The 56501-nt window shown below is 60.4% G+C and carries 54 protein-coding genes and 3 pseudogenes (1 of these 57 running past the window's edge); 44 read left to right on the top strand and 13 right to left on the bottom strand.

The window, feature by feature from the left end:
* The 4 genes from HGP14_RS09980 to HGP14_RS09965 form a co-directional block, all read left to right on the top strand.
* Positions 1-496, top strand: the 3' end of a protein-coding gene (locus HGP14_RS09980; RefSeq protein ID WP_168829694.1) for a hemolysin family protein. 806 nt of this gene lie to the left of the window's left edge; only the last 496 of its 1302 coding nucleotides appear in the window; its start codon lies off the left edge, out of view; it ends in the stop codon at positions 494-496.
* A 246-nt stretch (positions 497-742) separates the two neighbouring features.
* On the top strand, positions 743-1753 hold the full coding sequence (locus tag HGP14_RS09975; protein WP_168829693.1) for a Gfo/Idh/MocA family protein: 1011 nt from the start codon (positions 743-745) through the stop codon (positions 1751-1753).
* An 11-nt stretch (positions 1754-1764) separates the two neighbouring features.
* The gene (locus tag HGP14_RS09970) at positions 1765-2862 is read left to right on the top strand and encodes a Gfo/Idh/MocA family protein (RefSeq protein ID WP_168829692.1); all 1098 of its coding nucleotides are present in this window, start codon (positions 1765-1767) and stop codon (positions 2860-2862) included.
* 57 nt (positions 2863-2919) lie between these two features.
* Positions 2920-3681 carry a FadR/GntR family transcriptional regulator gene (locus HGP14_RS09965; RefSeq protein WP_168829691.1) on the top strand — a complete coding sequence of 254 codons (762 nt, stop codon included), beginning with the start codon at positions 2920-2922 and terminating at the stop codon, positions 3679-3681.
* 80 nt (positions 3682-3761) lie between these two features.
* Here HGP14_RS09965 and uxuA read toward each other — a convergent pair whose 3' ends face one another.
* Together uxuA and HGP14_RS09955 are read right to left on the bottom strand one after the other, a co-directional pair.
* On the bottom strand, positions 3762-4949 hold the full coding sequence (gene uxuA, locus HGP14_RS09960) for a mannonate dehydratase (RefSeq protein ID WP_168829690.1): 1188 nt from the start codon (positions 4947-4949) through the stop codon (positions 3762-3764).
* A 47-nt stretch (positions 4950-4996) separates the two neighbouring features.
* A complete protein-coding gene (locus HGP14_RS09955; RefSeq protein ID WP_168829689.1) occupies positions 4997-5719 on the bottom strand; it encodes a GntR family transcriptional regulator in 723 nt (240 codons plus the stop codon).
* Between the two features lie 179 nt (positions 5720-5898).
* On the opposite strand from HGP14_RS09955, the gene HGP14_RS09950 reads away from it, so the two are divergent.
* The 5 genes from HGP14_RS09950 to HGP14_RS09930 all read left to right on the top strand — a co-directional run bounded on the left by HGP14_RS09950 (position 5899) and on the right by HGP14_RS09930 (position 11187).
* Positions 5899-7074 (top strand): extracellular solute-binding protein, encoded by a 1176-nt coding sequence (locus HGP14_RS09950; RefSeq protein ID WP_168829688.1) that lies wholly within the window; start codon positions 5899-5901, stop codon positions 7072-7074.
* Positions 7075-7125: 51 nt separating this feature from the next.
* A complete protein-coding gene (locus HGP14_RS09945; protein ID WP_168829687.1) occupies positions 7126-8232 on the top strand; it encodes an ABC transporter ATP-binding protein in 1107 nt (368 codons plus the stop codon).
* Positions 8233-8285: 53 nt separating this feature from the next.
* Entirely contained in the window at positions 8286-9110 is an 825-nt protein-coding gene (locus HGP14_RS09940; RefSeq protein ID WP_168830273.1) for an ABC transporter permease, read from the top strand.
* Positions 9111-9113: 3 nt separating this feature from the next.
* On the top strand, positions 9114-9956 hold the full coding sequence (locus tag HGP14_RS09935; RefSeq protein ID WP_168829686.1) for an ABC transporter permease: 843 nt from the start codon (positions 9114-9116) through the stop codon (positions 9954-9956).
* Positions 9957-10170: 214 nt separating this feature from the next.
* Positions 10171-11187 carry an alpha/beta hydrolase gene (locus HGP14_RS09930; RefSeq protein WP_246704411.1) on the top strand — a complete coding sequence of 339 codons (1017 nt, stop codon included), beginning with the start codon at positions 10171-10173 and terminating at the stop codon, positions 11185-11187.
* Between the two features lie 12 nt (positions 11188-11199).
* On the opposite strand, the gene HGP14_RS09925 is transcribed toward HGP14_RS09930, so the two are convergent.
* On the bottom strand, positions 11200-12075 hold the full coding sequence (locus HGP14_RS09925; RefSeq protein WP_312862121.1) for an AraC family transcriptional regulator: 876 nt from the start codon (positions 12073-12075) through the stop codon (positions 11200-11202).
* A gap of 212 nt (positions 12076-12287) precedes the next feature.
* Between HGP14_RS09925 and HGP14_RS09920 the strand changes: the two genes are divergently transcribed.
* From HGP14_RS09920 to HGP14_RS09895, 6 genes are all read left to right on the top strand, one after another.
* Positions 12288-13754, top strand: coding sequence for an alpha-glucosidase/alpha-galactosidase (locus HGP14_RS09920; RefSeq protein ID WP_168829685.1), 1467 nt, complete (start codon positions 12288-12290; stop codon positions 13752-13754).
* A 125-nt stretch (positions 13755-13879) separates the two neighbouring features.
* Positions 13880-15964: an ABC transporter substrate-binding protein gene (locus HGP14_RS09915; RefSeq protein ID WP_168829684.1), complete on the top strand. Its 2085-nt coding sequence runs from the start codon at positions 13880-13882 to the stop codon at positions 15962-15964.
* A gap of 115 nt (positions 15965-16079) precedes the next feature.
* A complete protein-coding gene (locus HGP14_RS09910) occupies positions 16080-17087 on the top strand; it encodes an ABC transporter permease (protein ID WP_168830270.1) in 1008 nt (335 codons plus the stop codon).
* 1 nt (position 17088) lies between these two features.
* Positions 17089-18222, top strand: a complete 1134-nt coding sequence (locus tag HGP14_RS09905; RefSeq protein ID WP_168829683.1) for an ABC transporter permease — start codon at positions 17089-17091, stop codon at positions 18220-18222.
* A 10-nt stretch (positions 18223-18232) separates the two neighbouring features.
* Positions 18233-19900, top strand: coding sequence for an ABC transporter ATP-binding protein (locus HGP14_RS09900; RefSeq protein ID WP_168829682.1), 1668 nt, complete (start codon positions 18233-18235; stop codon positions 19898-19900).
* 22 nt (positions 19901-19922) lie between these two features.
* Positions 19923-21293, top strand: a complete 1371-nt coding sequence (locus tag HGP14_RS09895; RefSeq protein ID WP_168829681.1) for an alpha-glucosidase/alpha-galactosidase — start codon at positions 19923-19925, stop codon at positions 21291-21293.
* A gap of 96 nt (positions 21294-21389) precedes the next feature.
* Here HGP14_RS09895 and HGP14_RS09890 read toward each other — a convergent pair whose 3' ends face one another.
* The 5 genes from HGP14_RS09890 to speB all read right to left on the bottom strand — a co-directional run bounded on the left by HGP14_RS09890 (position 21390) and on the right by speB (position 26390).
* Positions 21390-22187, bottom strand: coding sequence for an ABC transporter permease (locus HGP14_RS09890; protein WP_168829680.1), 798 nt, complete (start codon positions 22185-22187; stop codon positions 21390-21392).
* Complete coding sequence (locus HGP14_RS09885) at positions 22184-23038, bottom strand: ABC transporter permease (protein ID WP_168829679.1); 855 nt, start codon at positions 23036-23038, stop codon at positions 22184-22186. Before HGP14_RS09885 ends, HGP14_RS09890 begins: the two co-directional genes overlap by 4 nt.
* Entirely contained in the window at positions 23035-24072 is a 1038-nt protein-coding gene (locus HGP14_RS09880; RefSeq protein WP_168829678.1) for an ABC transporter ATP-binding protein, read from the bottom strand. Before HGP14_RS09880 ends, HGP14_RS09885 begins: the two co-directional genes overlap by 4 nt.
* Before the next feature lie 107 nt (positions 24073-24179).
* Entirely contained in the window at positions 24180-25268 is a 1089-nt protein-coding gene (locus HGP14_RS09875; RefSeq protein WP_168829677.1) for an ABC transporter substrate-binding protein, read from the bottom strand.
* 60 nt (positions 25269-25328) lie between these two features.
* Positions 25329-26390 carry an agmatinase gene (gene speB, locus HGP14_RS09870; protein WP_168829676.1) on the bottom strand — a complete coding sequence of 354 codons (1062 nt, stop codon included), beginning with the start codon at positions 26388-26390 and terminating at the stop codon, positions 25329-25331.
* 167 nt (positions 26391-26557) lie between these two features.
* Here speB and HGP14_RS09865 point away from each other — a divergent pair, with 167 nt between their 5' ends.
* The 3 genes from HGP14_RS09865 to HGP14_RS09855 all read left to right on the top strand — a co-directional run bounded on the left by HGP14_RS09865 (position 26558) and on the right by HGP14_RS09855 (position 29828).
* Positions 26558-27589 carry a LysR substrate-binding domain-containing protein gene (locus HGP14_RS09865; RefSeq protein ID WP_168829675.1) on the top strand — a complete coding sequence of 344 codons (1032 nt, stop codon included), beginning with the start codon at positions 26558-26560 and terminating at the stop codon, positions 27587-27589.
* A 21-nt stretch (positions 27590-27610) separates the two neighbouring features.
* On the top strand, positions 27611-28771 hold the full coding sequence (locus HGP14_RS09860) for an aminotransferase (protein ID WP_168829674.1): 1161 nt from the start codon (positions 27611-27613) through the stop codon (positions 28769-28771).
* Between the two features lie 109 nt (positions 28772-28880).
* Complete coding sequence (locus tag HGP14_RS09855; RefSeq protein WP_246704409.1) at positions 28881-29828, top strand: lytic transglycosylase domain-containing protein; 948 nt, start codon at positions 28881-28883, stop codon at positions 29826-29828.
* Between the two features lie 9 nt (positions 29829-29837).
* Here the strand turns inward: HGP14_RS09855 and maiA are convergent, their stop codons facing one another.
* The 3 genes from maiA to hmgA are packed head-to-tail and all read right to left on the bottom strand — an operon-like array spanning position 29838 to position 32929.
* Positions 29838-30488: a maleylacetoacetate isomerase gene (gene maiA / locus HGP14_RS09850; RefSeq protein ID WP_168829673.1), complete on the bottom strand. Its 651-nt coding sequence runs from the start codon at positions 30486-30488 to the stop codon at positions 29838-29840.
* Positions 30489-30498: 10 nt separating this feature from the next.
* The gene (locus tag HGP14_RS09845; RefSeq protein WP_168829672.1) at positions 30499-31515 is read right to left on the bottom strand and encodes a fumarylacetoacetate hydrolase family protein; all 1017 of its coding nucleotides are present in this window, start codon (positions 31513-31515) and stop codon (positions 30499-30501) included.
* 58 nt (positions 31516-31573) lie between these two features.
* Positions 31574-32929 (bottom strand): homogentisate 1,2-dioxygenase, encoded by a 1356-nt coding sequence (hmgA, locus tag HGP14_RS09840; protein WP_168829671.1) that lies wholly within the window; start codon positions 32927-32929, stop codon positions 31574-31576.
* Positions 32930-32996: 67 nt separating this feature from the next.
* On the opposite strand from hmgA, the gene HGP14_RS09835 reads away from it, so the two are divergent.
* The gene (locus HGP14_RS09835; RefSeq protein WP_168829670.1) at positions 32997-33446 is read left to right on the top strand and encodes a MarR family winged helix-turn-helix transcriptional regulator; all 450 of its coding nucleotides are present in this window, start codon (positions 32997-32999) and stop codon (positions 33444-33446) included.
* A gap of 6 nt (positions 33447-33452) precedes the next feature.
* On the opposite strand, the gene HGP14_RS09830 is transcribed toward HGP14_RS09835, so the two are convergent.
* The gene (locus tag HGP14_RS09830; protein ID WP_168829669.1) at positions 33453-33932 is read right to left on the bottom strand and encodes an Lrp/AsnC family transcriptional regulator; all 480 of its coding nucleotides are present in this window, start codon (positions 33930-33932) and stop codon (positions 33453-33455) included.
* A 126-nt stretch (positions 33933-34058) separates the two neighbouring features.
* Here HGP14_RS09830 and hppD point away from each other — a divergent pair, with 126 nt between their 5' ends.
* Together hppD and HGP14_RS09820 are read left to right on the top strand one after the other, a co-directional pair.
* Positions 34059-35171, top strand: coding sequence for a 4-hydroxyphenylpyruvate dioxygenase (gene hppD, locus HGP14_RS09825; protein WP_168829668.1), 1113 nt, complete (start codon positions 34059-34061; stop codon positions 35169-35171).
* A gap of 156 nt (positions 35172-35327) precedes the next feature.
* The gene (locus HGP14_RS09820) at positions 35328-35732 is read left to right on the top strand and encodes a carboxymuconolactone decarboxylase family protein (protein WP_168829667.1); all 405 of its coding nucleotides are present in this window, start codon (positions 35328-35330) and stop codon (positions 35730-35732) included.
* Positions 35733-35864: 132 nt separating this feature from the next.
* Here HGP14_RS09820 and HGP14_RS09815 read toward each other — a convergent pair whose 3' ends face one another.
* Positions 35865-36989, bottom strand: coding sequence for a sensor histidine kinase (locus tag HGP14_RS09815; protein ID WP_168829666.1), 1125 nt, complete (start codon positions 36987-36989; stop codon positions 35865-35867).
* 438 nt (positions 36990-37427) lie between these two features.
* On the opposite strand from HGP14_RS09815, the gene HGP14_RS09810 reads away from it, so the two are divergent.
* The 23 genes and pseudogenes from HGP14_RS09810 to HGP14_RS35470 all read left to right on the top strand — a co-directional run.
* On the top strand, positions 37428-38012 hold the full coding sequence (locus HGP14_RS09810) for a cytochrome P460 family protein (RefSeq protein WP_168829665.1): 585 nt from the start codon (positions 37428-37430) through the stop codon (positions 38010-38012).
* A gap of 12 nt (positions 38013-38024) precedes the next feature.
* Positions 38025-38654, top strand: coding sequence for an FMN-dependent NADH-azoreductase (locus HGP14_RS09805; RefSeq protein ID WP_168829664.1), 630 nt, complete (start codon positions 38025-38027; stop codon positions 38652-38654).
* A 46-nt stretch (positions 38655-38700) separates the two neighbouring features.
* Positions 38701-39618, top strand: coding sequence for an NADP-dependent oxidoreductase (locus HGP14_RS09800; RefSeq protein WP_168829663.1), 918 nt, complete (start codon positions 38701-38703; stop codon positions 39616-39618).
* Positions 39619-39712: 94 nt separating this feature from the next.
* Entirely contained in the window at positions 39713-40168 is a 456-nt protein-coding gene (locus HGP14_RS09795) for a (2Fe-2S)-binding protein (RefSeq protein WP_168829662.1), read from the top strand.
* Positions 40169-40172: 4 nt separating this feature from the next.
* On the top strand, positions 40173-42380 hold the full coding sequence (locus HGP14_RS09790; protein WP_168829661.1) for a xanthine dehydrogenase family protein molybdopterin-binding subunit: 2208 nt from the start codon (positions 40173-40175) through the stop codon (positions 42378-42380).
* 296 nt (positions 42381-42676) lie between these two features.
* Positions 42677-43615, top strand: coding sequence for an ATP-binding protein (locus tag HGP14_RS09785; RefSeq protein WP_168829660.1), 939 nt, complete (start codon positions 42677-42679; stop codon positions 43613-43615).
* A gap of 108 nt (positions 43616-43723) precedes the next feature.
* Positions 43724-44239, top strand: coding sequence for a Dps family protein (locus HGP14_RS09780; protein WP_168829659.1), 516 nt, complete (start codon positions 43724-43726; stop codon positions 44237-44239).
* Between the two features lie 302 nt (positions 44240-44541).
* A complete protein-coding gene (locus HGP14_RS09775) occupies positions 44542-45153 on the top strand; it encodes a peroxiredoxin family protein (RefSeq protein WP_168829658.1) in 612 nt (203 codons plus the stop codon).
* Positions 45154-45385: 232 nt separating this feature from the next.
* Positions 45386-46267 (top strand): LysR family transcriptional regulator, encoded by an 882-nt coding sequence (locus HGP14_RS09770; protein WP_168829657.1) that lies wholly within the window; start codon positions 45386-45388, stop codon positions 46265-46267.
* Between the two features lie 235 nt (positions 46268-46502).
* Positions 46503-47108 (top strand): sulfite oxidase-like oxidoreductase, encoded by a 606-nt coding sequence (locus HGP14_RS09765; protein WP_168829656.1) that lies wholly within the window; start codon positions 46503-46505, stop codon positions 47106-47108.
* Positions 47101-47847: a ferredoxin reductase gene (locus HGP14_RS09760; RefSeq protein WP_168829655.1), complete on the top strand. Its 747-nt coding sequence runs from the start codon at positions 47101-47103 to the stop codon at positions 47845-47847. Before HGP14_RS09765 ends, HGP14_RS09760 begins: the two co-directional genes overlap by 8 nt.
* A 45-nt stretch (positions 47848-47892) precedes the next feature.
* Positions 47893-48402, top strand: coding sequence for an OsmC family protein (locus HGP14_RS09755; RefSeq protein WP_168829654.1), 510 nt, complete (start codon positions 47893-47895; stop codon positions 48400-48402).
* Positions 48403-48510: 108 nt separating this feature from the next.
* On the top strand, positions 48511-49431 hold the full coding sequence (locus HGP14_RS09750) for a LysR family transcriptional regulator (protein ID WP_168829653.1): 921 nt from the start codon (positions 48511-48513) through the stop codon (positions 49429-49431).
* A gap of 159 nt (positions 49432-49590) precedes the next feature.
* Positions 49591-50253: a peroxiredoxin-like family protein gene (locus HGP14_RS09745; RefSeq protein WP_168829652.1), complete on the top strand. Its 663-nt coding sequence runs from the start codon at positions 49591-49593 to the stop codon at positions 50251-50253.
* A gap of 183 nt (positions 50254-50436) precedes the next feature.
* Positions 50437-51381 (top strand): LysR family transcriptional regulator, encoded by a 945-nt coding sequence (locus HGP14_RS09740; RefSeq protein WP_168829651.1) that lies wholly within the window; start codon positions 50437-50439, stop codon positions 51379-51381.
* A 40-nt stretch (positions 51382-51421) separates the two neighbouring features.
* Entirely contained in the window at positions 51422-52126 is a 705-nt protein-coding gene (locus tag HGP14_RS09735) for a peroxiredoxin-like family protein (RefSeq protein WP_168829650.1), read from the top strand.
* A gap of 46 nt (positions 52127-52172) precedes the next feature.
* Positions 52173-52862 (top strand): annotated as a pseudogene (locus HGP14_RS09730) (SDR family NAD(P)-dependent oxidoreductase); the annotation flags it as partial.
* A gap of 669 nt (positions 52863-53531) precedes the next feature.
* Positions 53532-54149, top strand: coding sequence for a nitroreductase family protein (locus HGP14_RS09725; RefSeq protein WP_168829649.1), 618 nt, complete (start codon positions 53532-53534; stop codon positions 54147-54149).
* A gap of 34 nt (positions 54150-54183) precedes the next feature.
* Complete coding sequence (locus HGP14_RS09720; RefSeq protein ID WP_168829648.1) at positions 54184-54729, top strand: carboxymuconolactone decarboxylase family protein; 546 nt, start codon at positions 54184-54186, stop codon at positions 54727-54729.
* A 114-nt stretch (positions 54730-54843) separates the two neighbouring features.
* Positions 54844-55554 carry an SDR family NAD(P)-dependent oxidoreductase gene (locus HGP14_RS09715; protein ID WP_168830267.1) on the top strand — a complete coding sequence of 237 codons (711 nt, stop codon included), beginning with the start codon at positions 54844-54846 and terminating at the stop codon, positions 55552-55554.
* 31 nt (positions 55555-55585) lie between these two features.
* Positions 55586-55684 (top strand): annotated as a pseudogene (locus HGP14_RS09710) (glutathione S-transferase); the annotation flags it as partial.
* A gap of 17 nt (positions 55685-55701) precedes the next feature.
* Positions 55702-56151, top strand: coding sequence for a GNAT family N-acetyltransferase (locus HGP14_RS09705; protein WP_168829647.1), 450 nt, complete (start codon positions 55702-55704; stop codon positions 56149-56151).
* 232 nt (positions 56152-56383) lie between these two features.
* Positions 56384-56501 (top strand): annotated as a pseudogene (locus HGP14_RS35470) (AraC family transcriptional regulator); the annotation flags it as partial.

The following is a 56501-nucleotide window of genomic DNA, read 5'->3' as shown; positions in this document are numbered from 1 at the left end:
GCTGCACACGCATGGTCATGCCAGCATTCAGTCGCTGACCCATGAGGTGCCGGTGATCTCGGATCTTTCGACCGCCACGCATGTCATTCAGGCGATCCGGAAATCGCCGGTTCACATGGTTCTTGTCTACGACGAATACGGCCATTTCGAAGGCATTGTTTCTTCCGGCGACATCATGGAGGCAATCATGGGCGCGCTGCAGGAAGGACCTGCCGACGAGCAGGCGATCGTCCGCCGCGCCGACGGCTCCTACCTTGTTTCGGGCTGGACCCAGATCGACGAATTCGCGGAATTCATGCATTTCAAGCTCGACGACGATATTGAATTCCAGACAGTGGCCGGCCTCGTGCTGGAGGAGCTGAAGCATCTGCCGGAACTCGGCGAAAGTTTTGTGAAGGATGGCTGGCGCTTCGAAGTCATCGATCTCGATGGCCGCCGTGTCGACAAGATCCTTGTTTCCCCGGAGCTTGAACAAGCCGCAGAGCGGACAGCATAGTTCCTCAGTCCAGCGAAGAGCAGTCGGTGGATCGCGCTTTGGCGCCACCCGCCGAGGCATCTGGTCTGACCAGCTGATCGTATCACGGAATCTCCGGGCCAGCGCCTGCGGCCCTAGGGAACAGCGGTTGCTTGCGAATCTACGGCACAAGTATCCTTGACAACAATCCTTCATGAGTGTCTGGTTTGACCAGGTTGGGAAAAAATGGATGCTGCCAGCATGGCGGCTTTGCAGGAGGAGGCGTCAATGCTGAGATTTGCCGTCGTCGGAATCGACCATGGGCACACGTTCGATCATGTAAAGGGATTGCTTGCCGCGGGCGGGGAATTTGTTGGCTATTGCCCGAAGACCTCGGTCCCGGCGTTGCTCGAAAATTTCAAGAAGACATATCCGGACGCGCCGCAGATCGACCGTGAGACGATTTTCGCCGATCCGTCCATCGACGTCATCTGCATCGCCGCCATTCCTCGCGATCGCGCCGGCCTTGCGATCCGGGCCATGAAGGCCGGCAAGGACGTGATGACGGACAAGCCCGGCGTCACGACCTTCGAGCAGCTCGAAGAAGTGAAAAAGACGGTCGCCGAAACTGGCAAGATTTTTTCGATCTGCTTTTCGGAGCGCCATTGCGTGCGCTCTGCCGTCAAGGCTGGAAAGCTGGTCAAGGAAGGAGCGATCGGCAAAGCGATCCAGACCCTCGGCGTAGGCCCGCACCGGCTCCAGCTGCCGACGCGGCCGGACTGGTTCTTCGATCCGGAGGCCTTCGGCGGCATCATTGTCGATATCGCCTCGCATCAGATCGACCAGTTTCTTTTTTATACCGGCTCGACGAGCGGCGAAGTGGTTGCAAGTTCCATCGGCAATTTCGGCATGCCGGAAAAGCCGGCGTTCCAGGACTTCGGCGAGGTGCTGCTTCGCTCGGACAAGGCCGCCGGTTACGTTCGCGTCGACTGGTTTACGCCCGAGGCGCTGCCGACCTGGGGTGACGGGCGCCTGACCATTCTCGGTACGGAAGGCTACATCGAGCTTCGCAAATACATCGATATTTCCGGCCGCCCCGGCAAGGATCACCTGTTCCTCGTGAACGGCAAGGAAAACACCTACATCGATTGCGGCGGCGAGAAGCTCGACTATTTCGAAGCGTTCACCGCGGACGTGCGGGACCGCACGGAAACGGCGATGACCCAGACTCATGTCTATGAAGTCTGCCGTCTTTCGCTCGAAGCGCAGACCAAGGCTGCGCGGATCGGCGGACGATAGGAGGAGATGCCATGACGAAGAAATTGCGCGTCGGGATCATCGGTGCCGGCATCGCTGCCCGGCACCTGGCCGGTTTCGACTGGAACAAGGATCTTTTCGAAGTGCCCGTCCTCTGCTCGCTGGACGAAGACCGCGGGCGCGAACTCTGCGCCAAGCATGGCATTCCCGAATATACCCAGAACGTCGACGAGCTTTTCGCCCGCAATGACCTCGACATCATCGACATTGCGAGCCCGCCGGATTCGCATTTCGAATTCTGCCGGAAAAGCATCGAATCCGGCAAGCATGTGATCTGCGAAAAGCCGCTCTTCGGTTCGATCGCCGAAGTCGATGCGATGAGCGACATCGTTGCCCGCTCGGGCGGCGGGAAGCTGATGCCGATTTTCCAGTACCGCTACGGTTCCGGCCTGCAGAAGTTGAAGCGGCTCATCGAACTTGGTCTCACGGGCCAGCCGTTTATGACGACGATCGAGACGCACTGGTGGCGCGGACCCGACTATTACGCGGTGCCATGGCGCGGCAAGTGGGCGAGCGAGCTTGGCGGCGGCTTGCTCGGGCACGCGATCCATGCGCATGACATGCTGAACTACGTGCACGGCGCCTGCGCCGAAGTCTTCTCCTATGGTGCGACCCTCGTAAATCCGATCGAAACGGAAGACACGGCGGTCCTTGCGGTCAAGATGCAGAACGGATCGCTTGCCGCGCTTTCGATGACGCTCGGCTCGCGCAAGGAAATCTCCCGCTTGCGTTTCTGCTTCCGCGATGTCGTCGCCGAAAGCATTCTCGAACCCTACACGATGGGCCGGGACCCCTGGACCTTCAACGCCGGGACCGAGGAGCACCAGAAGCGCGTCGACGACGCGCTGGCAGGTTACGAAGTGAAGGAAGACGGCTACACCCGTCAGTTCGAACTCTTCCACCAAGCTATCGTGGAGGACAAGGAGCCGCCGGTGACGCTCCAGGACGCGCGCAATTCGCTGGAACTGGTGACGGCGGCCTATCATTCACAGCGCACCGGCCAGCCGACACCCCTACCGATCACAGCCGAGCACCCGCTTTACCGCTCGTGGCTTCCTGAGGAGGAGCGGCGCTTGGCCGCCGGCCGCTGACGGCGGCACAACGAAAATCGCGTTATCCACCAGGGTGACGCGCCAAGGAGACCTTTCATGGAGGTAGCTCGACCTGCGCTCCGGCTTCAAGGCGAACAGCGACTCTACCAAGTCGTCGCACGCCGGATATTGCGCATGATCGAGGCAAATGCCGGAAAGCCGGACTGGCACATGCCTTCGGAACGCGAACTGGCCGAAGAGCTGGAAGTGAGCCGCCCGGTCGTTCGCGAGGCGGTCATCGCGCTCGAGATGCGTGGCATCGTCGAGGTGAAGGGCAGGGCGGGCATCATCGTGCGCCCTGTTCGCGGCAAACAGATTAATTTCGACATGCTCCCGACGGATGCCGGCCCCGGCCCGTTCGAGCTCCTGGAAGCGCGGCTTGCATTGGAGGCGAGCGCAGCTGCCATCGCCGCCGAGCGCGCGACGAATTACGATATCGCCGTGCTCGAGGAATGTATCTTTCGAATGGAGCAGGAAACGGATGCTGTGGCGCTCACCGAAAAGGGCGACCGCGACTTCCACCTGACGATCGCCCGGATGACCGGAAACGCCATCATCTTTTCCATGGTCGAAGCGCTGTGGACGCAGCGTGATGAATCCCTGATGTGGAAAAAGCTGCATGAGCACATCCACGCGCCCAGCGTCCGTCCGCTCTGGATCGGCGATCACCATGCGGTGCTGGCGGCGTTACGCCTCCGCAATCCGGATGCCGCCTACAAGGCCATGGCCCGACACATCCGTAATGTCAGCGCCGAGCTGATGGAGGCCGATGAACGCGGCAGGCTCGCGCCTGAGGAGACGGACGAGGCAAAGGTATGATAACCGAAACGCCTCCTCCCTCACGCGCTTGAACGCAGGAAGATGGACCTGCGCCGTTTGGCGCAAGTCCGTCCAGCCGGTCAGGATGGTATTGCACCCAGCGCATAGAGGATCCCGCGGAGTTCCGCCAGTCCGCGCATGCGGCCGATGGCGGGGTAGCCGGGGGTGACGGTCTTGTTGAGATCGTCGAGCATGCGGTGGCCGTGGTCGGAGCGGAAGACGATTTCATCCTTCGCGCTGCGCTTGCGGTCTTCGGCGACGAGCTCCTTGAGGACCGCGACCATATCGACATCGCCCTCCAGATGAGCGCTCTCGTGGAACGTCCGGCTATCGGCTTCGCGTTTGGTGGCGCGCAGATGCGCGAAGTAGATGCGGGAGGCAAAGCGGCGGGCGATCGCCGGCAGGTCGTTGTCGGCGCGCACGCCAAGGCTGCCGGTGCAGTAGCACATGCCGTTCGCCGGCGAGGGAACGGCGTCGAAGAGGGCGGCGTAATCCTCCGCGCTGGATGCGATGCGCGGCAGACCGAAGAGCGAGCGCGGCGGATCGTCAGGATGCAAGGTCAGTTTGACGCCACGCGCTTCGGCGGCCGGCGTGACGGCCTGCAGGAATTCGATGAGGTGCTGCCGAAGCTTGGCGGCATCGATGCCTGCATAAGACACGAGCTTGTCGCGGAAGGCGGGAATGGTCAGTGGCTCGGTGGTCGAGCCGGGCAGCGCCGAGGTGATGTTGCGCGTAATGTCGTCAATCTCTTCTTGCGTCATGCTCTCGTAAACTTCGCGAGCACGCTTCTGGTCTTCTGCCGAATAGTCGTCCCCGGCACTCTGGCGCTGTAGAACGAAGAGATCGAAGGCAGCGAAACGCTCGTGGTCGAAACGCATCGCGGTCGCACCGGTCGATGTCACATAGTCGAGCTCGGTGCGTGTCCAGTCGACGACCGGCATGAAGTTGTAGCAGATGATCGGGATCCCACAGGCGGCGACCGCTTCGAGGCTTGCGATCCAGGCTTCGATCTCGGCCTTCGCCTTCCCGCCTTTGCGCTTGACCGCGTCGGGGATCGGGATACTTTCCACCACGGACCATGTAAGGGATGACCGGCCGGGCGGGGTGGTCTCGATCATCGACTTGCGCTCGCCGACTTCATTTTCCGTCCAGGCGCGTCCGATCGGCACCTGATGCAGCGAGGAAACGATGTTCGTCGCGCCCACCTGGCGCACCTCGTCCAGGGTGACGGGAGCCTCAGGCCCGAACCATCTCCAACCTTGCCGCATCTGTCTCCTCCTTGTTTGTCTCTTTGTTTATTGATCTGCCGGATCGCCTAGCAGAAATAATCGGGATGGCGTGCCCGAAGCTCAGCGACGTCGGGGATGACGGCGCTCAAATGGTGAAGCATGGCGGCTCGCGCTGCCTCCACGTCATGGGCTGCGATCGCGTCGCGGATCACCTTGTGCTCGTGAACGACATTGTCCATGCGACCCAGGGCCGGAAGCGTCAACCGCCGGGCCCGGTCGATCTGTACCTTGACCGTTTTCAGGATCGCCCAGATCCCTGGATAGCCGGCGATCTGTGTTATCGCCTCGTGAAACGCCTCGTCCTCTTCATGGAAGTTGGACGCATCGCCGAGAGCCGCAAGCGCTTTTTGCCGGGCGATAATGGCGTCCAACTGCGCGATATGCCGCGGCTCGGCAATTCTGGCGGCGCTTTCGACGGTCGTGCTCTCGAGCGCCTTGCGGATGACGACTGCCTCCGGGATTGCCGATACAGGGACGCGTGAAACGACCGTGCCCGATTGCGGAAAGATATCGACGAGACCGCCGTCGGAAAGCCGAAGCAAGGCTTCGCGTACCGGTGTGCGGCTGACGCCGAATTCCTCGGCGATGCGCTTTTCCTGAAGAACCATGCCAGGCGCCATGCGCAGCGATACGATATCCGCATGCAGCCGCTCGAAAATGGCATTCGCTGTCGTCACGCGGCGCAGCTTCTGCGGTCTTTCCGGGAGAGCCGGAAAGTCGATCGCTTCGGAGCTGGATGCCTGCCGCATGAAATTTCCTTAACGTTGACTCTCTTGTGCATACTAGTATATCAATTCAATTGCATTGCCAAGACGCGCTGGAAGGAGCGGCGCTCTTGATAAGGATATTGGAGATTTCTGCAGATCTTGGGAGGCAGGCGTGGCTGGGGTTTTGCCCGGGTAACTGCCGCAGAGGAGGAGAGAACATCATGAAAATTACACGCAGAACATTTGTCGGAACGGCGGCCGGCGTTGCCGTTGCAGGCATGCTGCCCACCCGGCTTTTCGCCCAGGCAAAGAAGCCAGCGAGCCCGGTGACCATCACCATTGCCGACGTCGCCGGCAATCTGGCGCTGACGCAGGGCATGTTTGAAGCCTATGCCTCGGAAAAGGCAGATTGGGTTTCAAGCTTCGCCTTCACCAAGGCTCCGGCACCCGAGCTGCCAGGCAAGATCAAGGCGCAGCAGGCGGCGGGCAAGGTCGATATCGATCTCGTGCTGACCGGGACGGATGCTCTTTCGGCTGGTCTCGACCAGGATCTGTGGATCGATCTCGCCGCCCACAAGGCCGAGCTTCCGAATCTGGAAAGCATCTTGCAGCCGCAGGCCTTCAAGATGCAGGCGCTCGCCAAGGATCATGGCGTCGTCGTCACCTACTATCCGTCAGGCCCCTTGCTCGAATACATGCCGGACAAGGTCGCGACTCCGCCGAAGACGGCACAGGAGCTTCTCGACTGGACGAAGCAGAACAAGAACAAGTTCCTCTATGCCCGCCCCGCCAATTCCGGTCCCGGCCGAACGCTCCTGATGGGGCTTCCCTACCTGCTCGGCGACAGCGATCCCCGCGATCCGGTCAACGGCTGGTCCAAGACCTGGGATTATCTCGCCGCTCTTGGTGAAAACATCGAATATTATCCGACGGGTACTGCCGTGGTCTTCAAGGAACTCGGCGAAGGCACCCGCGACATGGTCGCGACCACCACCGGCTGGGATATCAATCCGCGCGCCCTCGGCATTGTTCCGGCGGAAGCCAAGGTGCAGAAGCTCGACGGCTTCCACTGGGTCACCGATGCGCACTACGCCGTCATTCCGAAGGGCGTTTCCGATGAGAAGATGGCCGTTCTCATGGATGTCATCAACTACATCCTGCAGCCGAAGCAGCAGGCGATTGCTTATGACGCCGGCTATTTCTATCCGGGCCCGGCAGTAAAGGACGTCACGATCGACATGGCGCCGCAGGAAAGCCAGGACGTGATCAAGGAGTTCGGCCGCGAGGAATATGCCGACTGGATCGCGAACAATCCGCTCGAAGTGCCGCTCGAGCCGAAGCAGCTCGTCGATGCCTTCCGCATCTGGGACGAGAAGATCGGCGCCAAGAAGGGCTGATCGAACAAGACGGCGCCGCCTTAGGCCGGCGCCGTTCTTTTCCTGCAGAGAATGGAGTTTGCGTTGAATTCGCCGGTTAACAACACAGCGCTGTCTTCGCGCAACAATGCCCGTCTCGAACTCGATGGCTTGCGCCGGTCCTTCGGGGCTTACAATGCCCTCGACGGTATCGACCTGGCGATCGAGCCGGGTGAATTCATCGCCCTGCTCGGCCCCTCCGGCTGCGGCAAGTCGACGGCGCTCAATTGCATCGCGGGGCTGCTTGGGCTTTCGGGCGGCGAGATCCGCCTCGGCGGTAACCGCATCGACCAGCTGGAACCGGAAAAGCGCGGCTTCGGCATGGTGTTCCAGAGCTATGCGCTCTTCCCGCACATGAGCGTGCGCAAGAATGTCGGCTTCGGCCTCGCCATGCAGGGCATCAAGGGAGCGGAGGCTGACAAGCGCATCAATGACGCGCTGGCGCTCGTCCGGCTCGAAAGCCAGGCGGAAAAGTTGCCCGGCCAGCTTTCCGGCGGCCAGCAGCAACGTGTGGCGATTGCCCGCGCTGTCGTCATCCGTCCACCGATCGTCCTGATGGACGAGCCGCTGTCCAACCTCGACGCTAAGCTGCGCCTGGAAATGCGCGCTGAAATCCGAGGCATCCACGACCAGATCGGTTCGACGACCATTTACGTGACGCACGATCAGGACGAGGCGCTGTCGCTCGCCGACCGCATCGTCGTGATGAGCCAGGGACACATCCAGCAGATCGGCTCGCCGCAGGACCTCTACCAGCGGCCGGTCAACCTCAACGTCGCCGATTTCATGGGCTTTCGGACGCGCATCGCCGGACGTGTCGTTTCGGTTTCCGGCGACGAGGCTGAGATCGAGGCGGCGGGCGCCCGCTTGACCGGCACCATGCGCACGCCGCTCAAGGTGGGCGATGCGGCGGTGCTTTCCGTCCGTCCGGAAGATCTCGTTGCGACCTCGGACGGTGAGGGGGTTCCGGCGACCGTGGCCAGCATGGAATATCGCGGCCGTGCCTTCTTCGGCATGGCGACCGCGAAGGATGGATCGGAGCTCTATTTCCGGGCCGATGATGTTCTGCCGCGGGGCGCATCCACCTCGCTGCAGCCGGTAAGCGGCAGGGCGCTTGTCTTCAAGGGGGCGGCCGAGTGAAAGGACCGTCGCTTCGCACCCGGCTTGCAGCCCACGGCCTCGACGGCACGACGATGCTGGTGCTGCCGGGGCTGATCTTCATGATCGCGCTCTTTGTCTATCCGTTCTTCTATGGCGTCGCGGATTCGCTGATGCCGAAGGAGGGCGGTGCCTGGTATGCGAACTACGCAAAGTTCTTCACCGATCCCTTCCAGTACAACACGATCGGCGCGACGATGTGGCTCGCTCTTCCGGTGACGATCGTCAACTTGGCGCTTGCCGTGCCGATTGCCTTCCGCGTCCGGCTGATGCGCCGTCAACGGCTGCTGACGACGATCCTTGTTCTGCCGATTACGCTCGGCACGGTCTTCGTTGCCGACGGTCTTCTGACCTTCCTCGGGCCGCGCGGCTGGTTCAATCACGCGCTGCTCATTCTCGGCATCCTGGACTCGCCGCTCAAGCTCACGAACAACTACTGGGGCGTCTTTGCTTCGCTGCTGATCACCGGCTTTCCCTTCGCCTTCCTGCTTACGCTTTCCTATATCACCGGCATCGATCCGGCGATCGAGCATGCCGCAGCCACGCTGGGGGCCGGTCCATGGCGGCGCTTCTACCGGGTTTTCCTGCCGCTCCTGGTTCCCGGGCTCGCCGTCACCTTCTGCCTTGCTTTCGTCCAGGCTTTCGCGGTGTTTCCGTCGGCCGTCTTGCTCGGCGCGCCCGCCGGGCCGACGCGTGTCATCTCGATTGCTGCTTACCAAGCGGCCTTCGAGCAATATGACCATTCGCTGGGCTCGGCGATTGCCCTCATCATGGGCGGTGTCGAACTCTTTGTCGTGGTGGCTGTTCTCGGCTGCCGGTCTCTCTTCTATCGCGGCCCTGCCGGCGGCACGAAAGGCTAAGTGATGATCCGGGACCAAGGCCTTGCATCGAAAATTTGGCGCATCGCCATCTGGGCGGCGGCCGGCCTTTTCATTCTGAACCTTTTGGCGGTGATTGCCGTCGTCATCATCAATTCCTTCGCGACGCGCTGGCTCGGCACGTGGCTGCCTGCCGGCTGGACGACGCGCTGGTACTTCAGCGCCTGGAAGGAGTTCCAGCTTTCGAGCGTCGTGCTCGTCACCTTCGAGATCGTCTTCACCGTCACGCTGATTTCCGGCATTCTCGGCGTCATGACCGCCTACGCGCTGGCTCGACGCGATTTTCCGGGCAAGCGCCTGATCGTGCTGCTCTTCCTGCTGCCGCTGTTGATCCCGCCTTTGACCTACGGCATCCCGCTCGCAACCGTGCTCTACCAGCTCGGCCTCGGCGGCACCTTCTGGGGCGTGGTGCTGATCAACCTCGTGCCATCCTTCCCCTTCGTCGTGCTCGTCATGATCCCTTTCATCGAGCAAATCGACCCGCGTATCGAGGCGGCTGCCCGCGTGTTCGGCGCGGGCACGACAAGCCTCTTCATACGCATTCTGCTGCCACTGCTGCTGCCCGGCATGCTCGCTGCATTGCTCCTGGTACTAGTGCGCACCATCGCCATGTTCGAACTCACCTTCCTCATCGCCGGACCGACGACGCAGACGCTGGTCGTATCGCTCTACTATGCTGTCTTCGCTTCAGGCGTCCGTGCCGGTCAGTCGATCGACGCCATGGCTGTCGTCTATATGATCACGACGCTTGTCTGGCTGGTGCTTGCGCTGCAGTTCGTCAATCCGACGCAGATCGTTGCGAGAGCCAAGCAGCAACCGGTGCACTAGCCGGTCAAGCGGCCTGACGTTGCCTTTGTGAAGAGGTGTCGCTGAACCAGGCATCGTCGTTGGGACCAGAAAGATGATCTCAGCGGGAACTTTGCTGCATGCTTGGGGCAGGTTCCCAGCGACTGTTGTCCTTCCTTTACACGATAGCAATTGCCGCTACAGTCTTGGCGAGTCGTAGCGACATTCAGCTGAGGCGAGGGTGAAGGGGAACATCATGCCATTGCGATCAAGAACCAAGGTCGGCTTGGCTGGCAGAGCGATGGCGTGCCTGCTTCTAGCATTGTCACCGATGATCGATATTGCCCGTGCCGACGACGCCAGCGCACCAACCTACGACCTGCGATCGCGCGCGACCGAAATCATCGCTCGGCTTCTCGACGATAAGGCCGATTTTGGCGATCGAAAGCGGCGCTTCGAGGAAGCGATGAGGGCGACCCCTCAGCCAACCCGAGTGCAGATACGCCAAGTCGATGCCGATGGCGTCGAAGGCGAGCTGATTTGGCCCGCTCGGCTCCACCATCCACTTGGCAAGCGCGCCATCCTCTTTCTTCATGGTGGAGGCTTCTATGGCGGCTCCCTGCGTAGCCATCGCAATATTGCGGCTTCGTTCGCGAAGGCGACCTCCGCCGATGTGCTGTTGATCGAGTATCGGCTGCTGCCGCAATACCGGTTTCCGCGCCAGGTCAACGATGCGCTCACCGCTTTTCGATGGCTGCTCGAGTCCGGGTACGAAGCGGGAAACATTGTGGTGATCGGCGACTCCGTCGGCGGAACCCTGGCGCTCCAAATGTCCCTTCGCCAGATCGCTACGAACGCCGAGAAGCCTGCTGCCGTCATAGCAATCAGCCCGATTGTCGATTTCGAGGGGGCGGCGGTCCCAGCGGATGGCAAGGACGAGGTTTCCGTCAGCCGCGAATGGCTGCAGCAGGTAGGGAAGGAATATGCGGGGAAGGCAAGCACCTCGCTTCAGCAAGTATCACCAATAAACAATGATTACACAGGCTTTCCCCCCGTCCTCCTGCAGGTCGGCGACAAGGAGGTTTTGCGGGGGGATGTCGAACGTCTTTTCGACAAGCTGAAGGCCGCAAACGTCGATACGCGGCTGGATGTGGTGCCGGGCCTTTTCCACGAGGCCTCGCTATTTCCGTTCTGGCTCGACCAAGCTCGGCGATCCAACCAGCATGCGGCGGAATTTGCCATGGCTCACTTCACCGACAAACCAGCACAGTAAACCGAATTCCGTTCAACGTGCCTTTCCGATGCTGGCATACATGCCGGTAGTCCGGAACTCGGTCGGAGTGATGCCGTACACCCGCCGGAAGACTTTGGAGAAGTAGTTGGGGTCGTCAAAGCCGCACATGATCGACACCTCCTTGACCGGCAGGAAATCGGCTTTCGTCAGTAGTTTCGTCGCCCGTTGCAGCCGCTGTTGAAGCACATATTCGGCAGGCGGCAGGCCTTCGCTCTCCGCAAAGCTGCGGGAAAAATGCGCGCGGCTGAGGCCGACGATGCTCGCCAACTCGCTGACCGGCAGTGGCTGCTCAAGATTGGCGTGGATATGATCGATGACCGGCTGCATGGCGCTGAGGTCTGCCGCAAAAGCCGGTGAGCCGAAGACATCATCGTAGAGTGCCATCGCCGCTTCATAGGCGATCGCGGAAGCCGCACCGGGGGTGGCGGCTCCTTTGATCAGGCGAAGGCTGCAGTCGGCAAGATGGTCGATGGTCGATGGCTGCAGCCTGAGAATGGGACCTGCAAGACCAAGCACCATCTTGTGGATTCTGAGCGTCTCCTCGCCGTGCATCGAGATCCAGAAATATTCCCAGCGGTCACCCTTTTCGAGCCAGTAGCGATGATTGTGCGGCACAAGCACCATCATCGTATCGCCGGCTTCAAGGTTGTGGGTCCTGTTCTGGTAACGAAGCCGGCCGCGACCGCTGATCGTGTGTTGAAGCACCGTAAAAGGTGTTTGTCCGCGCTTTCTTCCATCCCAGTCGTAGACTTCGTTCTGCCGCACCTCATAGCCCGCGCTGGTCGGCATGGCGTGCAATCGCTGTCGGCCGCGAGGCAGAGAGACTGTCCTCATCGACTGGCCATTGGCGATCAAATCGTGCAGCACAAAATTACCCTCGAAAGCATAATACTTCTCTCGCCACCTTTGTGAATATGCGCATAATCCCTTCGCATAAGAGGAAGAGATCGCGGTCGAAAGGACGGCCGCGAGGAATACAGGCTCGATTTCTGGCACTTTTGGACGACATGCGCCAGCATGTGGCCTGTCTCCTCTCTCGCCTTTTTTACCTACCATCTGATTGGATCGAGGTGAAGGTTATGAGTTTCAAAATCGCTATCATCGGGGCAGGCAGCGTCGGCTTCACCAAGAAGCTGTTTACCGACATTCTATGCGTGCCGGAATTCAAGGACGTCGAATTCGCGCTCACGGATCTGAGCCAGCATAACCTCGAGATGATCAAGGCGATCCTCGACAAGATCGTCGAGTCCAACAGGCTGCCGACGACGGTCACGGCGACGACCGACCGCCGCAAGGCGCTTGAAGGCGCGCGCTACGTCATCAGCTGCGTGCGCGTCGGCGGTCTCGAAGCCTATGCCGACGACATCCGCATTCCGCTGAAATACGGCATCGACCAGTGCGTTGGCGATACGATCTGCGCAGGCGGCATTCTCTACGGACAGCGCAACATTCCCGTCATTCTCGACTTCTGCAAGGACATCCGCGAAGTCGCCGAGCCCGGTGCAAAATTCCTCAACTATGCCAACCCGATGGCGATGAACACCTGGGCGGCCATCGAATACGGAAAGGTTGATACGGTCGGCCTCTGCCACGGTGTCCAACACGGGGCAGAGCAAATCGCCGAAGTGCTTGGCGCCAAATCGCCGAAGGAGCTCGACTGTATCTGCTCGGGCATCAATCATCAGACCTGGTTCATTGATCTCCGCCTCAACGGCCGGAAGATCGGCAAGGACGAACTCGTCGCCGCTTTCGAGGCGCATCCCGTCTATTCGCAACAGGAAAAGCTGCGCATCGACGTGCTGAAGCGCTTCGGCGTCTATTCGACGGAAAGCAACGGCCACCTTTCCGAATATCTGCCCTGGTATCGCAAGCGTCCGGATGAGATCACCAAATGGATCGACATGTCGGACTGGATCCACGGCGAGACCGGCGGCTATCTCCGTCACTCGACGGAAACCCGCAACTGGTTCGAGACGGAATTCCCGCAGTTTCTCGAATCCGCGTCCAAGCCGATCGATCCGTCCCGGCGTTCCAACGAGCATGCGAGCCATATCCTCGAGGCGCTGGAGACTAACCGCGTCTATCGCGGCCATTTCAACGTCAAGAACAACGGCGTGATCACCAACCTGCCGGCCGATGCGATCATCGAGTCACCGGGCTTCGTCGATCGCTTTGGGATCAACATGGTCTCCGGCATCACCCTTCCCGAAGCCTGCGCGGCCACCTGCATTTCATCGATCAACGTGCAGCGGATGTCGGTTCATGCGGCGATCAGCGGCGATGTCGATCTCCTGAAGCTCGCCGTGCTGCATGATCCACTGGTCGGGGCTGTCTCCACGCCGGAGGAAGTCTGGCAAATGGTCGATGAAATGATTGTCGCCCAGGCCCGCTGGCTGCCGCAATATGCCGATGCAATCCCCGCCGCCAAGGAGCGCCTGTCGAAGGCCAGCGTGAAAACGCGCGACTGGGCCGGTGCTGCGCGGCGCAACGTCCGCTCGATCGATGAGCTGCGTGCCGAGAAGGAGGCTCTGAAACAGGCCGTTTGAATTTCGTGTAGAATGGGGTGCGGCGGGTTTCCGGGAGGGAAATCCACCGCGTCAAAACCCGGTTTCACGTCGTTAGAGGAGAAGCGGAAGCTGCCTGTGGGCGCTCCGAACAAGAGGGAGAGACGATGAGGAATTTTCGCAATCTTGGCATTCTGACCGTGCTTTCGCTGAGCGTCTCGGTCGCGGCCTTGCATGCATATGCTGCCGAACCGGCCGTCGCACCGGAACCAGCACCATTCCCGGCCGAAGGGAAGATCAAATATGTGGCGCGCGATTCCATTCTGGAATTCAAGGCGCTGCCGGAATATCACGAGCCGGATTGGGTCACGAAGAAGTTCGTCGAGACCGGCAAGCTGCCGCCCGTCAAGGACCGCCTTCCTAGGGAGCCGCTAGTCTATAAGACCGGCAACATGCCTGATGGCGCCGGCGTCTACGGCGATACGATGCGGCACGTCATCGGCGGGCGGCCGGAAGGCTGGAACTATGGTGCGGGCCAGACACAGGGCTGGGGCGGCATCGATATCGGCCTGTCGGAATGCCTGACGCGCACCGGTCCGCTCTTCCAGGTCGAAGCCAAGGATACCGAACCGCTTCCGAACCTCGCCAGGAGCTGGGAATGGTCGAAGGACGGTCATAAATTGACGATGCACCTGATCGAAGGTGCGAAATGGTCGGACGGCGCCCCGTTCGGCGCCGACGACCTCATGTTCTACTGGGAGGACGAAGTTCTCGATCCGAACGTTTCGCCGCTGAACGGCGCGACGCCGGAAACCTTCGGCGCAGGCACGACGCTGAAGAAGATCGACGACTATACCGTGGAATGGACATTCAAGGAGGCCTTTCCGAAGCAGTATCTGTACGCGATGGCTTACGGAACCTTCTGCCCCGGTCCCTCGCATATCCTGAAGCCGCAGCATCCGAAATATTCGAAGAACACCTACGAGCAGTTCAAGAACGCCTTCCCGCCGGAATATATGAACATTCCGGTGATGGGTGCCTGGGTGCCGGTCGAATACCGGCCGGACGACATCATCGTCATGCGCCGCAATCCCTATTACTGGAAGGTCGACGAGAAGGGCAACCAGCTGCCCTATCTCAACGAGCTGCAGTACAAGCTCTCGACCTGGGCCGACCGTGACGTTCAGGCCGTTGCCGGCTCCGGGGACTTCTCGAACCTCGAGCAGCCGGAAAACTTCGTGGCATCGCTGAGACGCGCGGCGGAAAAGACCGCTCCGGCCCGTCTCGCCTTCGGCCCGAGGCTCATCGGCTATAACCTGCGCATGAACTTCTCGGCCAATGGCTGGGGCAATCCCGACGAGCGGGGCCAAGCGCTCCGCGAGCTCAATCGTAATGAGGACTTCCGCAAGGCTGTCACCATGGCAGTCGACCGCAAGGCGATCGGCGACTCGCTGGTCAAGGGGCCGTTCACGGCGATCTATCCCGGCGGCATTTCCTCGGGGACGAGCTTCTACGACCGCAAATCCACCGTCTACTACCCCTTCGATCTTAAAGGTGCGAAGGCCGAACTCGCCAAGGCGGGCCTTAAGGATACGGACGGCGACGGCTTCGTGAACTTCCCGGCCGGAACCGCGGGCGGCAAGAATGTCGAGATCGTCATGCTCGTCAACAACGACTATACGACCGACAAGAGCCTGGCCGAAGGTGTTGTCGGACAGATGGAGAAGCTTGGGCTTCGTGTCGTCCTCAACGGGCTGAACGGCAACCAGCGCGATGCCGCCAACTATTCCGGCCGGTTCGACTGGCTGCTGCGGCGCAACGACACCGAGCTCTCCTCGGTCGTGCAGAACACCGAGCAGCTAGCCCCTGTCGGTCCGCGGACGAGCTGGAACCATCGCGCCCCGGAAAATGGTGAGGTCGACATGATGCCCTACGAGAAGGAGCTGGTGGACATCATCAACAAGTTCACCGCCACGCAGGACAATGACGAACGCGTCAACCTGATGAAGCAGTTCCAGAAGATCTCGACGGAGCATGTCTACACCGTCGGCCTGACGGAATACCCGGGCGCGCTGATCATCAACAAGCGCTTCTCGAACATTCCCGAAGGTACGCCGATCTTCATGTTCAACTGGGCAGAAGACTCCGTCGTCCGCGAGCGCCTGTGGGTGGCTGCCGACAAGCAGCAGAAATATGAACTCTTCCCTGAACAGCTCCCCGGCAAGCCGGGCGAGAAGGGTCCGCTAAACTAGAGCTCCCTCCCGGATGAAATGGGCTTCCGGCCGCGCGTGCGCGCGGCCGGGCATAACCAACAAGCCGGCCGCGCTGACGAAGAGCGACTGGCGGCAAGGAGAAGCGAACCGTCCGATGTTCCGATTCCTGCTCGTGCGCATAATGTCTGCGATACCCGTGCTTCTCATCCTGAGCGTGGTGACATTCGCAATCATCCAGGCGCCACCCGGCGACTATGGCGACTATATCCGCTCGCAGCTGATCAATCAGGGCGGTGCATCCTATGCGCAGGCCGAGGCGCAGGCGCAGGCCTATCGCGTCGAGCACGGGCTCGATAAGCCGATGGTCGTCCAGTATGTGAACTGGATCACCGGCATCGTCACGCGCGGCGACTTCGGCTACAGCCTCTACTACAACAAGCCGGTGGCCGATGTCGTTGGCGAACGGCTGCCACGGACCTTGCTTCTCGCCCTTGTCTGCCACCTCTTCGCCTCGGTGCTCGGCATCGGCTTCGGCATCTGGGCGGCCACAAGACAGTACAGCTGGATCGACAGCCTGCTCTCCGGCATTTCCTTCCTCGGTATGACGGTGCCGCGCTTTCTGATGGCGCTGATCATCGTCTATCTGCTGGTATTCCAGTTCAACATCTCGGAGATCGGCAGCTTCTTCTCGCCGCAATATGGCGGCGCTCCGTGGTCCTGGGCGAAGTTCGTTGACCTCGTCAGCCATGTCTGGCCGGTCGTGGCGATCGCCACCTTCGGCGGGCTCGCCTACAATATGCGTGTCATGCGCGGCAATCTGCTCGACACGCTGAACGCGCAATATGTCGAGACCGCCAAAGCCAAGGGCCTGACCGGTGGCGCAGTGGTCATGCGCCACGCCGTGCCGAATGCCCTGCATCCGCTGGTCATGTATCAGGGTGTCGTTCTGCCCTACATGCTGACCGGCGAGATCGAGACGGCGATCATTTTCGCGCTCCCAACCGTCGGCCCCGCCATCGTCGGCTCCATGGCCGTCGGCGACGTCTACGTCACCGCGACCTTCATGATGGTTCTCTCGGCAACTCTGATCGTCGGCAACATTATCGCCGACATGCTGCTTGCCCTGCTTGATCCGCGCGTCCGCCAGTATGGAGGAGCCTGAGATGTTCGCCTTCGACTCCTCTCCGTCATCGCCGCACGAAACAACCGTCAAGAAGCCGTCGCATGGCAACGAAAGCTACATCGCGCTCGTCTGGCGCCGTCTGAGGCGGTCATGGACCGGCATGATGGGTCTGGTGCTTGTCGTGCTTCTGATCGTCATGGCGATCTTCGCCGACTTCTTTGCGCCGATGGACCCAAAGGCGACCGATGTCGGTTTTGCGCCGCCGCAGGTCATGAGCTTCCACGACAAGGACGGCAATTTCGTCTTCCGGCCACGTGTCTATGCGCTCGCCGATTCCGAGGAACTCGATCCGATCACCTTCCAGCCGATCGTCGGCCCCGACTATGACAATCCGCGCTATCTCGGCTTCTTCGTGAAAGGCGCGGAATACAAGCTCTTCGGCCTCATCCCCGCCAACCGGCATTTCTTCGGTTCGATAGACGGCGAGCCGGTGCACTTTCTCGGCACCGACAAGTTCGGCCGTGACGTCCTTTCGCGCGCAATCATCGGTTCGCGCATTTCGCTGATGATCGCATTGACCGTCGTCTTCATCGTCACCCTCGTCGGCACGACGGTCGGCATGGTCTCCGGCTACTTCGGAGGAACCTTCGATATCTGGGTCCAGCGCTTCGTCGAACTGGTACTCGCCTTCCCGCAATTGCCGCTCTACCTGGCGCTGACGTCGCTTATCCCGGTCACGGCACCCACAAATGTCTTCCTCGCCTTCGTGATCATCGTCATGTCGGCGCTGGGCTGGGCGCAGATGTCGCGCGAGGTCCGCGGCAAGACGCTGGCGCTGGCGCGCATCGATTATGTGCGTGCGGCGATGGCCGTCGGCGCCTCTGACCGGCGCATCATCTTCCAGCACATCTTTCCGAACGTGATGAGCCACGTGATCGTGGCCGTGACGCTGCATATTCCAAGCGTCGTGCTGCTCGAATCCTTCCTTGGCTTCCTGGGCTTTGCCGTGAAGCCGCCGCTGATCTCGTGGGGTCTGATGCTACAGGATACGGCGAATTACTCCGTCATTGGCACGTATCCCTGGATACTCGCTCCCGTCGGCTTCGTGCTGGTCACCGTCTTCGCTTTCAATGCGCTGGGTGACGGTCTGCGCGATGCGGTCGATCCATATTGAGGTGGTGAAGATGGCTCTTGCTCTTGTCAGTTCGTTCGCACCGCCCATCCGGCACGACCACGATGGCCGCTCGGAAAGCCCGATCATCGACGCCCGCAATGTTGCGGTGAACTTCAAGGTCGAGGACGGCGTGGTGGAGGCGGTCAAGAATGTCTCGTTCCAGCTCTACCGCGGAGAGACGATTGCGATCGTCGGCGAATCCGGCTCCGGCAAATCGGTGACCGCCCGCACCGTGATGGGGCTTCTTTCGAAGCGCGCGGTCATCTCGCCGAAGTCCACCGTCGAGTATGACGGCGCCAACATCCTGAAATTCTCCGAACGCGCCCGGCGCAAGCTGCGCGGCAACCGGATCTCGATGATCTTCCAGGAGCCGATGAGCTCGCTCAATCCGATCTATACGATCGGCAGCCAGATCGTCGAAGCGATCCGGGTGCACAAGAGGGTCGGCCGCCGGCAAGCCCAGGCCCGGGCGCTGGAACTGCTGAGACACGTGCAGATTCCAGACCCGGAGGCGCGGCTGAAGCAGTATCCGCATCAGCTCTCGGGTGGTCAGCGCCAGCGCGTGATGATCGCAATGGCGCTCGCCAATGATCCGGATGTGCTGATCGCCGACGAACCGACAACCGCGCTTGACGTCACGGTGCAGGCGCAGATCCTCAATCTGATCCGCAACCTGCAGAAGGAGTTGCGGATGGCGGTGATCCTCATCACGCACGACCTCACCGTCGTCCGGCAGTTCTCAGATTACGTCTATGTCATGCAGCATGGCGAAATTCGCGAGCACAATACGACGGAGAGCCTGTTCGCCAACCCGCAGCATCCCTACACGAAGCATCTGCTCGCGTCCGAGCCGCGCGGCCAGGCCAATCCGCTGCCGGAGAATTCCGAGATCATTCTCGATGCCCGGGGCGTGCGCGTGTCCTTCATGCTGCGCCATGGCAGTTTCTTCAGGCCGGAACTGAGGGAACTCATTGCCGTCGACAGCCTGAGCCTGACCCTTCGACGGCACGAAACGCTAGGTCTCGTCGGCGAATCCGGTTCCGGAAAGACGACCTTCGGCCAGGCGCTGGTCCGGCTGAACGATCCCGATAACGGCGAGATCTATTTCGACCGCCAGCCGATCCATGGAAAATCGCGCTGGGAGATGCGGCCGCTGCGCTCGCGCATGCAGATCGTTTTTCAGGACCCCTTCTCCTCGCTCAATCCGCGCATGACGATCGGCCAGATCATCGAGGAGGGGCTGGTCGTCAACAAACTCGGCGCAACCAAGACCGAGCGCATGGATCGGGTGCGCGAGGCACTGATTGCGGCCGGCATGCCGGACAATATCCTCTCGCGCTTCCCGCACGAATTCTCCGGCGGCCAGCGCCAGCGCATCGCGATTGCCCGCGCCATCGCGCTCGAGCCGGAATTCATCCTTCTCGACGAGCCGACCTCGGCGCTCGATCTTTCCGTTCAGGCGCAGATCATCGAACTCCTGCGCAAACTGCAGGACGAGCGAGGCCTTAGCTACCTTTTCATCTCGCATGATCTCAAGGTCGTGCGTGCCCTTTGCCATCGCGTGATCGTCATGCAGCACGGCCGCATCATGGAAGAGGGACCCGTCAACGAAGTTCTATCCAATCCCAAGACCGCCTACACGGAACGGCTCGTGAAAGCCGCTTTCGAGGTCGCATGATTGCCGAATGCCGGAGGTTATAATGGCACGAAATCCCAAGATCACTTTCATCGGGGCTGGCTCCACCGTTTTCATGAAGAACATCATCGGGGACGTTTTGCAGCGCCCCGCACTCTCAGGCGCCACCATCGCCCTGATGGACATCAACCCGCAGCGGCTTGAGGAAAGCGCCATCGTCGTCAACAAGCTCATCACAACGCTTGGTGCCACGGCGAAGGCGGAGACCTATTCCGATCAGCGCAAGGCGCTGGCGGGCGCCGACTTCGTCGTCGTCGCCTTCCAGATCGGCGGCTATGAGCCTTGCACGGTGACCGACTTCGAAGTGCCGAAGAAATACGGCCTGCGCCAGACGATTGCCGATACGCTCGGTGTCGGCGGCATCATGCGTGGCCTTCGCACAGTGCCGCATCTCTGGAAGATCTGCGAGGACATGCTCGCCGTCTGCCCGGAGGCGATCATGCTGCAATATGTGAACCCGATGGCGATCAACACCTGGGCGATCGCCGAGAAGTATCCGGCGATCAAGCAGGTGGGGCTATGCCACTCGGTGCAGGGCACCGCCATGGAATTGGCGCAGGACCTCGACATTCCCCACGAGGAAATTCGTTATCGCTCGGCTGGCATCAACCACATGGCTTTCTATCTGAAGTTCGAGCACCGCCAGCCGGACGGCTCTTACAAAAACCTCTATCCCGACCTCGTGCGCGCCTATCGCGAGGGCCGAGCGCCGAAGCCCGGCTGGAATCCGCGCTGCCCGAACAAGGTGCGCTACGAGATGCTGACGCGGCTCGGCTATTTCGTCACCGAAAGCTCCGAGCATTTTGCCGAATATACGCCCTACTTCATCAAGGACGGGCGTGAGGATCTGATCGAAAAGTTCGGCATTCCGCTCGACGAATATCCAAAGCGCTGCATCGAACAGATCGAGCGCTGGAAGGGGCAGGCGGAGACCTACCGCACGGCGAACACGATCGAGGTCAAGCAGTCGAAGGAATATGCTTCCTCGATCATCAACTCGGTTTGGACGGGCGAACCTTCGGTCATCTACGGCAACGTCCGCAATAACGGGTGCATCACCTCGTTGCCTTATAATTGTGCCGCGGAAGTTCCCTGCCTTGTCGACGCGTCCGGCATCCAGCCGACGTTCATCGGCGACCTGCCGCCCCAGCTGACGGCGCTGATCCGCACCAACATCAACGTCCAGGAACTGACCGTCCAGGCGCTAATGACTGAGAACCGCGAGCATATCTATCATGCCGCGATGATGGACCCGCACACGGCGGCCGAGCTTGATCTCGAGCAGATCTGGTCACTCGTCGACGATCTTCTCGCCGCGCATGGCGACTGGCTGCCGGAATGGGCCAGAACGAGCAGAAAGGTGCAGGCGGCTTAAAAGAGAAAGGCAGCGGAGCCATGATGCTCTCGCTGCCTTTCACCCCCCGGCTTAAGGGTGCGCCGGCTCCGCGCGCGAGCCGGCAATATGCCGCGGTTACTTCTCTCCCGCCATCGCACCGAGAAGCTTCGGAAGATCGCCGAAGCGGGCAATCAGTCCAAAGATCAGGGCCGCAGTCACGACGAACAGGATCGTCACCGACGCCATGGTCGGCGTGTAGCCATAGCGCAGTGCGTTGAAGATCTTGATCGGCAAGGTCTCCATCGTGAAACCGACCGTCATGTAGGCGACGATGTATTCGTTCAGCGAAAGAACGAAGGCAAAGGCATAGCCGGAAATCAGGTATGGCCGGATCAGCGGCAATACGACCGTCGTGAACACGGTCCGGTCATCCGCCCCCATCGTCGCTGCCGCCTCGACGAATGAGCGATCGATCGAGGTGAAGCCGAGCGATAGCGTTACCAGCGGCAAGGTGACGAAGAAGATCGCGTGGCTGATCACGGCGGTCCATGGTGCGCCGTAAAAACCGGTGGTTGCCCAGAAGGTCAACATCCCGAGTGCGGTAATGACCGGTGGTAGCGTAAAGGGCGCGATTCCCAGCAGCTGAAAGATATTCGCCCATGGCGCAATTCTTCGCCATAGAAACCAGGCGAGCGGCAATGCGATGAGGACAGCGAGCGCCGCTGACAGAATGGCGAGCGTCAGTGAAGCAAAGAGCGCATTCCGCCACTCGGGATTGGCAAAGATCTCGCCGTACCAGCCGAGCGAAAAGCCCCGGGGCGGGAAGTTGAGACTTTGCTTCTCGTTTATAGACACGCCTGCGACGACGATGATGGGAGCCGCCAGGAAAAGGCCAATCAGCGCGAAGTACAGACGGCGGAGAAAGGTGGTCATGCCATTTCTCCCTTGCGTCCGACCAGGACCGTCAGTCCCACCATGGCGAGCGTCACCAGCACCAGGAATACGGCCATGGCCGCAGCAAACGGCATGTTCGACTGATAGACGGCCTGGTCCGTGATCAGCACTGACAGCGTCCAATGCGACGGGCGGCCGAGGATCTGCGGCAGCAGGTATGAGCCGAGCGCGAAGATGAAGACCATGATCAGCGTCGCGATGATCGTGTTGCGCAACGCCGGCACGACGACCGTGAAAAACGCCTTGACCGGGGAAGCGCCGAGCGTTTGCGCCGCTTCCGTCAAGGTCGGATCGAGTCGGACGAGGGCGGGATAAAGGATCAGGATCGTATAGGGCAGGGCCTGATAGACCATGCCCGCCAGAACCGCTTCGAAGCTCGGCGTCAGCGGCACAGCCTGTTGCATGACGCCAAGCATGACCAGCAGGTTGGTGATGCCGGCCGTTCGTGAGAACAGCGTCGACCAGGCAAAGCCGATGATGACTTCGGAAAGTGAAAGGATCGATAGCAGCGCTACCAGCCAGATCACCTGAGCCTTGCGCCCCATGCGCGTCAGCAAATAGGTGAACGGAATGCCAAGCACGACGCAGCAGATCGCGACGGCGATTGCGAGAAACAACGAAAAGCCCAGCACCTTGCCGAAAAACAGGCTGATGAAGCGGGCGTAGTTGTCGAAGACGAAGGCCGGCGTATAGAAACCGCCCTGCTGCCGCTGGAAGAAGCTGACGGCAACCATCGTTCCGAACGGGATGACGAAAAAGACCGTCAGCATTCCGGCTGGAAAGGCGAGCGGCCAGTAGTCGGCGATGTTCTGCGGTCGTTCGCGCCTCATTGCTTCAGCACCACGCAGATGTCGGGCGAGAGCTTGACGCCGACCTCATCGCCGACGTTGACAGCCGGCCGTTCGCGCGGGGTTGAAACGGCGATGACCTGTGTTCCGGAAAGGTCGAGGAAGGTCTCGATCGTGCCGCCGAGATCGCGGATGAAAGTTACCCTGCCGCCGATGGTGCTGCCGCCGGGTGCTGTCAGATGCACATCCTCGGGCCGTACCGACAGGGTTGCCCTGGTGAGGCCGGGGGGAAGCGAAACGCCCTCGATAGCCTTGCCGAGGACGGTCGCTCGGCCGGCGGTGTCGGCTTCGACTTCGAGCAGGTTGGTGGAGCCGATGAAATCGGCGACGAAGCGATCGGCGGGACGGCGGTAGATCTCGATCGGGTTCGCCGCCTGGCGGATCTGCCCGCCGTTCATGACGACGACGGTGTCTGCCATCGTCATCGCCTCGCGCTGATCATGGGTAACGACGATCGTCGTGATCCCAAGCTGCTGCTGGAGTTGGCGAAGCTCCACCTGCATCGCCTCGCGCAGCTTTGCGTCGAGCGCCGAAAGCGGCTCGTCGAGCAGGAAGAGCTTCGGCGAAATCGTAAGCGCCCGGGCGATCGCCACACGCTGGCGCTGGCCGCCCGATAGCTTGTTCACCGGCCGGTCGGCATAGCCCGGCAGGTGGATGAGGGCGAGCAGTTCATCGACGCGCTTCTTCTGCGCCTCCTTCGCCGTGCCGCGGATGCGCAGCGGATAGGCGATGTTCTCGCCGACCGTCAGGTGCGGGAAAAGCGCGAGCGATTGAAAAACCATTCCCAGTTCGCGCTTATGCGTCGGGATGGCGGTAATGTCCTTGTCATCGAGCACGATGGCGCCGCCGGTCGGCGTGTCGAGGCCGGCAATCATGCGCAGCAGAGTGGTCTTGCCGCAGCCGGAGGGGCCGAGCATGCAGACAAACGTTCCGTGCGGAACGTTGAGCTGGACATTGTCGACGGCCGTGAAGGGGCCGAATTGTTTCGTGACGTTGTTGAGTGCCAGTCCGGACATAAATCCCCCGCGTGAGGCGCATGCGCACGAAGAATGCTCCGCATGCGCCTCGCCGTCAAAGGTGGAGGCGCACGCAGACCGCTGCGGCGCATTCAAGCTTCAAAAACTCAGCCGACGATGAGTTCCGTCCATTTCTGGTTCAGCCAATCCGACTTGGACTGATAGAGGTCGTAGCGCGGGATGATCGGCTCGATGTCCGAGGAAACCGCGGCAAACTCCTTGTCGGTAAGGTCGAGCAGCTCGCGTTTGAGGGTCGGAGCCGTGCCGACCTTGCGCGACATCAGCGCCTGAATAGCCGGCTGGCACATATAGTCGATGAAGATGTGTGCCTCTTCGGATTTCTTCGACGCGCGCGACAGCGCCCAGCAGCCGGAATCCTGGATGCCGCCTTCCTTCGGGAAGGTAGAACGGACCGGGAAGCCGTCAGCGGCTGCAAGTCCTGTGACGTCATGGTAGTACTGACCCATCGGAATTTCGCCGGATTTCAGCGATTGCTCGAACTGCGCTTCGTCGCGATACCAGAGGCGGACGTTCGGCTTCACTTCGGCAAGCTTGTCGAAGGCTTTCAGGATGCCTTCCTCGGTGTCCAGCGCGTTCGTGCCGCCGAAATGCGTCTTGGCTGTCACTTCCAGCAGGAACGAGTTGGAGACGAGCGCGAGCAGGCCGAGCTTGTCCGCATTTGCAGGATCCCACAGCGCGGTCCAGGAGGTCGGCGGCTCCTTGTAAACGTCGGTATTGGTGACGAGCGTGATGTACCACGCGACGGCGCCGACACCGGCGACGCGGCCGTCCGGATATTTGTTGACGAAGCGATCGATCAGGCCGGAAGCGTTCTTGATCTTCGTCATGTCGATCGGCGTCCAGAGCTCGGTCGCCTGACCCTTGAGCATCGCCACCTGCGACATCATCGAAAGGTCGGCCGGCGCCTGGCCTGCCTTGGCGGCCTGCTCCAGCTGCACCAGCCAGGCTTCGCCGGTCGGCTCGGCCACGGCCTCGACAGCGATGCCGGTCGCCTTGGTGAATTCCGGGAAGATGTTCTTGTCGAACGAATCCTTGAAGTAGCCGCCATAGACGCCGACCTTCAGCGACTTGTCCTGCGCGCGCAGTATGGACGGCATGGCAAGCATGCTGGTGGCCGCCAGGCCGCTTGCTAGCACGTTACGGCGGCTGACCGCCGCCTCGAGTATCTTTTTCATGGTTTTGTTCCCTCTTTTGTTTGGTCTGTCATGAACTTGCAATTCCGGTGGCTGCCGGCGTCAGTCGCGCTTGTTGCCAATGGATGGGCTGAAGACCATCAGGCTCAGGATCTCGAACAGGACCTGAGCGCCGGCATGAGCAGTATTCGTCGTTGCGTCATACTGCGGCGCGACCTCGACAACATCGCCGCCGACGAGATTGACCCCTTTCAGGCCACGGATCAATTCCAGAACTTCGCGTGTTGTCAAGCCGCCGACTTCCGGGGTTCCGGTGCCGGGGGCAAAGCTTGGATCGAGGCTGTCGATGTCGAAGGTGAGGTAGGTCGGTCCGTCGCCGACAATTGCCTTCGCCCTTTCGATGATTGCCGGAATTCCCATGCCCGTCACCTCCTCGGCGTGGATGACGGTCATTCCCGATTCGTAGGAAAACTCCCAGAGATATTCGGCCGAGCCGCGGATGCCGATCTGCACCGTGCGCGTCGGATCGAGCACGCCGTCGAGAACGGCGTTGCGGAACGGGCCACCATGATGGAACTTCGTCTGGTCGTAAGCGCCGCCCGTATCGCAATGGGCGTCGATGTGGATCAGGCCGACCGGCTGTTTCTTCCCGACGGCCTTCAAGATCGGATGGGTTATCGAGTGATCGCCGCCGACCGAAAGCGGCGCGACGCCGGCGTCGACGATCTGGCTGATGCGCTTTTCGATGTCTTCGTGACTGAGTTCCAACCGGTAGCGGCTCTGGAGGGGCACATCGCCGATATCGGCAGCACGTAGGTCGAACACCGGCGCGGTGCCCAGCACATGGTTGTACGGCCCGATGCGCTCGATCGTGCGCAGCGCCCGCGGCCCGAAGCGCGAGCCCGGCCGATTGGTGACGCCGAGATCCATCGGAATGCCGCTGATTGCGACCTGCAGATTGCCGAAATCCGGCTCGTCGGCCGCAACCGGCATGTAGGGGGCGCTCAGGAATGTCGGAACGCCGGCGTAGGGGGCCAATCGCGTCCCGCTTTTCGAAAAAATCTTGTCGGCGACTTTGCGAAAATCGGGATCGAAGATCTCGCCGCCGTGGCTATCGGCAAATTTTGCGCGCAGTTCTTCGAGTTTTGTCTGATCCCAGGCCATTCCGGTTCACCTCTTTTTCTCCAATGGCGGGGAACCGGCACGCATGCGGCTTGTCGTTGTTCCCCACGCTCTTCTTCTTATTTTCTTGCATTACCCAACAAAAATGATGGAAATGCAATTCACATTGTTATACCGCTCATCGTGAGATTTTTTCACAACAGACCGCCATGTTCAACCGATTGCCGCCGCTGAATTCATTGCGTGCCTTCGAGGCCGCGGCCCGGCGGGGTTCGGTCTCGGGCGCCGCGCGCGAACTGAACGTCACGCATGGCGCGATCAGCCATCAGATCAAAGCGCTGGAGGCTATCTTCGGCACACCGCTCTTCGAGCGTAACGGCAAACGGCTGAAGTTGACGCCGCAGGCGGCGCTGCTTTTGCCGGCACTCACGAGCGCGTTCGAGAGTATTGCGGCAGCGACGGCATTGGTGACGCGCCCGTCGACCAGCGGCAGCCTGAGAATTTCGTGTGTGCCCGCTTTGTTGTCTTTCTGGCTGATCCCGCGCATGCATCAATTCAGCGAACAGTTCCCGGATATCAGTTTGACGCTTGTCGCTTCGAACGATCCCGATCTGCTCTATTCGCCGGACCTCGATATCTGCATCCTCTATGGTGATGGCGCCTGGCCGGACTGCTGGGCGCGCCTTTGGACAAACCTGCAGCTGTTCCCGGTCGTCAGCCCGACGCTGATGAACAGCCGGGCGCTGCGTTCGGTCCGCGATCTGCGCGATCACGTACTGCTGCATGGTGACGATGGACGCGAATGGAACACCTGGCTTGCTGCGGCTGACGCCCTGGATATGCCGCGGGGCAGGCAGCATTTCATGAGCGATGCACGCCTTTCGACCGAAGCGGCCTTGAGCGGGCAGGGTGTTGCGCTCGGCGACACGATCACGGCCGGAAGCCTGATTGCCCAGGGCGAACTCGTCGTGCCCTTCGATCTCTCCGTTCCGGCCAACGATGCATTCTACGTGGGCTGTCGCAATGAAGTGCGCGCTGCGCCGATCGTCAAAGTCTTCCTCGACTGGTTCTTCGCGGCGCTCGAGAGCGATCGCGGAGCCGAACCGCAAGCCTCCGCCCGGCGTGTGATCCGGGGCCGCGCGCGACTGGATGCTCCGACGGCTGCCGTCGAAAACTTCACCCCCGTCTCTCGTGCTCGCGCCACCGCGCGAAAGCCGGCCAAACGCCGTCTGAAACCCTGAGGATCTTTGAAGGAACCGCGCATGTCCGTCACCCGCCCGAACCCGCTTGTCGCCCGTTTGTCGCCTCCGCCGATTCCCTCGGTGCTTGCCTGGGCGCGCGAATATGACGGCAGCAGGGGGCCGCTGCTCGACCTGTCGCAGGCGGTGCCCGGCTACCCGGCGCATCCGGAGATGCTGCGGCTTCTCGGCGAGACGGCCGCTTCTCCCGCAATGACGGGCTATGGCGCCATCGAAGGTGAGGAGGTCCTGAGGAAGGCCTATGCGGCGCATATGTCGGATGTCTATGGCGCGCGCGTTTCCGCCGCCAATATCCACATTACGTCAGGCTGCAACCAGGCCTTTATGTGCTCGGTCATCGCGCTCGCTCAGGCAGGTGAAACGATCGGGCTGACCAATCCCTTCTATTTCAACCACGAGACCACGCTTTCGATGCTGGGCATTGGCCGGGTGCTCGTCGAATGCGATGCCGCAAACGGCTTCCTGCCGGACGTGGCATCCGCCGAAAAGGCGTTGTTGTCGGGCGCACGGGCGCTTGCCGTCGTCACGCCGAACAATCCGACCGGTGCCGTCTACCCGCCGGCGCTGCTCCGCGAACTCTTCCATCTCTGCCGAAAGCATGGGGCGTGGCTGATATTGGACGAGACCTATCGTGACTTCCTGCCTGCCAACAGTGGGTCGCCGCATGACCTGCTCTCCATCGAGGGCTGGGAGGAGACGCTGATACTGCTCTACAGTTTCTCCAAGTCCTTCTGCATCCCGGGACATCGGCTCGGCGCCATCACAGCCGGCCCGCGCATCGTGGCCGAGATCGCCAAGATCATGGACAACATGCAGATTTGCGCACCGAGAGCAGCTCAGGTTGCGGTGGCGACGGCGCTTCCGATCCTGGCCGACTGGCGCGCCGCAAACCGGCTGGAGATCACCCGCCGCGCCGACGCACTGAAAGCGGTCATGGCGGCAACGAACGGCTGGTCGATCGCCGCGATCGGCGCTTACTTCGCCTTCATCCGCCATCCGTACGGCGACACGCCTTCGGTAACGGTGGCGGAAAGGCTTGCGAAGAAAGCCGGCGTCGTCTGCATCCCGGGAAGCTATTTCGGCGAAGGTCAAGACGGCTATCTTCGGCTTGCCTTTGCCAATGCCGACGCCGATGCAATCGGACTTTTGCGCGAGCGTTTCTGACCGATGACCTAGCCAAGGCCATTGATTCCTTGATCGCGGCAATGGCGGTTTCCACTTCATTTTGATAGTCTCGGCGCGACGGTCCGATGGAGTTTGGGAGAGGCACCGGATGAGGCGCTTCATGCGCAAGGCGACAGCCGGAAGACTTGCGCCAATCGCGGGCGCGTTCGTTGCCGCCTTGCTCGCCAGTCCGGGGTATTCCCAGCCCGAAGGGAAGCCTGCCCCGCCGGCGTGTCTTTACTCTCTGGAGGCGGCCGCCGGCAGCCCCACCTTTTGCGTGCGAAAGGACAGCTACAGCGCGGATATCTGCACGGCCATCGATCACTTCGCGCGCGCCAACCAGCTTCCTCCGGATTATTTCGCGCGGCTGATCTGGCGCGAAAGCCGGTTTCGGCCCGACGCGCTGAGCCCAAAGGGCGCTGAGGGGATTGCGCAGTTCATGCCGGGCACCGCCAAACTGCGGGGGCTGGAGAACAGTTATGACGCGCTCAGCGCGCTGCAGGCATCGGCAGCCTACCTCGATGACCTGCGCAACCGTTTCGGTAATCTGGGCTTCGCAGCGGCTGCCTATAATGCCGGCGAGGATGGTCTGGCGGCTTTCCTCCAGGCCGGCGCTTTGCCATTCGAAACGCGGAGCTATGTCACCGCGATAACGGCGCACACCATCGAAGAGTGGAAAGACAGGCCACCGGAAAAACCAGCACCCGAACTCGACAAGGACAAGCCTTTCCTGGAGGCCTGTATAGCCCTTGCAGAAAGCCGCCGTCTCAAGAGCGATCCCTGGCAGCCTGAAGGCGTATGGGCGCCCTGGGGCGCGCAACTCGCCGCTCACTTCGATCCATCGGCCGCCCGCAGTCTTTTCCTGCAGGATATCAGCAAGCTGCCGTCACCCTTGAACGCCGAAAGGCCGCTCATTCTGCGCCAACGCGACCGCAGCTTCGGTTACCGGCCTCGATACGTCGCCCGCGTTGGCCGCCAGACACGGGCCGAGGCAAATCAGGTCTGCCAGGAGGTGCGCAAGAGCGGCGGCGTCTGCCTGGTGTTCAAGAACAACTGAAGATGGCTGCTAAAGAGCGGTACTCTTTCGTGCCTGGTCGGGATGGGCGGCGGCAAAGGCGGGCAGACGCTCGCATTTTTCCGCAATAGCCGTCGTGCGCGGGCAAGCAGAAAGATCGACCTTCCAACGGCGGCCGTTGTAGACCTGCGGGACGAGGCAGAGATCGGCCATGGTAGGGCTGTCCCCGTGGCAAAATTCGCCGGTTTCCGGTCTGTCCAGCATCCGCTCGAAGGCCTCGAGGCCGTCACGGATGAATTTTCCCATCCATGCTATCCGGGCAGCGTCCGGATCGTCCGACTGCTCCATGATGTGGGAAACGACGCCAAGATTGCAAACCGGATGAATCTCCATCGCAATGGCATAGGAAAGGGCTCTGACGCGCTGGCGGCCAAAGATGTCTGCAGGCAGGAAGCCGGCCTGAGGCCGCGTTTCTGCAAGATATTCGATGATGGCGAGAGACTGCGTCAGCATCTGTCCATCGATTGAAAGCGCAGGGACCAGCCCTTGAGGGTTTCGCGCCAGATGAGTCGCCTGCTTGTGTTCCTTGGCCAGGAGATCGACAGCAACGGACCGGTACGGGATCGCCAGCATGTTGAGCGCGATCCGGACGCGGTAGCTTGCCGAAGAGCGCCAATAGTCGAAAAGAACCGTCTCGCTCATCAAAGCCGCCTCAGTTTCTGTCATATCGCGTCACGGTCTGCTCGATGGCGCCGAAGATCGAGTGCCCGGCCGCGTCCTTCATCTCGATACGAACCGTATCGCCGAACATCATGAAGGGCGTTGCGGGTGCGCCGCTCTCGATCGTTTCGATCATGCGGATTTCGGCGATGCAAGAATAGCCGACGCCGCCTTTGCCCACCGGCTTGCCCGGCCCGCCGTCCAGCTTGTTGGAGACGGTGCCCGAGCCGATGACGGTGCCGGCGCCGAGTGGCCGAGTCTTGCTGGCATGGACGATGAGCTCCCCGAAATCGAACGTCATGTCGATGCCAGCATTGGCGCGCCCGAAGGGCTCGCCGTTGAGGTCGACGTGCAGCGGCAGATGGAGTTTTCCGCCGTCCCATGCGTCGCCAAGCTCGTCTGGCGTTACTGCGACCGGCGAAAAGGCCGAGGAGGGCTTCGACTGGAAGAATCCGAAGCCCTTCGCAAGCTCCGCGGGGATCAGCGCCCGCAGTGAAACGTCGTTGACGAGCATCACGAGACGGATTGCGGCACGGGCTTCGTCGATCGTCGCTCCCATAGGCACGTCATCGAGGATGACGGCGATCTCCGCTTCCATGTCGATGCCATAGGTATCGTCGGGAACGACAATGGGATCACGGGGCGCGAGGAATGAATCGGAGCCGCCCTGGTACATCAGCGGCTCGGTCCAGAAGCTTGCCGGCATCTCGGCGTTGCGCGCCTTTCGGACCAGTTCGACATGATTGACATAGGCCGAGCCGTCCGCCCACTGGTAGGCGCGCGGCAGCGGCGATGCAGCGTCGTGTTCGTGAAACCGGATGGCTGGCTGAGCGCCGGTATCCAGACCTTCCGCAACGCCGGCAAGACGCGGCGCCACATAGGCCCAGTCGTCCAGCGCCGCTTGCATCGTGCGGGCGATATGACCGACCTCGGAGCATCGGCTGAGATCCTTGGAAACGACGACCAGGCGGCCATCACGCGTGGAGTCCTTGAGCGTCGCAAGTTTCATCTTTTTCAAATTCCATCTTGAATGATTAGCCGGAACGCCGGCCGCTCACGAACAGCCTTCACTTGATCCCGGGCGTCCCGTCGAACCTGCGCTCCAGCCCGTCCCAGCATTCGAGATAGTTGTCCTGCCGCGTCTCGAGCTCGGCTGCATATCGTGTCAGTTGCTGCGGAAAACGCGTCTCGAACATGAAGGCCATCGTATGGTCCAGCTTCACGGGCTTGAGCTCTACATTGGAGGCCTTCTCGAAGCCCATCGCATCCGGTCCGTGCGGCAGCATCATGTTGTGCAGGCTCATCCCTCCGGGCACGAAGCCCTCTTCCTTGGCGTCGTATTGGCCATGGATCAGGCCCATGAACTCACTCATGATGTTGCGGTGGTACCAGGGCGGCCGAAACGTGTGTTCGGCCACCAGCCAGCGCGGCGGAAAGATGACGAAGTCGACATTGGCGGTTCCCGCCTCTCCCGAAGGCGCCGTCAGCACGGTGAAGATCGACGGGTCCGGATGGTCGAAGAGGATCGCGCCGACCGGCGCGAACGTGCGCAGGTCGTATTTGAACGGCGCGTAGTTGCCGTGCCACGCCACCACGTCGAGCGGCGAATGGCCGATCTCGGTCACGTAGAACTTGCCGCACCATTTGACGTGCAGGCGGCACGACGTCTCCTTGTCCTCGTAGGCGGCGACCGGCGTCTTGAAGTCGCGCGGATTGGCAAGGCAATTCGCGCCGATCGGCCCGCGATCGGGCAGCGTGAACTTGGCGCCATAGTTCTCGCAGATGTAGCCGCGCCATTCCGGACCGTCTCCGAGGCGGCTTACCTTGAAGATCATGCCGCGCGGGACAAGGCAGATCTCCGAGGGTTCGATATCGATGATGCCCATTTCGGTGAAGATGCGGATGGCACCAAGCTGCGGCACGACCAGCAATTCTCCGTCGGCATTGAAGAAATAATCGTCGATCATGTCCGCGTTGAAAACATAGGCGTGCGCCGCCATGCCGACCTGGGTCATGACGTCGCCGGCGGCCGTCATCGTCCGGAGGCCGGCAAGAAAGTCGAGTTCTTTCGCCGGCGAAGGGATCGGGCTCCACCGCAGCTGGCCGAGCGGCAGCGAATGATCGTCAAGGCAAGGTGCCGATTTCCAAAACGGGTACTCCGCATTGGAAAAACGGCCGGTATGCCGCACGCTCGGGCGAATGCGATAAAGCCAGGAGCGCTCATTGGTTCCGCGCGGCGCGGTGAAGGGCGAGCCTGACAATTGTTCGGCATAGAGACCGTAGTTGCATTTCTGCGGGCTGTTCTGGCCCTGCGGCAGGGCGCCGGGCAGGGACTCCGTCTCGAAATCGTTGCCGAAGCCCGGCATGTATTGCGGTTCGTCCGCAACGGCATCGACCGCCGTGCTCCTTGCTTTGTCCAGCATGGCTTGCTTCTCCTCCGCCATCATGGTTACAAACGTAACTATTGATTTTGTAACTATCAAGGAAACCATGGACGCCCGCGAGTTCGATCTCGACCAATTCCTGCCGTTTCGGCTCAATCGGGCTGCGGAGTTTATCGCCCTGCGCTTTGCAGCGGCCTACAAGGCCGAGTACGGCCTGACGCGGCCGGAGTGGCGCACGCTTGCAGCGCTCGGAAGTTCCGGGCGCATGACGGCGACGGAGGTCGGCGTTCATTCGACCATGCACAAGACCAAGGTCAGCCGAGCGGTCTATGCGCTTGAGAAGCGCCGCTGGCTGAAGCGGACGCAGGACGAGCAGGATCGCCGTGTCGAGCACCTCGAATTGACGGCGGCGGGAAGCAAAGCCTATCGCGAATTGACCGTTCTGGCGGGCCGGTACTCGGCGGAACTGGCGTCGCTTCTCGGCGAGGACGGCCTTCGGGCGCTTGCTTCCGGTCTCGCGGCCGTTGAAGCCGTCATGACCAAGCGGCACCGCTGAGCCCGGTCACTGCTTGCTGCGCTGACGGACCGGCAGACCCTGAAAGTCTTTCAGCGTCTGAAGCACGATCGAGGTCTTCACATGCTGAACGCTGTCGTGCGGTAGCAGCACGTCGTTGACGAAATGCGAAAGCCCTGCGAGATCGGGTGTTACGACCTTGAGATGGTAGTCCATTTCGCCGGTGAGCGCGAAACATTCCAGCACCTCCGGCAGGTTGGCGATCAGTGCCGCGAAACGCTTGGCGTTGTCGCGATTGTGGGTGGCGAGCGTGACCGCGATCACGACCATAAGGTCGAATCCCAGCCTGCCGCGATCCAGCACCGCCCGGTAGCTTTGGATAAAGCCTTCCGCCTCCAGTCTTGCGCGCCGGCGCGAGCATTGCGAGGGCGAAAGAGCGATCAGTTCGGACAGCTCGTTATTGGTCAGGCGGCCGTCACGCTGCAATTCCGCGAGAATTTTCAGGTCATACCCGTCGATCTGTTCCATCCGTGCGCAATTCCTTCATCCCATGCATGAATCGTGTATTGAAATGGCGGAAGTCCGCGGGAATGCAAGTACAATGCATGAGAACTGCGCCATAATTGTTCAAAATCCATCTCGGAGGAGAGAACAATGGGCCCTTTCCCGCATGACGCACCGCCGACAGGCATCACCGCAGACAACCCGGCCGGCACGGACGGCTTCGAGTTTGTCGAATTTGCCCATCCCGAGCCGGAAAAGCTTCGCGAGCTTTTCGCCCGCATGGGCTACATTTACGTTGCCAAGCACCGCACGAGGGACATCACCGTCTGGCGCCAGGGCAGCATCAACTATCTGATCAATGCCGAGCCCGGTAGCCATGCCATGCGCTTCGTCGACAAACATGGCCCTTGCGCGCCGTCCATGGCCTGGCGCGTTTCTGACGCAAGGCATGCGTTCGAGCATGCGGTGTCAAAGGGTGCTACGCCCTATGAGGGCGAGGATAAGACCATCGACATTCCGGCAATCGTCGGGATCGGCGGTTCGCTGCTTTATTTCGTCGAGACCTACGGCGAGAAGGGATCGCTTTATGACGCGGATTTCGAATGGCTGGGCGAACGCGATCCGAAGCCGCAGGGGGTCGGCTTCTACTATCTCGATCATCTGACTCACAACGTCTATCGCGGCAATATGGACAAGTGGTGGGATTTCTATCGCGAGCTATTCAATTTCAAGCAGATCCACTTCTTCAATATCGATGGCCGCATCACCGGACTGATGAGCCGCGCGATCACCTCGCCCTGCGGCAAGATCCGCATTCCGCTGAACGAGTCCAAGGATGATACCAGCCAGATCGAGGAGTATCTGCGGAAATACAAGGGCGAGGGCATCCAGCACATCGCCGTCGGTACGGAGGAAATTTACGACGCGACCGACAGGCTGGCTGGTAACGGCCTGAAATTCATGCCCGGCCCGCCGGAAACATACTACGAACTCTCGCACGACCGCGTGCACGGCCATGACGAGCCGATCGAGCGGATGAAGCAGCACGGCATCTTGATCGATGGCGAGGGTGTCGTGGATGGCGGCACGACCCGCATCCTGCTGCAGATCTTCTCGAGAACGGTCATCGGCCCGATCTTCTTCGAGTTCATTCAGCGAAAGGGAGACGAGGGCTTCGGCGAAGGAAACTTCCGCGCCCTGTTCGAATCCATCGAGGCCGATCAGATCCGGCGCGGCGTGCTTCGTCCCACGGCCGCCGAGTAGAGCGTCACTCCGGCTGGGGAACAACTGCAAAAGCGGCGATCAGGGATCGCCGCTTTTGCATGTCGGCGGTGCAGAATGGGTCAGATCGCCGCACGCTGATGAACCGAGGGAGAGTTCATGTATGCTGCGGTCCGTTGACCTCGTAAAGGAACTACCATGGCCACCGTCAAGCTGCTTACCGATGCTGAAGTAAACGCAGTGCCGGCATTGAAGGAAGTCTTCGATGATATGCGGACAACCAAAAAATCAGATTTTGTGAACAATTTCTGGCGCGGTCTCGCCAATGACCCTGTTCTGTTGAAGCGGACCTGGGAAGGACTGAAGGCTGTCATGACAGCTGAAGGTGCTTTAGATCCCCTCACACGGGAGCTGATCTACATTGCCGTCTCAACCGCGAACGGTTGCTCCTACTGCATCCATTCCCACACGGCAGCGGCAAAGGCGCGCGGAATGACGGAAGCTCAGCACGCGGAGTTGCTTGCGGTCATCGGGTTGGCGGGGCAGACCAATCACCTGGTCAACGCGATGCAAATTCCCGTCGACAAAGAGTTTTTGGTCTAAGCCGAACCCTCAACGGAGGGCACGCTCTGCCCGTTCGGCAACGGGACCCACATGCGGTCAAGTCACCGCAGCTAACGGGCAAAAGCGATGCAGAGATCCCGCGTTGATGTCCTTGAAGGCCTGCCATGATCTTTAAGAAATCGTCCGCTGCTGCCCTCTTGAGGGTACTATGTGGAAGACGCCCCCGTTCAGCGACGGGCTATAGCCGATAGTCGAGAGAGCCGAGCGCGAGCAGCTGTCGTCACTGTACGGCTCCGGAACCGGAGTAGCAGCAGACTCCTCGTCCGGCACACGGGGGAAAATCAAGTGGATCGCGGTTCCAACACCTAACTCGGACTGCAAGTGAATCGATCCCCCTTGGCGCTCGGCAAACGCACGAACTTGGGCAAGCCCCAGGCCGGTTCCGACGCCAACCTCCTTCGTCGTGAAATACGGCTCGAAGGCGCGCCCCATGACCTCCTCGGTCATCCCTGAGCCGTTGTCGCGGACTGTGATTGCGACCATTCCATCGTGCCCATCCGATTGGGCGGCCACATTCGCGGCGGAGACGACGATCAGGCCGCCTTTGCGCGTGGCTGCATCAGCGTTTCGACACAAGTTCAGCAGCGCGAAATAGAGCTCATCGGCATCAGCCTTCACCGGCCACAGGCCGGATTCGATCTCTATTTCCATCACTGTGTCCGAGCTCAACGACGGGCGCAAAGCCTCAACGGCGACAGACAGCTGTGTAGGCGTCGTGCCAGCATAGCCGCGCCGGGCTAGACTTCCATGGTCCAGTAGCCTTCGCGTCAAAATCGCGCCTTTGTCGACCGCGCCGCGCAAGCGGGTAAAGATCGCCCTGCGGGCATCGGCGTCGCTTTGGTGTTCCAGAAGGCCAAGGCCGCCATCGATCACGGCCAGGAGATTGTTCATATCATGCACAACGGACTTTGTAATCTCGTCGCTGGAGCTACGCGAGGCTGACTCGAGGTGCGCCGAGAGGGCGCCGAACTCAGCGACGGGTAGGACGCGGCGCAGAATTCCCGAGACCTCTCCGTTGGGGCCTACTAACGGGATGTCAACAGACCGGAGCGCAGGCGCCGGTCGGCGCTGCCCGTCACGCGCGCGGGGGCCCACCGAGGTGGCGAAGAGGCGCCCCTGCCCGATAGCCACGCCCGCACCATCCGCAAGTACTACGATGTCTGGCGGAAGAATCTCGATAACGGGAGCGGCTTTCGAGCATGGGGCGGTCGCCTCCCGTCCATCTGCATTCTGCATATCAACCTCCTGGTCCGTGATCCGAAGCCATCCGCTTAGACAACGAGTGGTTTTCCGGCGTAGCGTCGAATGGCACAGTGGGTTCCGACGCCTCAAAAGGGAAATCACCTCTCGCCATAAAGTCGATAGCCTGCCGTTATTGGAGTCCTTTCGCGCTCGATCCGAGCTCTAAGGTCAGTGACGTGGACCGCACGGCCGTTTTGACGGTCACGAGGTCTTCTGCCGGGAAATCGGTGATGGGCGAAACCGATGTCGCTGGCGCCGCCGGTGCCGAGGGCACGTGAGGACAGTCGCGAGCATTCCCCGCCGCTATGGAAACGATACATCTCAGCTATTGGAAAACTTCGTCCCGCCCTGCGAGAACTAATTACCTTCGTCGGAGATCTCATCGAGGGACGCCGAGGAACGCTTCTGGTTCACCAACATAGGAACATTGCCATGAGAATCGTCATTGCCTTGGGCGCTGCCCTGGCAGGATTGTCCGTGATCGGCGCCGGCGCCGTTACTACCTATGCGCAGATGGATAAGCACTCGCGGTACGAGGGAACGGCTGCGGCTGTTGTCGACGACAAGGGAAATCTGCACGTACCTCCCGACTATCGGACCGCTTATCAGGTGCTGGGCAGCTGGGCAGTGGCTAAAGACGACGGTCCAGGCTCAAAACAGTTGCACGTGGTCTATGCGTCGCCCGGAACCATCGCCGCGTATCGCAAGGACGGACACTTTCCCGACGGTGCCGTTCTCGTGAAGGAAGTGTTCGATACGACTACGAACGATATGACAACCGGAACCGTAAGCAGTGCCGGTACCCTGGCCGGCTGGTTCGTCATGGTGAAAGACAGCACCGGCCGATTTCCAGGAAACAAGCTTTGGGGCGACGGTTGGGGTTGGTCCTGGTTCGACGCAGCTGATCCCCAGAAGACCACATCCACCGACTACACGGCGGACTGTCAGTCCTGTCACGAGCCGGCGCGACAGTCAGACTGGATCTACACTCACGGCTATCCGGTTCTGAAGCAATAAGCGGGGCGTGGCATGAAAATCCTCCATATTGATTGCAGCCCGCGTCCAGAATCGCACAGCCGCCAGCTTTCGGCGGCGATCGTCAAAAAGCTCCTTGAGGTTGCGCCCGGCGCGAGCATCAGCCGGCGCGACTTTGGCGCTTACCCCCTGTCGCACCCCGCGCCCGACTACGCGACTACCCTGTCGTCGCCGACGACGTTGGCGGCCCCGCTGAAGGGTGCGCTGGAGCTATCCGAAGCGCTTATTCACGAAGTCGAGGCGGCCGATGCGATTGTCATCGGAACGCCCATGCACAACCTCACCGTTCCCTCGGTCCTCAAGGCCTGGATCGACCAAATCCTGCGCGCCGGTCGTACCTTCAAGTCGACGCGAGAAGGGAAGGTGGGAATGCTCTCGGATCGACCGGTGTTCGTCGGTATCGCTTCCGGCGGCGTCTTCGCCGGCGAGAAAGCCAACCAGCCCGATTTTCTCACGCCGTATCTGTCGGCAGTGCTGGGCTCCATGGGGCTGAAAAGCCTGCAATTCTTCGCCATGCAGGCCACCGCGTTTCTCGACCGGGACCAGGCCATATTAGCGAGGGACAAAGCGCTCGCGACGATCGACCTGACGGTCATGGGAGAGGTTCCATGTCCGATCGAGTAACGGGCGTTGCCGCATCCGAGACGAATGAACCGAGGAGACAATTATCATGAAGGCAATCGTGGTAACGGATCAGGCTGCTGGAACGGCCGGGATGAAGCTGATGCAGCGGCCCGAGCCGCAGGCAGCGATAAACGACGTCGTCGTTCGGATTCATGCCTCGGGATTCGTCCCGACTGAGCTCGCCTGGCCCTCGACCTGGACCGATCGCCGCGACCGTGACCGGACACCGTCGATCCCCGGCCACGAGCTGGCCGGAGTGGTCACCACCCTCGGCTATGGTACGACGGGCCTGTCGCTGGGGCAGCGGGTGTTCGGCCTCGCGGATTGGCATCGCGACGGCACCCTGGCGGAGTTTGTGGCGATCGAGGCACGCAACCTTGCGCCGCTGCCGGGCGACGTCGACTTCACGGTGGGCGCCAGCCTGCCGATCTCGGGACTGACGGCATGGCAGGGACTGTTCCAGCACGGCCGCCTTCAGGCCGGGCAGAGCGTTCTTGCGCACGGCGCGGCCGGCGCCGTCGGTTCGATGGTGACGCAGCTCGCACGTGAGGCCGGCGCCTATGTCATCGGCACCGGACGCGCCGCCGACCGTCAGAAGGCGCTCGACTTCGGCGCGCAGGAGTTCGTCGACCTCGACAACGATGTCCTCGAAGACGTCGGTGGCGTCGATCTGGTGTTCGATGTCATCGGCGGTGACATCCAGAAGCGGTCCGCAGGCTTGATTCGAGCCGGAGGAACACTGGTGACCATTGTCGGGCCGGCCGAGGCGCGGCCCGCCGACGGCCTGGCGGTCGACTTCGTTGTCGAGTCGGATCGTGCTCAACTGAGTGAGATCGTCCAGCGGGTGCGGGACGGACGACTGCGGACGAACATCGGCAACATCGCGACCCTCGACGAAGCCGTCGCCGCATTCAATCCGACCGAGCGGCGCACGGGGAAGACGGTCATCCGCGTTCGTCCGTGAACGGCGCGCTCTCATTGATCCACGCAGCCGGCCGACCGCTGTCCATGTCGGCGGGCTACATCATCTTATCAGCCCCAGCCACCGAGAGGCATGCATGGCTTTCACGTTAAAGATCAACGGCACACCCCATAAGGTCGACGTCGATGGCGACATCCCGCTTTTGTGGATGCTGCGCGACGTACTCGGCATCACCGGAACCAAGTTCGGCTGCGGCCAGGGGCTGTGCGGCGCCTGCACCGTGCATCTCGACGGCCAGGCGGTGCGCTCGTGCCAGACGCCAGTCGACAGCGTCGGCGACAGCGCGGTCACCACGATCGAGGCGATCGGCCAGACGCCGCAGGGCGCGACCTTGCAGAAGGCGTGGCTGGAGCTGGAGGTGGTGCAGTGCGGCTACTGCCAGTCCGGCCAGATCATGTCGGCGGCGGCGCTACTGAAAGACACGCCGAAGCCGACGGATGACGACATCGATGCCGCCATGTCGGGCAATGTCTGCCGATGCGGCACCTATCAGCGCATCCGCGCGGCGATCAAGCACGCTGCGGGAGTTTGAAATCATGGATGAGCTTGTTCTGAAAAAGCAGATTGTCGATGAAACAGCGATGCCGCGGCGCGCCTTTCTTCAGGGCACAGGCTTGCTGCTTGGTTTTGCGCTGACCGGCGCAAGCACGGAGCCCGTCTTCGCGGCACCTGCTTCGCAGGTGGTCGAAAACGAGGTCACGGGTATTTTCGCGCCGAACGGATTTATACGGATCAATCCAACCGGCGCTGTGACCCTGATCATGCCGATGGTCGAGATGGGGCAGGGGGTTTACACGTCGCTGTCGATGCTTCTCGCTGAAGAACTGGAAGTGAAGCTTGACCAGATTCAGGTTCAGCATGCGCCGCCAAATCATGCGCTTTACGTCAATTCGATCATAGGCATTCAAAATACAGGTGGTTCCGCCTCCGTCCGCGCCTTCTGGACACCGCTGCGTCAGGCAGGGGCAGTGGGTCGTAATCTGCTTATTGCGGCAGCCGCAAAGCGCTGGAATGTCGATCCAGCGACTTGCCGCGCCAAGGACGGCGTCGTGTTCGATGCGTCAGGCTCGAAGCATCTGAGCTACGGCCAACTTGCGAAGGCCGCGGCGAAATTGCCTGTGCCGCCTGCGGCAAACGTCAAATTGAAGGATCCGAAGGATTTCACCCTGATCGGCACACGCGCCAAGCGCGTGGATTCCCCGATAAAGGTCGATGGGCGCGCGCTCTACGGTATCGATACGCGACTGCCGGGTATGAAGGTTGCAGCGGTTGCTATTTCGCCCGTGCTCGGTGGCAAGGCGAAAACGGTGGACGAGAAGGCCGCGTTGGCAGTGAAGGGCGTCCGGCAAGTGGTCAACATCGATGAAGCTGTTGCTGTGGTGGCGGATCACACGGGCGCGGCGAAGAAGGGGCTCGAGGCCGCCGCCATCACGTGGGACGACGGGCCGAACAGCAAGGTCAGCAACGCCGATATCGTCAAGCAATTGGAGGAGGAATCCCAAAAGCCGGGCGTGGTCGCCCGTAACGTCGGCGATGCAGGGAAGGCTCTTACGGAGGCCGCGCAACGGGTTGACGCCATCTATCAGGTGCCTTTCCTGGCCCATGCGGCGATGGAGCCGATGAACTGCACCGTTCATCTGCAGAAGGATCGCTGCGACATCTGGGTCGGGACACAGGCGCCTACGATCACGCAGTCGCAGGTGGCCGAACTCACCGGCCTGCCAAAGGATGCAATCAAAATTCACAATCATCTGATTGGCGGTGGCTTCGGCCGAAGGCTGGAACCTGATGGCACGATCCTCGCCGTCAAGATCGCCAAGCACGTCGATGGTCCGGTGAAGGTGATCTGGAGCCGCGAGGAAGACATCCAGCACGATATGTATCGGCCGTACTATCTCGACCGGCTGTCAGCCGGACTTGACGCGGCCGGCAAGCCGGTTGCCTGGACGCATCGGATCGCCGGCTCCTCGGTCATGGCTCGCTATTATCCCCCTTACTTCAAGGACGGATTGGACCCCGATGCCGTAGAAGCGGCGGCCGAGCCGCCATATGCACTCCCCAATATCCACGTCGACTTTGTCCGGGTCGAACCCCCTGGTGTCCGGACGTCCTGGTGGCGCGGCGTCGGACCGACTCATAATGTTTTTGTAGTCGAAAGCTTCATAGATGAGCTCGCGTATGCCGCGAAACAGGATCCCGTCGCTTATCGCAAGGGATTGCTCGGCCACAATCCGCGAGCGCTTGCTGTTCTGTCGCTTGCCGCGGAAAAAGCCGGGTGGGGATCACCACTCCCCGCACGGCATGGCCGCGGGATTTCGGTACAATTCGCATACGGAAGTTATACGTCGCAGGTCGCCGAGGTCGAAGTGGCAGCCGATGGCTCTGTCAAAGTCAAGCGGATCGTCTGTGCGATTGACTGCGGCATGTACGTCAATCCAGATACGATCGAAGCACAGATTCAAGGTGGAACGCTTTTCGGGCTGACCGCTGCGCTCCATGGCTCGATCACCTTCAAGGATGGACGCGTCGAGCAGAGCAATTTCGACAGCTATCTGCCGATGCGTATCGACGAGGTACCGGTGGTGGAGACGCACTTGATTAAGAACGCGGAAGCTCCAGGTGGCGTTGGCGAAGCTCCGACAGCTGTTGTCAGTGCTGCAGTGACAAATGCGATCTTCGCCGCGACCAGCAAGCGTCTGCGCAGCCTGCCGATCGATACAAATTCGCTGAAGTCGTCGTCATAGTCCTCGCGCGTCATCCCGTGCGCCTCGCGGCGCGCGGGATGACGGTCCGGAGCCCATGGGCGCCTCGACATTGTTGCCGTCCGGATCGATCGTCAGGCCGCTGGCCGTATTAATCGTGTCCGAGAGCGCCGTGCGGCGACCGGCTATAACGATCGTCTATCGACTCTATGGCAAGAGGTGATTTCCCTCGCCGGCGTTGCAAGGTCATTCTCCAAAGCATTGTCACACCAAACACTTTCGGTACCGCGATCGACACGCGGAACACGATGCCAGATTGAAAAGCCAGGAAGGTCGCTATGCAAAGCAACGAGGTAATTGAAGTCGTCATGCCTCGGATTTTTCACGCCGACGTCCGGCATCTATCATCGCTTGAGTGCGACATCGCCCCAGCCGTGAGGAGGGTCCAGATCCGTACGATTGGCAGAGATGGTGAAATTTCCGGCGTGATGTGCCGCAATTTACCGCTGACTAGTGTCTCGCACTCTATTCCGCTGACGCAAGATCAAGACACCGCCGCCATAGGAGAGGCCGCCAAAGCGATTCTGCACGACATCACAAACCTCCTTGCCACGATCGATTGTGGGCTGCGGCTCTGGGAGCGCCAGACGGAGGTCGAGGGAAGGAAACGGATTGTCGACCAAATGCGGCACGCAGTGCAGCGCGCCGCGGTTTCGAGTCGCAAACTCTTAGGTGGAAATTCTATTCAGCAAAATCGACATGCGAATATCACGACTCGGCGGGACCTTGTCGCGGCAACGGAGGATTTGCGGCACGCCATCGGTCCCGGTCGGTCACTTCGCACCGAGATTGCGCAAGATCTCTCCGATTTTGCCACCGATCCAGAGGACCTTTACTTCGCGCTTCTCAACTTGTGCCGTAATGCGAGCGCGGCGCTGCAAGACGGTGGCGAGGTCGTAATCTCCGCGAAGAACAATGTGCCGCGTCCAGGAACGGTGACTGGGGCGGTAGAAGTCATCGTCGCGGACAACGGAAGCGGCATGACAGACGACGTGCTCCGGCGAGCGTTCGACACCAATTTCACGACGAAGCCCGTTGGGCAGGGTTCGGGTCTCGGTCTCGGCCAAGTGCGGCAATTTGTTCAAGAGAGCGGCGGCGCTATTGAGATCGAGTCCGCGGTCGGCATCGGAACGGCGGTGCGAATGATGATGCTCCCTGCGACATGGTCCGGCGTAGCTAGTCATCGACGGCGGACCGGCCATGTCGCATTAACGTGAAAGGGCCGGCACGTCGCAAACGTGCAGACTCAATTTCGCAAAACTGCTTGTTCGGAGCCATTCCGCGACGAACACCAAGACTGCATCAAACCTGAATGAGGGATCAAAATGAGTATGGAAGACGCGAGAAAGCGGCGCGAAGCGCCGCTCGACACACCGAGCAATCTCGGCTCCAATGCCACCAAGGATATTTCGGCCGCCCTCACTGCGCTTCTGGCGGACGTGTTCGCGCTTTACGTCAAGACCAAAAACTTCCATTGGCACATATCAGGCCCGCATTTCCGGGATTATCACCTCCTTCTCGATGAGCAGGCCGCGCAGATTTTCGCGATGACGGACGAAATCGCGGAAAGAGCCCGCAAAATCGGCGGCACAACGATCCGCTCGATCGGCCACATCGCCAGGGTGAAGCATATCGAGGACAATGATGCGGATTTCGTCACACCCGAAGACATGCTGGCCGAGCTGAAGGAAGACAACCTGGCGCTTACCCAACACCTGCGGCAGACCCACAATGTCTGCGACGAGCATGGCGATGTCGCCACGGCCAGCCTGATGGAAAACTGGATCGACGAGGCCGAACGTCGCACATGGTTCCTGTTCGAGGTGACCAGGAGAGCTTAACCCCGAGCATGCAATCACCCGCGCAACGCGGGTGATTGCATGCGCTCCCGCAAAAATCCCCTCTTGAGCTTTGACATTGGGGTCCCTTGGATTGGCATTTTGTCGGCGGTTACAGACCGTTCTGTTCTGTCCAGCGATAATATGTTGCGGACTCTATGGCCGAGCCGCCGGCTCGGGCGATCTGCGACCGGCTCCTGACGGAGCTGAATAAGTCGAGGTTGCCGATGGCGGCTATTGAGAGAAACCCTTGTTGTCCGGCTCGGCATTGAAACGCCAGCTGTTCGGAAAGCAGGACGCCGGAAATGAACACTGATATCACGATCGCCCTAGCGCAGGCCGCGGAATACCTGAAGGCCGCTGGCCAAACCGAGAACGCATTAGCCGCCGGACGACGCGTACCGGACTTCTGTCTACCCAACCAAGATGGCGTGGACACCTCCTTGGCATCGATACTGCGCCACGGTCCGCTCCTTTTGGTTTTCTATAGCGGCGGCTGGTGTCCCGGTTGCATTCGCGGCTTAAGGGCGCTCGAAGAGGTCCGCCCATTAATCGAGGCACGTGGAGCTTCGCTGGTCGCCATATCGCCGCAGACAATTGAGGAGAATGCAAGGACCCGAAGGACCAAGCAGATAACGCTACCAATCTTGTGCGATAAAGGCGGGAAGGTCGCGCTGCAGTTCGGCGTTCGTTGGCGTATCCCCGAACTGCTCCAGACGTTGCATCTGAAAAGTGGAATCGATCTGCCACGCCTTCACGGGGAGGATAGTTGGACGCTTCCAATCCCCTCGCGGTTCGTTGTCGATCAAAGCGGGGTTATCGCTTACTCGGAAGTCGATCCGGATCAAACTCACCGCTCAAACCCAACGGACCTCCTTCCAATCCTGGATCGGCTCTGGAGCGCACGGCGTGTGTAATCACCTGAGCGGCATAGGTGTCTGCGCTTGGCGTGTCATATACGCCGATTGGCCGCACATCGTTGACGCGCCTTTATATCATTGTGCTCGAGCGTCCTGTCGTCGCGCCGGCGGTTTAATCCTCTCAATAAATGAGAGACAATGTCTCTATTCCCGGGTGTTATCTTCGCGGGCGAGAGGTGGCATTTTGGCGCCCGGACCAGCCGGGAAATAGGAGTAAGATAGAGAAGCGATGAACGACCGACTTACAGCGCTGAAACTGTTTGCCCGCGCAGGTCGCGTGGGCAATTTTTCGAGCGCCGGTCGTGAACTCGGTCTCTCTCAGGCCTCGGCCTCACGCCTCATCGCCGCGTTGGAAGCCGATGTCGGCGCGACGCTCTTCAGCCGGACAACCCGTGCCGTCACGCTGACGGACGCTGGAGCAGCCTATTTGATGCGTGTCGAGCCCATCCTAGCGGCGCTCGACGAGGCCGACCACGAGGCTCGCGGCACCGGAGAGCTGCGAGGGGTGCTTCGCGTCGGCACGCCGGTAAGTTTCGGGCTCAGGGAAATCATTCCGCGGCTTTCCGCGTTTATGAAGCAGCACCCGGCGCTGAAGATCGAGCTCCGGGTGACTGACCGCTACCCGGACATCGTGACTGAGGGCCTCGACGTGTCGTTCCAGTTCGGCGCCCTCCGCGACTCGAGCGCGACGGCGCGCAAACTCCTCCACCAGCCGAGGATACTCGCGGCCTCCCCAGACTACCTCCGGGAGCGTGGCACGCCCACGATGCCGTCGGACCTCGCGCACCACTCGGTGATCCTCAGTCCAGCGCATCCCTCGCCGACTTTGTCGTTCCGCAAGGACGGGCGTGTTGTGTCCGTGCGCGTGGACGGCCAGCTCGCTATCACCATCAACGAAGGCGCCACGGCAAGCGCCGTCGCCGGGCTGGGAATCGCCGCGTCGAGCGAAACAAGCGTGCAGGCAGAGATCGAGACCGGGGCGCTCGTGCGGGTGCTGCCTGACTGGGACTTCGGCTCGATGGAAATCAGCGCATTGTTCGTGAGCGGAAATATCATCAAGCCCGCCGCGCGCGCGTTCACGGATTTCCTCTTCGCGGAGCTTCGACGCTGACTTCGCCGAGCATTCCTGCCCGTTATGGATACGATAGCTTTACCCGAATGGTCGTCGAATTTAATTATTGAACGCACCGGCTGGGCGGATGCAGCGCTGAGATCTACCCTGAATACCAAGTCTTACTTTGCGCTGCTACCCACCTGCGCATTCGTCCAAGCCGGTGGACCAATCATTCGAACGCTCGGGGCCTCATCGTGAAGAAGGCACCCGTAACGCCGCAAAGGAGCTCGCTATGGTGACCAGAGGCTTTACCAGCCGAAATTCGGGAGAAGACCAGCTGGATCGAATTCCGCCGGGGCAGCACCTTGTCGAGCACTTCCCTGTCCTGACGGCCGGGCCGACCCCGCGCGTCGAGACAGCGGATTGGAAATTTACCCTCAAGATCGGGCCGAGGCCCATCAAGGCTTGGAACTGGAGTGAGTTCAACGCTTTGCCCAAGACTAAGATGACGAGAGACATTCATTGCGTGACATCGTGGTCAAAACTCAACACCGCCTGGGAGGGCGTGATCGTCGACGACATCCTTGCCGATGCCGGCGTTGAGCGTCCCACTGATTTCGTGCTCGCACACTGCTACGATGGCTACTCTACAAATGTTCCCCTTGCAGATCTTTCGTCTGGAAAGGCCATGGTTGCTCTGAATTACGAGGGGCAGCCGCTTCCCCGCGATCATGGCGGCCCGGCACGACTCCTCGTCCCTCACCTCTACTTCTGGAAGTCCGCCAAATGGGTAAACGGGCTCCAATTTACCGAACGCGACGAAGCAGGCTTCTGGGAATTGCGCGGATATCACATTTACGGCGACCCGTGGCGCGAGCAGCGGTACACCAATGACTGAGGGTGGCCCGCAACCGGCGTCTTGGCAGACATGCATCATCGCCGAGATCATTCAGCAAACGCCAAGCATCAAAAGCTTCTTCCTGCGGCTCAGCGAGCCATTTGCGCATATCGCCGGTCAACACGTCGATGTGCGATTGACGGCTCCGGACGGCTACGTGGCGATGCGGAGTTATTCGATCGCCTCTTCACCGAGTGCCTCGAATATCATTGAGCTTGCGGTCGAACGCCTCCCGGACGGTGAAGTCTCTCCGTTTTTCCATGACATTGCGGCTGTGGGCGACGAAATCGAATTGCGTGGCCCGCTCGGCGGCCACTTCCTGTGGCCCGAACGTTCAACCGCACCAGTACTGTTGATCGGGGCGGGGTCTGGTGTCGTGCCGCTGATGGCGATGATCCGGCGACGCGGCGACCTGGCGCAGACTGTGCCGACAGCACTGCTCGTGTCATCTCGGACACAGCGCGATGTGCTGTTCGCCGATGAGCTGTTCTCATTGGAAATGGCTGACCCGACATTCAAGTTGGCGCTGGCGATTACTCGAGAGGCCCCAGCGCGCGCCTGTGACTTTGCGCGACGCATCGATAACGCGATAGTCGCCGAGTTAATCGCCGGGCTCCATCACGTGCCTGCGTATGTATTTATCTGCGGATCAAACCCCTTCGTCGATATCGCAGCCGATGGAGCGCTAATGGCAGGGTTGGACGCCGCGGTGATCAAGACCGAACGATATGGCGGCTAGCGACGCCGCTTTCATGACACGCTCACACAATGGAAGGAAAGCTCTATGACATCGCAGGATAACGCACCTAAGCTCCGCGAAGTTGTCGTCGCGAGCGACCCCACCAATCATGGCGCAATGGTTGGTCATGTCGACACATCTCAGTTTGCTATCGGCGGCCCAGATGGAGTCGGCCACGTATCTCCCGGTCCCAATCCTTACGACCTTCTCAGCGCATCTCTGGCTGCATGCACCGCTATGACCGTTCGTTTTCAGGCTCGGCGCCATAAACTTCCGCTGGAGCACGTGGAAGTGGGCGTCAGCTTCTACCACGGCGCCCACGGCGAAAGAGATTCGTTCCAGCGCACTCTCGTGCTAGACGGAGAACTCGACGCGCAACAGCGCGCATTCTTGCTGGAGGCCGCAAACCTCTGCCCCGTTGGCGAAATTCTCGGCATTAGTGCGGACATTCACACACGCGCGGACGTCACTACTTCCGGCCACAACGCGAGCACTCAGGCCAGCTATGAGGATGTTCTGGGTGAACTACAGATCCCGTATGTCGATGCGGATTGAGCGTTACTCATGCCGTCAATCACTGCACTGGGACGAAACGAGGACGACCTACCGCTCACCCCAATAATAGGTTAATCAAGCGGACGACCTCTCGAAAAGTGAGAGAAGATGGATCGTTTGGAAGCAATGGAATATTTCATCGCCGCGGTTGAAGCCGGGAGCTTCTCCGCGGCTGGGCGCCAGCTGAACGTTCCACTTCCCACGGTCAGCCGCAAGGTTGCTGATCTCGAGGCTCATCTCAATACCCAGCTCCTGGTTCGCTCGACACGAAAGCTGGCGCTGACGGAGGCGGGAGTTTCCTATCTAGCCGCATGCAAACGCATTCTCGATCAGGTTGACGAAGCCGAATCTCAAGCCGCTGGAGAGCATAGCGTTCCGCGCGGCGGTCTTAAGATCACGGCGCCGATCGTCTTCGGTCGGCTTTATGTCGTCCCGGTAGTGACCGCGTTCTTGGCCGAATTTCCACAGATAAGTGTCTATTTGACGCTGTCAGATCGTACACTTGACCTCGTTGATGAGCACGTCGATCTCGCGGTTCGGACCGGGATGTTGTCTGATAGTACGCTCGTCGCGACTAAGGTTGGTGAAATTCGTCGGGTCGTGTGCGGGAGTCCCGCCTATTTTTCGGCGCACGGAACGCCGAAGACCCTGGACGATTTGGCGAAGCATATGTGTGTCACCTACACAGCGCTTGCCTCAGGGTCGACCTGGATTTTCAACCCTCGAGACGGCAAGCCGAGCCGTGGAGTCCGTCCTCAGTGCCGATTGAAGATCAATACTGCGGAAGCGGCGATAGACGCTGCCATTGCGGGTATCGGGGTTACGAACGTCCTCTCATATCAAGTCGTCAAGCCAGTCTCCGAGGGGAAGCTGTCCCTCATTCTCCAAGATTTTGAGCCCGAACCGACCCCGGTCAATATTATTTACGCCCGGCAGGCGCTCTTGCCATTGAAAATACGCCTCTTCATCGATTTCGCCGTTTCGTATCTGCGCAAGTCCCTGGACGACGATCTCGCAAAGCTGAGATAAGGTCGTGGAAGCGGCATGAGTCTAAGATTGGCGTTGAGCGATAGAATCTCGCTCATGTCGTGTGAGAATATGTGAAATTTGCATTTCAGCACTACCGCCACACCGCCGCCACGCCCAGTGTCGATAAGGAGCCCGCCGAAGACGGTGAGGATAACCACAATGCGACTCCAGGACGAACTCGACGCGCTTAGGGACAGGGATCATGAAAACACCCCCCCTCATATTTGGCGTGTCCGCCAGGAGGCTATCAACGATCTGGTCTCCTCGGGTATCGCCGAAAGAGCTATTCACGCCGGAGACCAAGCTCCAGGATTCCGCCTGCGCGATCCCGATGGCAACGTGATTTCATCCGACGACCTTCTAAACAGGGGCCCAGTTCTCATTATTTTCTATAGGGGCGGATGGTGCCCCTATTGTAGCCTCAATTTACGAGTGATCCAGACTGTCGCGTCGCAACTCCACTCATTGGGGGCGTCGATCGTCGCGATTTCTCAACAGTCCGCGCACGAGAGCCGCTCTACTGAGCGAATGAATGGCTTATCGTTCCCCAGCCTCGTCGACCGCGGCGGGAAGGTAGCTCGCGCGTTCGGCCTGCGTTGGAAGCTGTCCCCAGAGTTGCGCGCCACTGAAATAGAATCCGGTCTCGACCTTGCCGCCGTGAATGGGGAGTCGAGTTGGACACTAACGATGCCAGCTCTGTACGTAATAAGACCAGATGGGATCGTCGAGTACGCCGATATCAGCCCCAACTACACCCGACGCTGCGACCCAACCGAGCTCTTTCCAATCCTTAGCCATATTCGCGCATGCCTGATGCACTGATCCTCGACGCTAGGCCCGCTCTGGATTCCACAAAGCGTGTCCGCCCGTCCAGGGATGCCCGACGCGGGTTTCATCGCGACGGCACCGGTGGCAACGTAGCTTTCGGATATAGCGCCCCAGCGTGATGCTGCATTGCCATCGCAGGGGCTCAGTAGTGACCGAAACAGTTGACGGTGAACACCAATGGAGCTCCACCAGGTACGGTACTTTCTAGCTGTCGCAAGCACGCGCAACTTCACGCGTGCCGCGGAGATGTGTAACGTCACGCAACCGGCACTGACCAAGGGCGTGCAAAGGCTGGAGCAGGAACTTGGGGGCGAGCTCATCTACCGAGAACGTCAACTTACCCACCTCACTGACTTGGGCAAGGCGGTGCTGCCCATGCTTGAGCGCGCACTTGCATCGACTGAGGCTGTTCGACGCCGGGCGCGGGAGTTTCAGCAAAAGGAAGTAGCTCCATTAACGATCGGTCTCGCCCCATCCATTTCCGCATCGCTCGTTCTCGAGCCCATCGCTGAGATTCGCAAATTCGTCCCCGGCCTCCATGTCGAGCTTCGGGAAGAGCAGCCAAGCCGCCTTGTCGAGCTCCTATTAGAGGGCGAAGTAAATGTCGCCTTGGTTGGTGATCTCGACGAGAGACCGGAAAGAATCGACGATTGGGCGCTGTTCGAAGAGCGCTATGTCGCCGTTCTCGCTTCGTCGCATGAACTTGCCGATCTTCCGGCGATCGGAATCGAAGCGCTTCGCGAAGCCATTATTCTTGAGCGCACCTATTGTGACGTGGCTCCGAAATTTCGCCGTCTCTGCTTTGCCGACGCGCCGCCGCCGCCGCATCCCAACCATCGCAGCTGCCACGACTTGCACCTGCAGCATTTGGCAGAGGCGGGGTTTGGAATAGTCCTCGCTCCCGAGCATATGCCCCGGCTACCCTCCCTAAAGGCGCTTCCGATCGAGGGGGATCCGGTATGGCGGGAGGTCCGGCTTCTTGCGGTGCAAGGCCGACGCTACTCACCGGCGCTTGACGCCTTCGTAAAGGTCGCGCGGTTGCGCGACTGGTCTCTTCATACGGGATCGCCTCTCCAAACTGAGCGTCACAGCCACCTCGAAGCGACCGGTATGTCCGCATGAGTCCACATATTGCCCATTTCTTAAGATACCCGGTATACTGATGACCGTCGAATTGATGTCTGACCACTTAACTAAGACCCTCAATCAAGTGCGTAACGAGCTCATGGCCGGGTTCAATGACGCCGACCGGGAATCCTACCTCTTTCTCGTCGATTGGCTCCGCAAGGCAGACATCGCCTCGCACGCATTGCAGGTTGGCGACACGGCGCCAGATTTTCTTCTACCCGATGCAAATGGACGACTTCATTCGTCCGAACAGCTTCGTGGTGAAGGGCCGCTTGTGGTTAGCTTCTACCGGGGTGGATGGTGCCCATTCTGCAACGCAGAGCTTCGCGCTCTTCAAGCGGCCAAGGCCCAATTTGATAGTCTGAAGGCGAACCTCGTCGTGGTGTCTCCCGAGACCCGTGATCTGCCGAGGCAGCTGAAACGGCAGTTGAACCTCGACCTGACGATGCTCGCGGACGTCGACCACGGGGTGGCGATATCTTATGGCGTCTTGTTTCGCGTCCCTGAGGAAACCAAGGCGCACTACTCGGGGCAGGGTTACGACTTCGGGCACCGTCATGGATCGACTGAGTGGATGCTGCCAATCCCGGCGACTTTCGTGATCGATCAAGACGGCATAATCAGAGACTCCTTCGTCGAGCCTGATTTTACGATCCGCCAAGAGCCGTCCGACATCCTCAACAGAGTTCGCGAACTTGCCGGATCTCAGGTTGAGGATGCTTCCGCATCCGACGAATGATGTCGCCCAGAGCTCCCGAACCGTCATACTAGCTAAGCAGCACTCCATGAAAATCGATTTGTCGGGCAAAACCGTAATCGTGACCGGCTCAACGAGCGGTATCGGTCTTGCCATTGCCAGGCGGCTTGCGGGAACGGGCGCGAGCGTCGTCGTGAATGGCCGATCGGAAGCCGGCGTGGACGCCGCGGTCGTGTTGATCACGAAGGTTGTGCCGTTTGCTAAGGTGCGCGGGGTCGCCGCGGACGTGTCGACGGCATTGGGCTGCGCGAAGCTGGTTGAAGCGGTGCCGAGCACCGACATCCTGATCAACAACTCCGGTATTTTCGAGCCGAATGATTTCTTCGACATCACCGACGAAGACTGGACGGGCTTCTTCGAAGCGAACGTGATGTCCGGTGTGCGTCTGTCACGCGCTTACATCAAGGGGATGCTCCAGCGTAATTGGGGCCGTATCGTTTTCGTCCCGTCGGAATCCGCGCTGAACATTCCGACGGAGATGATTCAATACGGTGCAACCCAAGCCGTGCAGCTTGCTATCTCGCGGGGGCTTGCGGAATTGACCAAAGGTACGGCGGTCACCGTCAATTCTATGTTGCCGGGGCCGACTTTGTCTGAAGGCGTCGAGACGTTCGTGAAGGAACTCGCGAAACAGAATGGACAACCGGAAGAGGAAGCCGTAGCGCTCCTCGTCAAGCAGCATCGTTCGACGTCGTCGATCCAACGCTTCCCAGTCGTCTGAACTGGCCGGCCGGCGGTGGTAGAAGCAAATCGGCTGGGGATCCCGCGGGCCCCAATCCTTGTAGGAGATGGTGCTTCGGTCCTCGGTCGGGAAAAATGACTTCGCCACTCTCGTTCTTTTGCTTGGCTCAGCCCACTTGATCTCGGGCGACGACCGGGCCGCATGGCGTCGGCCGTCGAACCCCGCCCCAGCGCACATCCACTTCGCGATGATCTGCTCCGCCATAGATCGATGACGTTCGATAACCTTCAATGCTCATTCGCTAACGCTTCTTTCGAGGCGAGAAGCAGAGATTTGTACCGCGCGGTTGATTTTTTGCGCACCAGGTCGGTGGCATCAATTCCATAGCCAAAGGTCATTGGACCATTGCGTTTCGCCGATCCTATTTTCACTCGTCTGCAAAGGAATTCGGAAGATGAAGACCTACTACACAGGCAGGTGGACGATGAGGGCAATCGTTGTGACGGACCAGGCGGCGGGAACGACCGGCCGGCGCTGTCCAGATCGGCCGGTCGCGTCCTATCAGCCGTGCCGAGGGCAATCCGGGAACCTACCCATGGCTCCTCGCATGTGACGTCGAACGGGCTCCATCCCTGCAGCATTCCCAGCAAAGAGAGCGAAAACACTCTCGTTCCCCAACCTATCCCTTCACCCATAGGAACCGCCATGACCAACGCCGTCATCGAAACTATCCTGAGCCGCAGGGCCACCAAGTATTACGACCCTTCCGCCAGCTTGAGCGACGACCAAATCCGCGAACTGGTGCGGATCGGCACTAGTGCGCCGACATCGTTCCACTTGCAGAACTGGCGTTTTATCGCCGTACGCACGCCTGAAGCCAAGGCTCGGCTCAGTCCGATCGCGTGGAGCCAGCCGGCGATCACTGAAGCGGCCGTGACCTTCATCGTCTGCGGCCAGCTGGTCGAAACCAGCGTAATACCAGACCGCCTGGCACCGGTCGTTGAAGCGGGCATCATGCCGGCAAGGTTGGTGCCCGATTGGGAAATCCCCGCACGCGATCTGTACATGGAATACCCGCAGCGCCGTCGCGACGAAGCAGTGCGCACCGCCACCTTTGGCGCCGCGGCGATGATTTATGCAGCCGGCTCGCTTGGCCTGGGTTCGACGCCGATGATCGGTTTCGATGCCGACGCGGTGCACCGCGAGTTCGAACTTGCCCATGACGAAGTGCCGGTGATGCTGTTGTCCGTCGGCGCGGAACGCCCTGGAAACTGGCCGCAGAAGCCGCGCCGTCCCGTGGCCGATGTGCTGGACCTCGTTTGATTATCAGTAAATCCAGCAATTTACGGAGACTACGATGCCAAGATCTGCAGCTCTAAAGCCGGAACAGGTACCGGCCGATTCGAAATCCACTCTCGATGCATTCACCAAGAATATCGGGTTCACCCCGAATATGATGGCGACCTTCGCGGCGAGCCCGATCGCGTTCAACTCATGGGCCACCCTGTTCGGCTCCATGAGCAAGGCGCTCGACGTGAAGACGCGAGACAGCATTGGTCTCGCCGTCTCCGAAGTGAATGGCTGCAATTACTGCCTGACGGTTCACAGCTTTACGGCTGAGCATATGGCCAGGCTGTCGGCAGATGACATCATTCTCGCTCGGAAGGGGCATGCCAACGATCCGAAGCGGGACGCCGCCGTGCAGTTTGCACGCAAGGTCATCGAGACCCGAGGACAGGTCAGTGACGCCGATCTGAAAACCGTCCGCGATGCCGGCTATACGGATGCGAACATCATAGAGATCGTCGCGCTGGTAGCCATGTACTCCCTGACGAACTTTTTCAATAACGTAGTCGATCCCGAGAAGGACTTTCCGGCCGTTAGGCCGGCCGGCTCGATCTGAACTCTATCCGGTAGCGTACGAAAGCCCGGATGCACCCAGGAGAGTTTCATGGGGCATCCGGGCTTTTCGTCTGTGCCGATAAGGTTAGGACACTCTATTTTCCGGGGTAAAAGCATGAACAAGTCACAGAAGGTTGTTGTCGTCACCGGTGCTTCACAAGGCATCGGCGCTAAAGTCGTAGAGGCCTTCCGAAAGCTCGATTACCGCATTGTCGCGACCTCACGTTCGATCAAGCCGTCCGACGACGAGAACATCCTGAGCATTGCCGGTGACATCGGCGATCCCACAACCGCCCAACGTGTCATTTCCGAAGGTATCGAGCGATTTGGCCGGATCGATACGCTGGTGAACAACGCCGGCATCTACATCGGAAAGCCTTTCACCGAACACACCGCCGAAGACTATGCCGCCGTGATGAATGTGAACATGGCGGGCTTCTATCACATCACGCAACTCGCGATCGCCGAGATGGAAAAGCATTCGAATGGCCACGTGGTGAGCGTCACGGCCAGCATAGGCCCCACTCCAGTCAGTGGGATCTACTCGGTCTTGGCGGCTATGACGAAGGGCGGCCTCAACGCCGCCACGAAATCACTGGCGATCGAGTACGCGAAGAAGGGCATTCGCGTGAACGCCGTCGCTCCGGGGATCATAAGGACGCCGATGCACGCACCTGAAACTCACGAAGCACTGGGAGCTTTCCACCCTATCGGACGCATGGGTGAAACAAGCGAAATCGCCGACGCAATCCTCTTTCTCGACTCGGCACCGTTTATCACTGGAGAGATCCTGCACGTCGACGGTGGGCTAAGTGCCGGTCGCTGAGATGGGCCACTCACCTAGGAGGAAGAAAGTGATCGTCGGCTTCGAGCGCTTTCTTCATGTGCAGGCGTGGCTCGACCGCGGCCTCGCGCGTCCGGCGGTGCAGCGCGGGCTGGAAGTGACGGCGGCCTAAAATTTCAGGAGCATGCTATGCAATCAGTTGAAATCAAATCCATTGACAGCAACGATTTTGATACTTGGCTTCCGCTGTGGAAAGGCTATCAACGATTTTACGAAGTGGATATCCCCGAGTCCGTGACGCTCGAGAACTGGGCACACTTCTTGGACCCAGTCGAGCCGATGCATGCGGCGCTTGCCATGGTGGGCGAAGAAGCATTGGGGCTGGTGCATTCGATCTACCATCGATCCACCTGGACGACGGACGACTACTGTTATCTTCAAGACCTATTTGTTGCCGACGATGCGCGTGGCAGCGGCATCGGCCGCGCGCTGATCGAACATGTCTATGCGGATGCGAGACGTCGCGGGGCGTCCCGAGTGTACTGGACAACACACGAATCCAACCATAGCGCCATGCAGCTTTACGACCGTCTCGCTGACCGCTCGGGTTTCATCCAGTACCGAAAGCTATTTGCGTGACAGGCTGGGTGCGGATCCGTCCTCAGGCCTCGTGCGGCGCATCGCCGTCCTCCGTGCCGTCAAGTAGTCCTGGCAGACCGCGCAAGAAAAGCTCGCCGCGCCGGGTTTTGAAGTGTGGCCGACAAGTCCCCTGACGAGTTTGCTCGTTATGTGTCCAATCAGCTCGTACACGCGTATAACCGGCGTGCAACTACGATAAGATGCTTGAGCACTTTAAGTTCCTGAGGTCCCTATGTCCGAAGTCGATTGGCTAAGCCATCTCTTGCAAATCATCACCGTTACCGGCCAGCTCGAGGTCCGCTGTGCCTACGGTGCGCCGTGGCGCGTTGCCTGGAGCCAGGCTGCGGCGA

It is taken from the genome of Rhizobium sp. P32RR-XVIII (assembly GCF_012641395.1).
Classification (GTDB): Bacteria; Pseudomonadota; Alphaproteobacteria; order Rhizobiales; family Rhizobiaceae; genus Rhizobium.
Note: the sequence above shows the minus strand (reverse complement) of the source record. Positions and strands in the feature narration are given on the sequence as shown.

What these genes read in the sequence shown, in the direction of transcription:
- HGP14_RS09975 (WP_168829693.1), top strand. Translation starts at nt 743, where the DNA reads ATGCTGAGATTTGCCGTCGTCGGAATCGACCATGGGCACACGTTCGAT.
- HGP14_RS09970 (WP_168829692.1), top strand. Translation starts at nt 1,765, where the DNA reads ATGACGAAGAAATTGCGCGTCGGGATCATCGGTGCCGGCATCGCTGCC.
- HGP14_RS09965 (WP_168829691.1), top strand. Translation starts at nt 2,920, where the DNA reads ATGGAGGTAGCTCGACCTGCGCTCCGGCTTCAAGGCGAACAGCGACTC.
- uxuA (WP_168829690.1), bottom strand. Translation starts at nt 4,949, where the DNA reads ATGCGGCAAGGTTGGAGATGGTTCGGGCCTGAGGCTCCCGTCACCCTG.
- HGP14_RS09955 (WP_168829689.1), bottom strand. Translation starts at nt 5,719, where the DNA reads ATGCGGCAGGCATCCAGCTCCGAAGCGATCGACTTTCCGGCTCTCCCG.
- HGP14_RS09950 (WP_168829688.1), top strand. Translation starts at nt 5,899, where the DNA reads ATGAAAATTACACGCAGAACATTTGTCGGAACGGCGGCCGGCGTTGCC.
- HGP14_RS09945 (WP_168829687.1), top strand. Translation starts at nt 7,126, where the DNA reads ATGGAGTTTGCGTTGAATTCGCCGGTTAACAACACAGCGCTGTCTTCG.
- HGP14_RS09940 (WP_168830273.1), top strand. Translation starts at nt 8,286, where the DNA reads ATGCTGGTGCTGCCGGGGCTGATCTTCATGATCGCGCTCTTTGTCTAT.
- HGP14_RS09935 (WP_168829686.1), top strand. Translation starts at nt 9,114, where the DNA reads ATGATCCGGGACCAAGGCCTTGCATCGAAAATTTGGCGCATCGCCATC.
- HGP14_RS09930 (WP_246704411.1), top strand. Translation starts at nt 10,171, where the DNA reads ATGCCATTGCGATCAAGAACCAAGGTCGGCTTGGCTGGCAGAGCGATG.
- HGP14_RS09920 (WP_168829685.1), top strand. Translation starts at nt 12,288, where the DNA reads ATGAGTTTCAAAATCGCTATCATCGGGGCAGGCAGCGTCGGCTTCACC.
- HGP14_RS09915 (WP_168829684.1), top strand. Translation starts at nt 13,880, where the DNA reads ATGAGGAATTTTCGCAATCTTGGCATTCTGACCGTGCTTTCGCTGAGC.
- HGP14_RS09910 (WP_168830270.1), top strand. Translation starts at nt 16,080, where the DNA reads ATGTTCCGATTCCTGCTCGTGCGCATAATGTCTGCGATACCCGTGCTT.
- HGP14_RS09905 (WP_168829683.1), top strand. Translation starts at nt 17,089, where the DNA reads ATGTTCGCCTTCGACTCCTCTCCGTCATCGCCGCACGAAACAACCGTC.
- HGP14_RS09900 (WP_168829682.1), top strand. Translation starts at nt 18,233, where the DNA reads ATGGCTCTTGCTCTTGTCAGTTCGTTCGCACCGCCCATCCGGCACGAC.
- HGP14_RS09895 (WP_168829681.1), top strand. Translation starts at nt 19,923, where the DNA reads ATGGCACGAAATCCCAAGATCACTTTCATCGGGGCTGGCTCCACCGTT.
- HGP14_RS09890 (WP_168829680.1), bottom strand. Translation starts at nt 22,187, where the DNA reads ATGACCACCTTTCTCCGCCGTCTGTACTTCGCGCTGATTGGCCTTTTC.
- HGP14_RS09885 (WP_168829679.1), bottom strand. Translation starts at nt 23,038, where the DNA reads ATGAGGCGCGAACGACCGCAGAACATCGCCGACTACTGGCCGCTCGCC.
- HGP14_RS09880 (WP_168829678.1), bottom strand. Translation starts at nt 24,072, where the DNA reads ATGTCCGGACTGGCACTCAACAACGTCACGAAACAATTCGGCCCCTTC.
- HGP14_RS09875 (WP_168829677.1), bottom strand. Translation starts at nt 25,268, where the DNA reads ATGAAAAAGATACTCGAGGCGGCGGTCAGCCGCCGTAACGTGCTAGCA.
- speB (WP_168829676.1), bottom strand. Translation starts at nt 26,390, where the DNA reads ATGGCCTGGGATCAGACAAAACTCGAAGAACTGCGCGCAAAATTTGCC.
- HGP14_RS09865 (WP_168829675.1), top strand. Translation starts at nt 26,558, where the DNA reads ATGTTCAACCGATTGCCGCCGCTGAATTCATTGCGTGCCTTCGAGGCC.
- HGP14_RS09860 (WP_168829674.1), top strand. Translation starts at nt 27,611, where the DNA reads ATGTCCGTCACCCGCCCGAACCCGCTTGTCGCCCGTTTGTCGCCTCCG.
- HGP14_RS09855 (WP_246704409.1), top strand. Translation starts at nt 28,881, where the DNA reads ATGAGGCGCTTCATGCGCAAGGCGACAGCCGGAAGACTTGCGCCAATC.
- maiA (WP_168829673.1), bottom strand. Translation starts at nt 30,488, where the DNA reads ATGAGCGAGACGGTTCTTTTCGACTATTGGCGCTCTTCGGCAAGCTAC.
- HGP14_RS09845 (WP_168829672.1), bottom strand. Translation starts at nt 31,515, where the DNA reads ATGAAACTTGCGACGCTCAAGGACTCCACGCGTGATGGCCGCCTGGTC.
- hmgA (WP_168829671.1), bottom strand. Translation starts at nt 32,929, where the DNA reads ATGCTGGACAAAGCAAGGAGCACGGCGGTCGATGCCGTTGCGGACGAA.
- HGP14_RS09835 (WP_168829670.1), top strand. Translation starts at nt 32,997, where the DNA reads ATGGACGCCCGCGAGTTCGATCTCGACCAATTCCTGCCGTTTCGGCTC.
- HGP14_RS09830 (WP_168829669.1), bottom strand. Translation starts at nt 33,932, where the DNA reads ATGGAACAGATCGACGGGTATGACCTGAAAATTCTCGCGGAATTGCAG.
- hppD (WP_168829668.1), top strand. Translation starts at nt 34,059, where the DNA reads ATGGGCCCTTTCCCGCATGACGCACCGCCGACAGGCATCACCGCAGAC.
- HGP14_RS09820 (WP_168829667.1), top strand. Translation starts at nt 35,328, where the DNA reads ATGGCCACCGTCAAGCTGCTTACCGATGCTGAAGTAAACGCAGTGCCG.
- HGP14_RS09815 (WP_168829666.1), bottom strand. Translation starts at nt 36,989, where the DNA reads ATGCAGAATGCAGATGGACGGGAGGCGACCGCCCCATGCTCGAAAGCC.
- HGP14_RS09810 (WP_168829665.1), top strand. Translation starts at nt 37,428, where the DNA reads ATGAGAATCGTCATTGCCTTGGGCGCTGCCCTGGCAGGATTGTCCGTG.
- HGP14_RS09805 (WP_168829664.1), top strand. Translation starts at nt 38,025, where the DNA reads ATGAAAATCCTCCATATTGATTGCAGCCCGCGTCCAGAATCGCACAGC.
- HGP14_RS09800 (WP_168829663.1), top strand. Translation starts at nt 38,701, where the DNA reads ATGAAGGCAATCGTGGTAACGGATCAGGCTGCTGGAACGGCCGGGATG.
- HGP14_RS09795 (WP_168829662.1), top strand. Translation starts at nt 39,713, where the DNA reads ATGGCTTTCACGTTAAAGATCAACGGCACACCCCATAAGGTCGACGTC.
- HGP14_RS09790 (WP_168829661.1), top strand. Translation starts at nt 40,173, where the DNA reads ATGGATGAGCTTGTTCTGAAAAAGCAGATTGTCGATGAAACAGCGATG.
- HGP14_RS09785 (WP_168829660.1), top strand. Translation starts at nt 42,677, where the DNA reads ATGCAAAGCAACGAGGTAATTGAAGTCGTCATGCCTCGGATTTTTCAC.
- HGP14_RS09780 (WP_168829659.1), top strand. Translation starts at nt 43,724, where the DNA reads ATGAGTATGGAAGACGCGAGAAAGCGGCGCGAAGCGCCGCTCGACACA.
- HGP14_RS09775 (WP_168829658.1), top strand. Translation starts at nt 44,542, where the DNA reads ATGAACACTGATATCACGATCGCCCTAGCGCAGGCCGCGGAATACCTG.
- HGP14_RS09770 (WP_168829657.1), top strand. Translation starts at nt 45,386, where the DNA reads ATGAACGACCGACTTACAGCGCTGAAACTGTTTGCCCGCGCAGGTCGC.
- HGP14_RS09765 (WP_168829656.1), top strand. Translation starts at nt 46,503, where the DNA reads ATGGTGACCAGAGGCTTTACCAGCCGAAATTCGGGAGAAGACCAGCTG.
- HGP14_RS09760 (WP_168829655.1), top strand. Translation starts at nt 47,101, where the DNA reads ATGACTGAGGGTGGCCCGCAACCGGCGTCTTGGCAGACATGCATCATC.
- HGP14_RS09755 (WP_168829654.1), top strand. Translation starts at nt 47,893, where the DNA reads ATGACATCGCAGGATAACGCACCTAAGCTCCGCGAAGTTGTCGTCGCG.
- HGP14_RS09750 (WP_168829653.1), top strand. Translation starts at nt 48,511, where the DNA reads ATGGATCGTTTGGAAGCAATGGAATATTTCATCGCCGCGGTTGAAGCC.
- HGP14_RS09745 (WP_168829652.1), top strand. Translation starts at nt 49,591, where the DNA reads ATGCGACTCCAGGACGAACTCGACGCGCTTAGGGACAGGGATCATGAA.
- HGP14_RS09740 (WP_168829651.1), top strand. Translation starts at nt 50,437, where the DNA reads ATGGAGCTCCACCAGGTACGGTACTTTCTAGCTGTCGCAAGCACGCGC.
- HGP14_RS09735 (WP_168829650.1), top strand. Translation starts at nt 51,422, where the DNA reads ATGACCGTCGAATTGATGTCTGACCACTTAACTAAGACCCTCAATCAA.
- HGP14_RS09725 (WP_168829649.1), top strand. Translation starts at nt 53,532, where the DNA reads ATGACCAACGCCGTCATCGAAACTATCCTGAGCCGCAGGGCCACCAAG.
- HGP14_RS09720 (WP_168829648.1), top strand. Translation starts at nt 54,184, where the DNA reads ATGCCAAGATCTGCAGCTCTAAAGCCGGAACAGGTACCGGCCGATTCG.
- HGP14_RS09715 (WP_168830267.1), top strand. Translation starts at nt 54,844, where the DNA reads ATGAACAAGTCACAGAAGGTTGTTGTCGTCACCGGTGCTTCACAAGGC.
- HGP14_RS09705 (WP_168829647.1), top strand. Translation starts at nt 55,702, where the DNA reads ATGCAATCAGTTGAAATCAAATCCATTGACAGCAACGATTTTGATACT.